Here is a 56,252-nt window from a genome sequence, read left to right on the forward strand (position 1 = left end):
GGCCTGCTCCGCGTCCGCCGTCACCGCGAGCATGACGCCCGGGCGCTGCTTCTGCATCAGCCTGCCGCGCAGCCGCACGATCTCGACCGCGTCCTTCAACTCCAATACGTTCGCCACCGCCGCGGCCGCAAGCTCGCCGATGCTGTGGCCGAGCATCCCGTCGGGCCGGACGCCCAGGTCGATCAGCGACTGCGCCAGCGCGTAGCCCGTCATGAACAGCGCGAACTGACTGTATTCCGTCCGGTTGATCCGCTGCGGATCTTCCGTGCCGTACAGCACGTCTTCGATCAGACTGCGTTCTTCCGCGTCGAGCGTATCCAACACGCGATCCGCATGCCGGCGGAAGCGTTCGCCCAGGCCCGAGGTCGAAGCCGAACGGTACAAATCCCGGCCCATCCCTTGATACTGGCTGCCCTGTCCCGGAAACATAAAGTAAACCGGGCGCTTCGCCGCCGGTATCCGCTGCGCGGGCAGCTGATCCAGCTTATCGAGCCAGCGCTGCGGATCTTCGCGCCAGTCGGGTCCGAGCGCCAGCGATTTGCGGTATGCGAAATGCCGGCGTCCCGTTTGGAGCGTCCAGGCCGCGTCCGATACGTTCTCGACGCCGCCTGCCAGGACATCCATCACCCGGCCGGAGGTGCGCCGCAGCGCCGATTCCGTTTTGGCGGAGAAGACCAGCAGATTGACCGGTTCCTCGCCGCTGTGTTCCGCTTTGGGTGCTTCTTCCATAATCATATGCGCGTTCGTCCCTCCTACCCCAAACGAGTTGATGCCGGCGCGCAGTACGCCGCGTTCTCCGCGCGCCGTATCCCAGTCCACGCCCTGCGCGCTGACTTTAAACGGCGTGTCGGCAAACCGGATCTTCGGATTGGGGCGATCGTAATGCACGGTCCCCGGAATATAACGGTGCTCCAGGCCGAGCGCGACTTTGAGCATACCGATCACGCCGGCGGCCGTATCGGTATGACCGACATTTCCTTTGACCGAGCCGAGATAGCAGCTTTCGCGTTCGGCTCCTTCGAACGCCTGCGTCAACGATTCGACTTCGATGGGATCGCCGAGCAGCGTCCCGGTTCCGTGCGCTTCCACATAACTGATGCTGCCGGGCTCAATCCGCGCCAGACGGTACGCTTCTTTCACCGCTTCGGTCTGTCCTTCCACGCTTGGCGCCAGGAAGCTGTTTTTGCGATCTCCGTCGTTGTTGACCGCGGAGCCTTTGATGACGCCGTAGATATGGTCGCCGTCGCGAACCGCGTCCTGCAGCCGCTTGAGCACCGCGATTCCCATGCCGTTGGAGAACACCGTGCCGCCCGCTTTCGCATCGAACGGACGACAGTGACCGTCCGGAGCGAACATCAGGCCTTGTTCGTAACGGTATCCGCCTTCGTCGGGAAGCTCGATCGTGATTCCGCCCGCCACCGCCATGTCGCATTCCCCGAGAATCAAGGACTGGCAGGCGAGATGCGGCGTAACAAGAGAAGTCGAGCAGCCGGTCAGCGCGCTGAATACAGGACCTTTGAGATTGAGTTTGTACGCGATGCGAGTCGCGAGGAAATGGTTGGTGCTCAGCGTGAACGCCTGGTATTTGCTGCTGTAATCGGCATCGCCCATCAGCACCGACCGGTACCATTCGAAGTCGTCCGACCCGCCCAGGAACACGCCGGTGCGTCCCGCGTGTTCAGGCGGACAGCCGGCATCCTCCAGCGCTTCCCACACGCCCTGGTACAACAAGCGAAGCTGCGGCGACATCATCTGCACTTCGGCGGGCGTATATTCGAAGAATTCGGGATCGAAGCCGTCGACGCCGCCGAGACGGCCTTTGGCTTTGACGTACTGGGGATCGCGAATCAGCGCTTCGCCGATGCCGAGCGCCCGCAGTTCGTCGTCTTCGTAGAAATGAATGCTTTCTTCGCCCCGGACCAGATTGCTCCAGAAATCCCGCCAATCGCTCGCGCCCGGAACGCGCAGCGACATGCCGACGACCGCTACGTCGCGATCGATCGAAGAAAAAGTCCGCTTCTCCGCATCGTCCGGCCGTTCGGCTTGCGCGGGCCGGTTCGGTTCCAGCGCCGCGGCGAACGAACGGATCGCGGGATGGCTGAAGATCGACGCGATGGAGAAGTCCCGCTTCAACCGCTGCTGGAGCTTGTAATGCGCCTGGATCACCGACAGCGAGGTGGCTCCCCTGTCGAATACCGACTCGTCCATTCCGATGCCGCTCGTTCCCAGCACTTCTTCCCAGACTTCGAGCGCGGTTTGCTCAAGACCGGTAACCGGCCGCGACGATGCGCGCGCGGCGGCGGGCACGCCGTCCGCGATCTCGGCATGCAGCCGGCTGCGGTCGATTTTTCCGCTTGTATTTTTCGGCAAATGCGTTTTATGTACAAAGAACGAAGGCACCATGTAAGCGGGAAGCCGCTCGGACATGTGATGCTTCAACAAGCCCGCGTCGATCTCCCGGTCCGCCAGGTAATAAGCGTAAAGCGAAGAAGCGGCGGCGTCTTTGCGGTCGGGCAGCACGACGGCCTGAACGATGCCCGCGTAGTCGCACAGCGCGTTCTCCACTTCCCCGAGCTCGATGCGCATGCCGCGCAGCTTCACCTGGAAATCGATCCGGTCCAGATACTCGATCGTTCCGTCGGGCCGCCATTTGACGAGATCGCCGGTACGGTACATGCGGCGGAAATGCTCCGCGTCCGTGCCTTCCGCAAAAAACGGATTGGCTGCGAACTTACTTGCCGTCTGTTCGTCCAAATTCAAGTAACCGCGGGCCAACCCCGGGCCGCTCAGGCACAACTCTCCGGGTATGCCGACCGGTTGAAGCCGGTCCCGGCTGTCGACCACATACCATCTGGCTTCGTTGAGCGGCCGTCCGATCGGCACTTTTCCCGTGCCTTCGTACCGGCTCAGCGGATAATGGGACACCCAGATACTGCATTCCGTGGGCCCGTATACATTTTCGAGCCCGGCTTTCAAGCCGGTCGCCCGGTATTTGTGCACCAAATCCGGCGTGACCGCTTCCCCGCCCACGCTGATCCATTTCAACGATTCGAGTTTGCGCCGGATGTCCGGACGTTCCGCATACTCCAGGAACAGCCGGAACATGCTCGGCACGAAATTGATATGCGTCACGCCGCCGCGCCGGATATGCTCGGCCGTCGCTTCGACGTCTTTTTCCTCGTCGGGCGGCAGTATGCTCAGGCTGCCCCGGCCCGTAAACCAGCCGAATAGCTCGGTCGCCGATACGTCAAAGGTATAAGCGGTCTTCAACAGGTAGACATCGCCTTCTTCGACGGGAAAGCGCCGTTCCAGGTCGGCAAGCGTATTGACGACGCCGTGATGTTCGACCATCACGCCTTTGGGTTGGCCCGTGGAACCGGAAGTATACATAATGTAGGCAAGCGAATACGGATCGAAGACTTCGGCGGGATTGAGCCCGTCGCCCTGCCGCGGCTCCGAATCGACGGCGTCCGCCATCAGCATATGTACCGGGAGCGAAGATTCTTCCGGCAGCGAGCGGGAGGTCAGCAGGATCGAAATTTGCGCGTCGTCGACGATATAGGCTTTGCGCGCGGCCGGGTAAGACGGATCGACGGGCACGTAGGCGCAGCCCGCTTTCAATACGGCCAGGATCGCAATAACGAGATCCGCCGAACGGACAAGACGGATGCCGACCGCTTCGTTCTCGCGGGTCTTTCGTTCGAGAATCAGCCGGGCCAGACGATTGGCTCTCGCATTGACTTGACTATAGGTGTAACGGGTCGCGCCTTCCGTTAAAGCCGGCGCATCCGGGAAGCGTTTGGCCTGCGCCTGGAATACTTCGGCAAGATGCCCGGGACGATAGTCGGAAGAGCCGGAAGAATTGAAGCTTTCCAGGAGACGGATGCGTTCTTCTTCCCGCACAAGCTCGGGTTCGTGAATAAGCGCTTCGGGATGGAGGGAAAAATACTCAAGAAGATGGACCAGCCGCCGTCCCATAAACGCGATCGAAGTTTCCGTAAATACGTCTTCTTTGTATTGAAGTTTGATGCGGGTATGCTGAGGCGTCTTGTTGAGGATAGCCATGAGGGTGCCTGGAAAAGTAACCGTTTCGTCTTCGAGCAGGCCGACGGGCTCGTTCCCGTCCGATTCGTAGGCGTCGTAGACGAACGAAATATCGAACAGGGACGGGGAGCCGGGAACCGTCGACAATCCGCTCTCGCGGACGATCCGGTTATTGGGATACCCGATATGCTTGTAGCAGCCGACGAATTCGGTCGAAGCCTGCGCAAGCAGCTCGGCGAACGTAACGTCCGAACGGGCTTGGAACCGGAGCGGCAGCATATGCACGAAGCAGCCGACCGTTTCTTCGAGTTCTATCTTCGGACGATGGGAGAACGGCGAAGTGAAGGCGATGTCTTCGCTGCCGGAATAGGCGCTCATCAATACGCAGAATCCGGCAAGCACGAACAGGAAAGGCGTGACTTCGTATTCCATCGCGGTCCGGCCGATGCGCTCCGTCAGCGCCTCGTCCATTTCGAAACGAAGCTCGCGTCCTCGACCGGAAATAGAACCGGAGAGCGGGAAGTCGTAGGGCAAACCGATAGGTTCGGCGCCCGCAAGCTTGCTTGTCCAGTATCCTTTGTGACGGTCATAGGCTCCGGACGCCAACTTGCCGCTCTCTTGCCGCAAAAAATCCGTAAACCCCGCGTCTTCGACCAGATCGATCGGCTCGCCGCTTTCCAGCAGCCGATAATAACGGAGGAGCTTTGTCTTGAACGAGTCGAGCGAGATTCCATCGCCGATAATATGATGCAGGCTCAGAACCAGCACGGAAGACGCCGGGTCGAGCCGGATCATTTCGACCCGGAACAAGGCTTCGTCCCAGGTCATCGGCCGTATCACGATTTCTTCGAGCAATCGAGCAAGCTCAAGGTCGCGATTCTCCGCAGCGCCGAGGTCATGCAGCCCAAGCGCGCAATCCGTATCCGCCCGCACCTGCAGCAGCGGAATGCCGTCGACAAGCTCGACGCGGCAGCGCAGCGCTTCTTGTTCGTGCACCAGCAGCGTGAGGGCCTGCTCCAGCCGCTCGGCTTCAAGCCCGTCCGCCTGCATGACGGCCGACACCAGATAAGCCGCGGGATCGCCTGTTTGGCAATCGAAGTAAATGCCCTGCTGCGTTTCCGACAGGGCCAGTTGTTTGTGTACCATGCCTTACTCCCCCATTCCGATCATGATCCAGTCAGCCCGCAATCCATATTCCGCCCGCAATAACGGACAGAACCGTAATGAAAGTCTGGTAGATTATATCCATGATGATGTTGGAGACGCTGTCCGCGTCCGCTTTGCCGTTCTTGATCATGACATAAGTATGTGACCATAATCCGCTCAATCCGTATATGTACATCGATACCAGAACGCCGATCCAGAAGTTGCCGTGAAACCAAATCGCCATAATGCCCATGATTCCGAGCCCGACTTGTGAAAACCCGTACTTAAACTGAAACGGCCCGCCGGGCCATCCCAACATCTTGGCGGTTTTGTCCGCCTGCGCGACGTTTACGATAAAACCTATGATTCCCACAAGCCCGAACGTGACCACGAACTGATGCAGCAGCAGTACGCGGCTTATCTCGCTCAACGCTCCGGGAAAGCCCAGTATGTACAGATGCACGATACCGGAGATGATTCCCAATGCCCACAGGGCCAAGAACCACATTCTACACATTCCTCCTATCAAATTTTTCCTAAAAAATGATTTATATCAAGCAAGTTTATATTCCTCATTATAATTCGCTACCAAACTAAGTCAATTCATTTTTTGGTAAAAAAAAGAATTTAAAATTCAAAATGGAACAATTGGAGTTTTTGAGGTTTAACAATTAAAACGGGCAAAACCGATTTTGGGGAATGCGATTTTTGGTTTTGACAAGTTCTTCAAAGCCCGTTTAAGCAGATTATGGACGGGATCGCCTTTATCGCTTTTCCGATAAATCCGGCAGGTATTTCCTATCTTCGGATTTAGCTTCGCACGCTTTCTTAATTCCGTTAAAGCCGTCCGGTATCCTGATTTTACGCCTGTCTATTTCGCATTCTGTCGACTGCGCCAGCTTTCCAAACGTTTCGAATACTTTTCGCGCCGTCAATTTTTCCACTCGCGCCGTCAATTTTTCCACGGTTTTGCCGATCTCCGGCAGGAAGTTTTTGACGGGTTTCGATACGACAGTTTATACCCTGCATTTCTTCCCCTTCCCGAATACAGATATAGCTTGCCCAAAGAAAAACAAAAAAGGACGCGGAATTTCCCGTGCCCTGCTCTTTCCATTTGCCTCCTGCGTTTGCCCGGCCTTACCAGCTAATCCATCCGTAAGTCCGATAATCGTGGGGAACCGGTTTGAAAAAATCTTCCTGTTCCAAACGAATGTTAAAGCGTCTTCGAAACTTGCACTGCGTTATTTGCCGGACTTCTTTGACTTACCCTCTCGTCCAATACCGGACGCCGCGATCGCCGCGATACTCGTTCAACTTTTCATGCCGCGGATCTTTAAACGTCTTCGACGTTTTGTACATCCGCCGCTCGCCGCGTGCTTGCAGTGCCCGTTCTCAGCATTGAAGTTCGGCCTTATCAAGCAAGTTACGCGCAGTCCGCAAATTTTTTTTACCGCCAGCTTTCGGCCCCGTTCTTTTAACCGCGCCTTTCGGTAACGCTTCCATATCCCGGTTTCAAGCCGCGGCCTTTTTACCAGAATGACCTTATGTCTTTGAATACTTGACATGAATAGCAGTTTACATTAGCATTTCCTAGTAACATTATTGGAATTAACGAATTATCGCATCGCTGCTTTATCCCTTTAAATTTTTAACGTTTGGATACGGATAGGAGATTTTGCCGGATGTATATTGTGAAACGCCTTTTTCTTATGCTGCTGACGCTCTGGATCATTGTCACGCTGACGTTTATTATCATGCACGCGATTCCGGGAGATCCTTTCTCCAACGATTCGAAAACGATCCCGCCGGCCGTGCTGGAGAATATGCGGGCCCGCTACAATCTGGACAAGCCTTACGCAGTCCAGTACGCGCTGTACCTGAAGAACCTGCTGATGCTCGACCTGGGGCCTTCGATCCAATCCAAAACGACGGACGTAAACACCTTGATCGCGCGCGGCTTCGGCCCGTCGGCGATACTCGGCATTCAATCGCTCGTTATCGCGCTGGTCGCCGGGATCTCGCTCGGGACGGTGGCCGCTCTGCGCCATAATCGACCACTGGATTATATTTCGATGTTTATCGCGATTCTGGGCGTGTCGATTCCGAGCTTTATCCTGGCGCCTCTGCTGATCAAGTACCTGGCCGTCAAATGGCATCTGCTGCCCGTCGCCTCCTGGGGCACGTGGAAACACACGCTGCTCCCGTCGATCGCGCTGGCCGTGTCGCCGCTTGCGGTTATCGCCCGCTTCATGCGCACCAGCATGCTGGAAGTGCTGCACCAGGACTATATCCGCATGGCGAAAGCCAAAGGATTGTCGGGGCGCGCGGTAACGATCCGTCACGGTCTGCGCAACGCGCTGATCCCGGTCGTGTCGTTTATCGGGCCGCTGTTCGCTTCGGTCATTACCGGCACGTTCGTCGTCGAGAAGATCTTCGCGATTCCCGGCATCGGCAAATATTTCGTGGACAGCATCTTCAACCGCGATTATCCCGTGATCCTGGGCACGACTATTTTCTACAGCGTCATCCTGGTCGTAACGCTGTTCCTGATCGACATATCCTACCGGCTGGTCGATCCGCGAATCAAACTGTCCAGTAAAGGAGAATGAGATGAAGACCGCTTTCCCGCCCGAACAAAAACACCTTTTTCAGCCCGTGTCCCGCGAAGAGATGCCCGCCGCGGCCATCGGGCGTCCGTCCGAATCGTACTGGCGCATCCGTCTACATAAGCTGTTCAAAAACAAACTCGCCGTGCTGGGACTGGCGCTGCTGCTGATTATCCTGGGACTCGCCGCCGCCGGCCCGCATCTGGTGCCTTACGCGCCGAGCGACCAGTCGCTGCTCAAGACCAATCTTCCGCCGTCGGCGGAGCACTGGTTCGGCACCGACGATCTGGGGCGCGACGTCTGGGCCCGTACCTGGGCCGGCGCGCGCATCTCGCTGCTGATCGGCTTCTCGGCCGCGGCGATCGACCTCGTGCTGGGCGTGCTGATCGGCAGCGTCGCCGGCTACTGCGCCGGACGCGGCCGGACCGGGGACCGGATCGACAGCGCGCTGATGCGCCTGATCGAAGTCCTGTACAGCATTCCGTATCTGCTGGTCATCATCCTTCTGCTGGTCGTGATGAAGCCGGGGCTCTTGACGATGATCGTCGCCCTGTCCATCACCGGCTGGGTCGGGATGGCCCGCATCGTGCGCGGCCAGATTCTCCAGCTCAAGCAAAACGAATACGTGACCGCCGCCCGCAGCCTGGGCGCGGATCACCGCCGCATCGTGTTCAAGCATCTGCTGCCGAACGCGACGGCGATCATCATCGTCAACCTGACGTTCTCGATTCCGGCTGCGATCTTCGCGGAATCGTTCCTCAGCTTTCTCGGGCTGGGCATCCAGTCCCCTTCCGCAAGCTGGGGCACGATGGCCAACGACTCGCTCGGCGTCATCCTGAGCGGGCAGTGGTGGAGACTCTTTTTCCCCGGCCTGATGATCTCGCTGACCATGCTGTCTTTCAATACGCTGGGCGACGGCCTTCAGGATGCGCTCGATCCGCATTCGAAGGCCTAAATATAGAACTCCATACAAACTGTCGCACCATACCAATTAGGGGAGGAATCATGCAATGAAGAAAAAGATTCAGGGGTTGTCCGTTTTGCTGCTGCTTATCCTGGTCGTGCTGGCCGGATGCTCCGGCGGCGCAAATACGGCGGCGACCGGGGAACCGGCTTCTACCAAGACCAACACCGCCGCGGAGGCCGCGCCGGAAGAAGCGCCGGCCGACGTCGAACAGGTCATCACGACCAACCTGGCGGGCGGCGAACCGTATACGCTCGATCCGGCGTTCGCGTCGGACACCACGTCGTATTTTGTGATCGGCAATCTGTACGAAGGACTGTACACGTACGATAAAGCCGGCAAGATCGTCGAAGGCGCGGCCAGCAAAGTGGACGTTTCCGAAGACGGAGCGACTTACACGTTTACGATCCGCGACAACGCCAAGTGGTCCAACGGCGAGCCGGTCACGGCCAAAGACTTCGAATATTCATGGAAACGGGTGCTGAATCCGGAGACCGCCGCTTACGACCCTTCTTCGCTCTACTACATCAAGGGCGCGGAAGAATACAACACCGGCAAAGGCAAAGCCGAAGACGTGGGCATCACCGCCAAAGACGACCAAACGCTGGTTGTGCAGCTCAAGTCTCCGCTCGGTTTTTTCCCGACGATCGCCGTGGGCACGCCTTACCTGCCGGTACAGCAGTCGGTCGTGGAAGGCGACGAGAAGTGGGCCGCGGAAGCGTCGACGATCGTCGGCAACGGACCTTACGTCGCGAAAGACTGGAAGCATAACGAAGAAATCAGCCTGACCAAGAACGATCAATACTGGGACAAAGACGCGATTACGATGGCGACAATCAACTTCAAGATGGTCCAGGACGCGACGACGTATTATCAAATGTACAAAACGGGCGATCTCGATATGATTCTAAGCCTGCCGGTCGATACGCTGGATCAGGAGAAAAGCAGTCCGGAATTCCTGTCGCACCCGTCGTTCTCGGTGTACACGTACTCGTTCAACGTCGAGGAGAAACCTTTTACCAACAAAAAGATCCGCCAGGCCATCGCTTACGCGATCGACCGCGAAGTACTGGCGACCAACGTAACCAAAGGCGGCGAAACGCCGGCTTACGGCTACGTCCCTTACGGCATCACCGCTCCGTCGGGCAAAGACTTCCGCGACGAAGCGCCGGAGAAATACTACGAGTTCAACCCGGACAAAGCCAAAGAGCTGCTGGCCGAAGGCTTGAAAGAAGAAGGACTGACCTCGCTGCCTCCGGTGACGTTCAAGTACAACACGTCGGACAAGCACAAGAAAGTCGCCGAAGCGATCCAGGAACTGCTCAAGACCAATCTGGGCATCGAAGTGCGGCTGGAGAACCAGGAATGGAAAACGTATATCGATACGTTCAAGCAGAAAAACTTCCAGGCGGCGCGCATGGGCTGGGAAGGCAACTTCCTCGATCCGCTCGGCGTGCTCGCGCACTATACCAGCGCCAACTCGAATAACTTCACCAATTGGAAAAACGCCGACTACGACAAGCTGATCGAAACGTCGACGTACGAGTTGGACCCGGCCAAACGCTTCGAAGAACTGCACCAGGCCGAAGCCATCCTCATGGACGAGCTGCCGATCATCCCGATCCAGTTCTCCGCGGACACCGCGCTGATCAGTCCGAAGATCAAGGGCATCGTGTTCGATACCCGCTCGAATCCGGATCTGCGCTTCGCCGTTCGGACGGAGCAGTAAGATGAACGGGACGAACGCCGTGGAAGCGGCCAACCAGCTGTTCCTGTACGGCTTGATCGGATTGACGGCCGGAGCGCTGTTCCATGTGCTGCAAAGCGGATTTCTCGCCGTTTTCCTGCGCGGCTTCTCCGGTCTCGGCCAGGCGTTCGTCCGGCAGTCGCGCTTTCTTCAGCGGGAGAACGAGCGCCTGAGCCGCGACCCGATCCATACCGAGTGGAAACGCTCCGTGCTGCGCGGCTTGAAATTTGTGTTTCTCGGCGGCGGCGCGCTGCTGACGATCGTGTCGCTGGCGCTGCTGGCGGCCGGGGCGTGAATCGCAATGCGAACCGGAATGTGGATTTAAAAAAAGAGTTTTGCCGCTCCCAACCGAGAAGCCGGCAAAACTCTTTTTGCTATATTCGGCGGCTCTAGAGCTTCTCCGTTTCCTCCGCTTGCTTCAACTCAAAGTTTCATCCGATCCGCCGGCTTTCGCTCAATCGTTCTTTTTGCCGCAAATACGGTTCGATATAAGGACCTTCCGTTTCGCCGTGATCCACCGCAAACACTTCCAGAATCCGGTCCAGCGTATGGAGCAGGGCGGCATCGTCCCGGCGAATCTCATGGATATGCAGCAGCGAGGTCAAAGCGTCGATCCTGCGCGGCGCCGTCTGCATCGCGAAAGAGCGCTCGTACGCTTCCTCCGCTTCTTCGTACCGGGCGAACTTCGCGTACTGTTCCGCCAGCAGGTAGAAGCAGGCCGCGCTGTCCGGGTACGTCCGGCACGCCTGCGCCCAGCGCCGCTCCGCTTCCGTACGCTCCCCTTTTCGATACAGAATCTCGCCGGCGTAAAAATCCAGCACATAGCTCCGCTCGCCCGCAAACACACCGGCCTGCCCGATCTGCGTCTGTGCTTCGTCGAACCGGTAATCGGCAATCAGGTGCTCGATCAGGATGCGGCGCGCGATCAGCAGCTCGGGATGCCGCCCGATAAACTCGACATAATAATCGATCAGCCGACGGTTATTCGTTTTCTGAAAATCCGGGAGCAGGCCGCCTGCGCACACAGCATAATTGTCGTGCAGTCCGATCTGCCCCGGATCGAGTTGTAGTCCTTGCAGCGCCGCTTTTTCGCCAATCCGCTTGGCCGCGTTCATCCGGTACACCTGAAGCTCCGAGACCAACCACAAGCACCGCGCGTCCCCGGTCTGCTCGGCGAGCTGCCGGAACCGCGCTTCCAGCGCGTCCAGTTCTGCGACGGACAAATCGTTTGTTTCCCAGGTGGACCACAGACGTTCCGAAGCTTCTTCCAGTTCTCCGCGCCAATCCTGTTCTTCCGGCACGTTCGGGGGATTACCGTTCATAAGACGACTCCTTTGCGGCTTTCGTTGTTATACGCTTCTTCTGATAAACGGTTGCTCCCTTCGATCCGTTTCTCTATAATAGAAGAAATCTGAGTTTCGGAATTTAAAGCGGCAAAGGGGCAGGGTGATGCTTGACGTGAATACGCATATTCCTCTTCGGGAGAAAAATATCGTGCTGATCGGATTTATGGGCGCGGGGAAAACGACGGTCGGACAGCTGCTGGCGCAGAAGCTGGAGCGCGAGTTTATCGACGCCGACCAGGCGATCGAGCAGGCGCACGGGATGCCGGTGACGGAGATTTTCCAATCGCTGGGCGAGCCGGCTTTTCGGCAGATCGAAAAAGAGTACATCGTCGGCCTGTGCGGCGGGCAGCGCAATAAAGTGATCTCGCTCGGCGGCGGGTCGTTTATGCAGGAAGAGATCCGCGAGGCATGCCTCGGCAGCAGCCGGGTCGTGTATCTCGATCTGAGCTGGGACGCGTGGCTGCGCCGCTTCGAGCTGCTGATCGATACCCGTCCGCTGCTGCAAAGCAAGTCGGTCGAAGAAGTCGAGCAGCTGTTCAACAGCCGCCGCCCGGTGTACGAAAGCGGCCATCACGTCGTCAACGTCGATACGCGGGAACCCGAAGAACTGGCGGAGACGATCGCGCGCACGCTTCGGGCGGAATGGGAGCGGGGCGAATAGGTAGCAAAATTCAAACCTCGGATAAAAAAGAACCGCTGGAGACCTGGCGGTTCTTTGGCGTGCTTACACTTCCCTTCTTCCCGCCTGCGAAGGCGTCTTGCCTTTATGCTGCCGGAACAGCCGGGCAAAGTAGCTCGGATCGCCGCAACCCACGCGTTCCGAGACTTCGGTGACGGTCAGGCCGCCCTGCTCCAGCAGGCGCTCCGCTTCGTTCATCCGGCAGACGTTCAGATACTCGACGAAGGTGCGGCCGGTGAGCTGCTTAAACGTTTTGCAGAAATGGTACGGGTTCAAATTGACCATCTGCGCGGCTTCGGCGACGGTGATCGGTTCCGCGTAACGCTGCTCCAGCCGCTGAAGCAGAGGCTGAAAGCGCTCGCGGTTGAAATCGCGGCGTTCGAGCTGCGCCCGGCTTTCCCGCTCCTCCGGGAAGAGGCGCGCAAGCTGGACGAACAGCTGGTACAGCTGCATTTTGATCACCAGCTGGTAGCCGGGGCGCTGCGCGCAGTACTCGCTCAGAATCTGGTGGAACAGCGGCAGACAGGTCTCGGCGATCGTATCGGCATTCGGATGCTCCGGCAGCCGCACGCGTCCTTCCAGATACGGAGCCAGCATTTTGACATGCAGCGGGTCGTTCATCCAATCGTGGAACAGCGCCCCGCTGAATACGATCGCGCTGTGCCGGATATCGCCGTCGCAGGTGCTGTAACCCGCGTGCAGCTTCCCCGGCGGAATCAGCAGCATGTCTCCCGGGCCCGCATGGTACGCTTCGTTGTCGATCTGAAAAACCGCCGTCCCTTCGTGCATCACCAGAATCTCGAAATGCTCGTGCCAGTGCAGGCTGACGATTCGTTGACCCAGCGTCGCCCTCTGATTGCCGATGATGCAGACGCGAAACGGATAACTTTTCTCAAGCATGCCCGCTTTTTCCCGCAGCTGCTCCAAGTATGCTGTGCTCATCGTTTGCTACAACTCCTCAAGATTGGACTGGTTATCCGCAATATGGTTAAAGATTCGGGCGCATGCCGACTCTATACTGACCTTATTCCTTTATTATATTCAGGTCAGGAGTGAAAATCATGCAGCACGAGATCAAGATCGGAGCACTTGTCGAAGCCGTGGACGCCCTACGCATCATTCCCCAGATCGCCAGGCACGGATTCGAGTCGTTTCAACTGACGTTCTGGCAGACGACCCGCGGAACCGACCTTGCGGAATTCGCCAAACAAATCGGGGAACTGGCCGAAGAGCACCAATTTGTCGTATCCGGTCTCGGGGTGTTCGGCAACGCGCTGACCAACACCGGCGACCATGCCGACATGATCGACAGCTGGAAGCGCCTGATCGACGCGGCTCCGCTGTTCGGAACGAATCTCGTATCCGGCTTTACCGGACGCATTCCCGGCGAGCCGATTCCGGCTTCCATGCCCAGATACACCGAAGTCTTCGGCGAACTGTCCAAACGGGCCGAGGCAAACGGTACGCGAATCGTATTCGAGAACTGCCCGATGGATGGCACGTGGAAGACCGGAGATTACAACATCGCGCACAATCCTTCGGCCTGGGAGATGATGTTCAACGCGCTGCCGGCCGACAATATCGGGCTGGAATGGGAACCGTGCCACCAGATGATCAACCTGATGGACCCGATCGCTCAGCTGCGCAAATGGACGGACAAGATCTACCATGTGCACGGCAAAGACGCTACGATCGCCTGGGACGTGATCCGCGAGCACGGCATCCACAGTCCGCATCCGTTCTACTTCGAGCGCACGCCGGGCTTCGGGGACTGCAACTGGACCGACGTGATTACGATTCTGCGCCAGGCGGGCTACAAAGGCAGCATCGATATCGAAGGCTATCACGATCCCGTGTACCGCGGCGAGCTGGAGATGACCGGCCAGGTGTATGCGCTGAATCATCTGAAGCACTGCCGGGGCGGAGCTTTCGTGCCGAATCCTTCGTAATGCTTGCTTGAATGTCCTTGAGCAGATTTAACCGATCTTTATGCAAAGAACCATGCCCGCCGAAAAAAAGGGACATGGTTCTTTTTGCTCTATTCGTCGGTTTGGAGCGGGCGTTTCGTGCGGCCTGCGGCGATGCTTACTCCGGACGCTTTTTCTCGATCAGCCAGCAGTCTTCGTATACGCCTTCGTGCAGCTCGCGGCTCTCCAGACGCTTGACGCGGACAAAGCCGTTTTTCTCGTAGACGCGCAGCGCCCGCTCGTTTCGGACCTGCGGGTCCATCACGAGCTTGTCCGCCCGCTTCTCCGTAAACAGATAATTCGCCGCTTCCGCGATCAGCCGAGAGCCGATGCCCCGGTCCCGGCAGTCCGGTTCGCCAATAAACTGATCCATTCCGTAGATAACGGACGGATCGCCGCTATAGCCGTATTCCCCACGTTCCTCGTCTTCCAGCGGATAGAACTGCATATAGCCGATCGGCCGGCCTTCATGCAGCACGATGCCGCGCACTTCTTCGCCGGAATCTTCATCGTAAAAGTCTTCGCGCACGCGCTCGGAATCGTAAGGTTGATCGCGGCCGCCGTACCATTCCAGCACAAGCGGGTCGGTCAGCCACTTGAGCAGCAGCCTTTCGTCGCCGGGTTCGAGCGTTCTTAGGGCGATGCCGCGTTGGTCAAATAAGATCATCGTGTCGCCTCGACGGCGAAATGGACCATGGGCCAGGGCATGGGGTAAGCCTCCTTTTTAAATGCCGTTTTCCTTCTAAATCAACTTAATCATAAACACGATAAAATAAGCCGCCGGCAGCAGCAGGAGCTGCGCCAGCAGAGTCCCCGCCAGACGCGACGCCATCAGCAGCACGTAAATTTTGCCCAGGCGGTCGCGGTACGTTTCGTCGTTCAGCGCTTTGTCCGTAATGAGTCCAATCTGGGGATCGATAAACACGGTCAGCAGAATGGTTGCGACCCCGTTGATCAGACCGGACGATTGCGAAGCGGTCGTGGCAAGCTCGGGAATAAGGTGCGAGGCGTACAGCGCAGACAACACCCCTACCGTATACACGGCAGTGACAATCACGTTGATTGCGATAAACCGCTTGGAGATGCCCAGAATGCGAAACTCACTCAGCTTCAGCGACGGTTTTCGGATATAATGGCGCGTATTGCGCAGCTGTCCGACCGTTACGCTCGTCACGAGTTTAGGCAGCGAACCGGCGACTTCCAGCTTGGCGATTACGCGGCCCCACAGCAGCACGAACGTCGGAAACAGCAGCATGGCGATCAGCGTCCCCAGCGATGCGGCGAGCAGGATGATCCGCATATTGCCCAGCAGGTCGAAGGAAGCGTTTATTTTGGCATAGTCGGTCAGCTTCGCGGTCAGCGGTGCCTGGATCATATTCGCAGTCCGCGAGACGAGTACCAGAATGCCCGCCAGCGACAGCGCAACCGCAATCTTACCGATCCGCACGCCCGCGTAGCGCAGCGAGTACGACAGCGTTTCGGCCGTATGGATAATCAGGGTCAGGATAAAAACAATAATTAAGTAATTCAGCATCGGTTGTTCAAGCTCCCGTTACGGCGGCTTTGGAGTCGTCGTTATTTCAAGCACGATTGAGCATCGTTTTCTTTTTAAAGCCGTTTTTGTCCCTTTTCCGTTGGGCCGATGCTATCCCACAAACCAGGCATCGTCCGCAAACGACATCCATTTGAACCATGCGCCGCCTGCCGTAATCGCGATCTCGCAGTAGTTTCCGTCATAGGCATTCCGGTCGGTTATGCCGAAGATCGCAAACTCGCCGGGAGAAGAAAAACGCAGTTCCAGAATCTCCAGATCGGTCAGAATATCGTACGATTGGATGGCGCGTTTGTCTTTGCCTTCGTAGAGATCGGCATGAAAATGGCGCACATTGGCAAACTCCAGCGATCCGTCGTCCACCCTTTTGGCGACCGGATACGGATTCAGGCTGTGCTCCGCCAGGATATTGACCGCTTCGATATGCAGAATCAGCCGGTCTTCGGGCAGCGAATATCCGTTGACGACGGCATCGTGAAAATCGATCCGCGCAAACTCTTCGTCCCGCGCGAAGTCGCTGATATATTTCCATTTTTCTTTCATACGCTTATCCTCCCGCTTACGGCTCCTGCTTCCGTCGAAATTCGCTGCGCTGAGGCGGAACAATCTCATGCTCCGTATCGTCCGCCCAGCAGCGCACCTGCCGATGCCGGCCCATGCCGACGGTGTCGAATTCGTCTTTACCTTCCGCGCGCGTTACGCCGAGCTTTTGCAGCGCATGATTGATCGCGCCGTCCCGGCGGTCTTCGGCCAGCAGTTCGATTCCTCTGTCCCATACCCGGCAGGTCTGGTCGCCCCAGCCGCCGAAATATTCGGCTTCCGCGTAAGCGACCGTTCCGTTCGCAGACAGGGAGCGGCCCGCCGCTTCGATCTGCTCGGTCAGAAAATCGCTGTCCGCGACGAAGCGTCCTTCCCCGGCATTGATCTCGCCTTGAAGCTCCTCGGTCAGCGGAATCGTAGCCAGGTCGCCCGTCAGCCGGATCAGTTTGACGTTCTTATATCGGGCGCCTGCGGCGCTCAGTACATCGGCCCGGCCGATAAAGCCTTGATAATCGTAAACCATATTCCGTTCTCCTTATTATGCGGCGTTCCCTACGTCGTTCAAGAAGCCCGCCGTCGTTCTTTGCGCAGCAGCAGATTACGCACGGGCACCAGAATCAGCGGAGGCACAATCGCGAACAACGTATACAGGATATAAACAAACGGAAGCCAATCCCGGGTTTTGTCCACGCTGCCCATCTGCATATAATCCGCCGGAATCGCCCAGAGCAGCAGCGAAGCGGCCAGCAGCAGAAGATTCGATCCCAGCATGTACAGAAGATTTTTCCACAGCCCGCAGTAAACCAGCATCGTAACGACCGCCAGTGCCCAAAACGCCGGCTGTACCCAAACAAAAACCGTGCCCAGTATCAGCGGATACAGAATCATCAGCGTAATCTGAATGCGTTTATCGGTATAAAGCTTCATACGTCCCTCCTATTCGCCGTTCGGCCGGTTTTGCTGCCAGAGTTGAATTTCCGTTTTCCCGTCGATCGCTTCGCGTTCCGCGTCGTTCAGCGCATTAACCCGGTTGAGTTCGCGGTCCAGATCGTATTTCTCGGCTTCCCGCTCGCGCATCAGCCCCATATGCCTGCGAATCTCCTGCATGCCGGCGTGCAGCTCGCGCGTCCGGCGATAGTTGAGAATGCTGACTGCAAAGATGACGACCAGCAGAACGACCGCGCCCATAAACTGCGGCGTAAAGATAACCAGCAGCGCTCCAAGCAGAAGCAGTCCGATCAGAACAAGCAGTTCCATGCTCAGCCCCTCCTTCTTCGTATGCGAATTTTTTTGACTCTATGCCGACCGGCCTTAAACCCTAATCTCCGTGAAGCCCCGGGCCGCCAGATACGCTCGAAGCGCCGGACGGTCGGCCGGATTCAATTCATCGGGCAGCGTATCCGGCAGGAAAAATTGCAGCTGTTCGGTTTCTTCTCCATCCGGAGCCGGTTCGCCTTGAAACTCTCCGCAGCGGTACGCCGCGATGACGTTATACACCTCGTCGCCGTGCGGATAGCGGTAATACAATTCTTCGCCCGAGAAAACGCCGATCAGCTCAAGCGCCCCGGCTTCGAGTCCGGTCTCTTCTCTCAGCTCGCGCCGCGCGACTTCTTCCATGCTCTCGCCCGGTTCCAGCGCTCCGCCGGGAAGGCCCCAGCGGCCGTTATCGGTTCTTTTTTGCAGCAGAATGCCGCCTTCCCGCTCCGCGATCACGCACGCTCCCGCCATAATCAGCGGCCTTGTGCCGACCAGCTTGCGCAGATCCGAAATATAACCCAATTCAATCCCTCCACTCTTTATACCAATCCGGCGCCATTTCGTGGATTTCTCCGCCGGGCATGCAGATCAATTCCCAGTGTTCGCCGGGAGGCGAATAAGCCACACCGGCGGTCCAGCTTTCGTACTTCGGATCGCCTCCGTACATATAGAAAACGTTCCCGTCTTCAAACACCAGCACCAGGCCGGTCGGCCCGGTCGAAATAAAAGCGCGTTCGATTACTTTATATCGGAGTCCGATCAACGCCAGCCATTCTTCTTCCCGGCTTGTATGGAAACGTTCAGGCTCGCTTTCCGGGAAGCTGCCGGGCATCGTATCGAACACGCGCCAGCCGGAAGACAGGTTGATATAAATTTGTCCCGATATACGGCCGGCCGCCTCATACGAATCGGAAAGAAGAAGCTGAGGCCCCGCGCCAAACCTTATGCCTTCGACCGCTGCTCCGACAAACAAAAAATCGAGAATGCGCTGAATACGATCCTCCATGCCATCCCCGCCTTTCCCGGCGAAATGTATGCCTCGCACTTTGGTTTCCGGTGATTCCTGCTAAATCGGTTCTTCAAACGCGCCGTTCGTCAGCTGCTTGAGCTCCAGCTGCGCTGCCGGCGTGCAGCACACAAACGTAACCGACTGGTCTACCCGGCGTTCGAGAAAACGGAGATCCGGACCGCGGAAGATCGTAGCGGCTCCGCCCAGGATGTCGAGATCGAACCAGTCGCCCTGCAGCCGGGCATACAGTTCGTGCTTTTTGCCGTTTAACGTAAAAGAGATCTCGGTTCCCGCCGCATCGAAGTCCACTTTGCCGGACAGTTCTTCGATCTCGATTCTCCCGCCGGTCATCGCGACCATCGTTTCGACCGCTTGTTCGTAGACGTCTTCTTCCTCCACGCATTCGATATCGAACGTCCAGATCTGCGGAGACAACCGATATAAACCCCTGCCCCGTTCGAACTGTTCGAGTCCGGCGATGTTGAGCAGCAGAACGTAAGGTTCTTCTTCGTACAGCTCCCGTTCCCAATGCCGCGTCAGCTGCTCGATCAATTCTTCTTCGGGCAGGCTGAACCCGATTCCCAGACTGACAAGCTTTCGGATTTGTTCTTCCAGTCCCGCTCCTGCGGATGAATCGTTGGGGGTTGAATGAATGTTCATTTTATTCTCTCCTTCTCATATTGGATTGCGCGCCGGGGTTCAGAACATCCGCCGGTCGACCAGCAGTACGCCGTTATTCGCCATAAGCGACGATTCGACTTCGGGACTCACGGCGCGAACTTTATCCGCAAGGTCGGCCGGTACGATAGCGAACGGCCAGGCCTGCGGCGCGCAGCCTTCGGCAATCTGCGACAGCGAAGCGGCACCTCCATTCTCTAGGCTACTCTGAACCATATAGACAGGCAGTTCCGACCAGATCCGCTCGCAGAGCCGGATCAATGGGGTCAAGCGCTCTTCCCGAAACTCCATCGCGGCGATCGAAGGAGCATCCTCGTCGACCATCATTTCATATTCGGGAACCAGCAGGATAGCATGCAGCTCTTTCTCAAGGTAGTCGAACCAATACAATCTCAGGTGTTTGAATATATCCGATTGCAGAAGCATTTGCCTCGTACCGCCCGAAAATCCGTTATCATTCGGATGTAATAGGTCTTCCGCATTCTGTCGATTATACGCTACGATCTCTTCGGCCGTATCGTACTCGCATTCCTGGCCATAACCGATTTGAAACGGGTAAGAAGCGAACACAAGATCGTAGAATTCATCTACCACTCGGCCATTCGGACCGGGCGGATGGAATGTAAAATCGATGGTGAAATACGTCGGCACTCCTCCACTCTCCTTTCACTCTGCTTATGAATTCGCCTTCCACTTTTTGTATCCTGCCTTTTATACGTAAAAAAGACGGCTCCTTCGCGTGAAGGAACCGTCTTTTCGTAAAGCTTCCGCTTTTTTGAATCGCTTGTCTAGCCGCCCTGCACGGTAAACGTGTACCGGCCCGACCCCAGCTCGAATACCGCCGCGCCGCCTCCGTGAACGACTTCCGCGCCCGGCAGTTCGCCGGAATCTTCGTCGCCCGGACGTACCGACTGTCCTTCTTCGAGCGGCAGCCGCACCTCGGCCGTCGTATTCGCCGGAATCTCGAAGGTGTACTCGACCGTTCCGTTTTCGCTTTTGGTCCAACCGCTGGCAATCGTGCCGTACAGCGATTCATAGGAAGCGCGCGCGTAATCCAGGCCCGAATCCGGACGCGGACGCAGTTTGATTCGCTTGTAGCCGGGAGCCTTTTCATCCGTATCGATGCCCGTCACCACCCGGTACAGCCAGTCCCCGATCGCGCCGTAGGCGTAGTGGTTGTACGAGTTCATATCGTCGCTCCAGAACGAGCCGTCCGGCTTGATGCCGTCCCAGTGCTCCCAGATCGTGGTCGCGCCCTGGCGCACGGAATACAGCCACGATGGATATTCTTCCTGCTGCACAAGCTGCACCGCGAGATCGTGATAACCGTTTTCCGACAGCACATGGCACAGATACGGCGTTCCGACGAAACCGGTGGTCAGGTGCATCTTCTGCTCGCGGATATAGCCGGCCAGTGTATCGGCCAGACGCCGCTTCGTCTCGCCTTCCGCCAGGTCGAACATCAAGACCAGCACGTGCGAGGTCTGGGTGTGTCCAGCAAGACGGCCGTTCGGCGTAATAAACTCGTCCGCAAACGCGCCGGCGATCCTGCGCTGCAACTCCGCGTAATAACCGGCGTCTTCCTCGTAACCGAGCACCGCGGCGGACTTGGACAGCAGCGAAGTCGAGTAAGCGTAAAAAGCGGTGGCGATCAGGTCGGTCGGGGTCGCGCCGACGTAACTGTTTTCTTTGGCGTCGAGCCCGAGCCAGTCTCCGTAATGAAAGCCGGTGTTCCACAGCAGCTCATTGTCCCCCTGGGCGCGAATGTACTCGACCCAGCCTTTCATGCTGTCGTACTGCTCCGCCAGAATCCGTTTGTCGCCGTAGCACAGATAGATCGTCCAAGGCCCGATGGTCGCCGCGTCGCCCCAGGCCGCCGAGGAATGCGCGTTTTCTTCCATCGTGTGCGGAATGACGAACGGAACGCCGCCGTCGGGCCGCTGGTCGGCCGCCAGATCCTTGAGCCACTTGGTGAAAAAAGGCGCGACGCCGTAATTGAACGACGCCGTGCGGGCAAACACCTGCGCGTCGCCCGTCCAGCCCAGCCGTTCGTCGCGCTGCGGGCAGTCGGTCGGAATATCCAGGAAGTTGCCGCGCTGGCCCCAGACAATATTGCGCTGGAGCTGGTCGATCAGCGGATTCGAGCACTCGAACGAGCCGGTCGGCTGCATATCCGTATGGATGACTTCGCCGGTAAAGCGGCCGGGATCGACCGGGCCCGGGAAGCCTTCCAGCCGCACATACCGGAACCCCTGGAACGAGAACGACGGCCGGAAACTTTCTTCGCCTCCGCCTTTGCAGATGTAGACCGTTTCCTGCCGCGCGGTGCGCAGATTGCCGGTATAGAAATTGCCGCCTTGGTCCAGCACCTCGGCATGATGCAGCTTCACGGTCGTGCCGGCGGGCGCTTCGATTGTAACATGCACCCGGCCCACCATATTCTGCCCCATATCCAGCACGGTTTCCCCGGCCGGCGTGGTTATCACGGATATCGGCTTGATCTTCTCCGTCACTTTGATCCGCTCGCTCTGCTCGCCGATCAGCCGGTCTTTGGACTCCGGCAGAATCTCGACCGGATGCCAGGCGGAATCGTCGAATCCTCCGCGGCTCCAATCGCCAAGCTCCAGCGAAGCATCGTACGTCTCGCCGTCGTACAAATTGGATACGCGGATCGGCCCGTCGGCGGACGACCGCCACGTGTCGTCCGACACGATGACGTCCTGCTTACCGTCGTCGTAGATCACATGGAGCTGGAGCAGCAGCGCGCGCCGGTCGCCGTACAGCTTGCCGCGCTCTTTCCAGGCGAAGCGGCCGATATACCAGCCGTCCGCAAGCGCCGCTCCGATTGCGTGCTCCCCTCCGCCGGCCAGCCGCTCCGTCACGTCGTAAGCCTGCACCTGGAGCCGCTGGTGATAGCTCGTCCAGCCCGGCGTGAACAAACTGTCGCCGACGCGCTCGCCGTCCAGCTCCAGCTCGTACAGACCGAGCGCCGTCGCAAGCAGCGTCGCCCGGCGAATGCCGCGGCCGTTCAAATCGAACGCCCTGCGCAGATAGAACGATTCCCGCGCCTGCGGGTCTACGGCTTGCGCCGATGGCGTAATCCACTGCCCCCGCCAGTCGGCCGCGTCGAGCAGCCCCGTTTCCCAGTAAGCGCTCTCACTCCACCCCGACTCTTCGCCCCGCTCGTCCCAAACTTTGATCCGGTAGACATAACGCACCGCCGATTCCAGCGGTTTTCCCGCGTATTCCGCATGCACACTCTCATCCGACCGCACTTGTCCGCTGTCCCATACCAGATTCTCCGGCGCAAACGATCCGTCCTCGCGCGAGACTTGAATCCGGTACGCGGACTGCCGGACATTCCGGCGCGGCGCTTCAAGCTTCCAGCCGATGCGCGGCGTGCGGACGGTCAGTCCCAGCGGACGATCCAGGTATTCGCAGCGCGGCTGCACAACTTTGATCGAAGACATAAAAGGTTTCCTCCTGTTTTGTGATGATTTTCTTCTTCATTGTAAGAAATCCGGGCGAAAAAGGAGGTCGCGTTTCGGACAAAATAATAGGCCGATCTGGACATGAGAGGCCGGGAAGGTTACGATCGGGTAAACGGCACAGGCCGGAAGGAGGAGTAACCATGAAGCGCAGCGTCAACCGTCTGCTGGGGATGGACTTTTTCGAAGAAGGAAGGCTGCCGCTTTACGTGAACCGCGCGGCGGAGAACTTCGAGATGCTGGAGCATACGCACGACTTTATCGAGCTTACGTACGTCAGCGAAGGCTCGGGCGTGCATTACATCGGGGAGGAAAGCCTGAACGTGTCGCGCGGCGACGTTTTCGTGATTCCGGTCGGCGTCTCGCATGTGTTCCGTCCCGCGGCTCCCGGACGCGACCGGCAGCTGATCGTGTACAACTGCATTTTCAAAACGGAGTATCTGCTGCGGCTGGAAAATCTGTTTCCGGACGCTTCCGCGCTGCTGCGGTTTTTCCGCGAACCCGGACGTCCCTGGCTGCGGCTGCGCGATCCCGGCGGGTTTCTCGGCTGGTTCCAGGAACTGCACCGGGAATACGCCGCGCGCAGACCGGGCTGCGAAGCGGTGCTGACGGCACTCGTCGTCCGCATGCTGATCGAGCTGCACCGGCAGCTTACGGGCGACGCGGCGGACTCCGCCGAATCGGCCGGACCCGCGGACATGTCTCCCGCCCGGCCTTCGATCGACAGCGCCGTGCGGCATATCCGCGACCGCTGCGCCGATCCTTTGACGCTGCGGGAACTGGCGCTGCGCGCCGGCCTCAGCGAGCGCCAGTTCAGCCGGCTGTTTGTGCGGCAGACCGGCATGAACTTCTCCGCTTTTCTGCAAAACACGCGCGTCGAAGCCGCCTGCGACCTGCTGGTTTCCTCGCATTTGAGTATCCCGGAAGTCGCGGCGGCCGTAGGGTATACCGACCTGAAATTTTTCCATCGGCTGTTCAAGCGCAAGACGGGCACGACGCCGCTGGGGTATCGGAAAGCGCAGGCGAGAACAAGTCAGGCGGAATAAGCGATCAATAATCTTTCCTATGCTTGCGCGCCAGATCCCATTTCATAAAAAGATTAATGTCGCCGATCGCATCCTTAATCATGCCGCGATTCAGGCGGTTCTCCCGCAGTTCGCGCAGAATCACGGGTTTGACCAACCTTTTATCCAGGCAGCCTTTGGTTCTGGCAATATGCGCAAAGCCGAAAACGGCGTTCGCCCGTACGTTGGCGTCTTCATGCTGCGTCAAGTCCAAGCAAATCCGCTGCGCATACTTCCAGTTCCGGTGATACATTCCGACCGAAAACGGCAGCAGACGTAGTTCGCCGGGATCGCCCCGCTCCAGAATCTCCCGGATTTCCCGGTCGGATAAAGCGTCGATATCCACGTAAATCCGCTGCATCTATCGTATCGCCTCCCGTTCGTTAAGCTTCCGGTTTCTTCGTCAGCCACTCGACTACCGGATAAGAAATCAGATTCCGGTCCCGGTAAGTCGCCGTAATAACGTCATCGTGGCGGCTGATAATCCCTTTTTGCAAAATGACAGGCTTGAATCCGCGCTCGATCGCGCCGTTGTAGGTAAACAGCACGCAGTGCTCGGCCGCGAAACCGCCCAGAATCACAAGCTCGATCCCCTGCTCGTTCAAGATCTGTTCCAGCGCCGTATTCCAAAATGCGTTCGACGTTTCTTTGGTGACGATCACGTCGGTCGGGTTCATCGTGACGGCGGGAATCGTTTGGTAGCTTTCGCGGCTGCCTTCTTCCATGCCTTCGATGTCCTGCACGTGCACGATCAGATGACCGCCTGTCCGCAGCAGATCGGCAGCGTGGTTGATGTACTCGCAGGCTCCGTCGATCTTGGGCTGCGGTACGCCTTCCAGATGAACCGTCTGCAGGTCGATGATGAGAAAAGCGATTTTGCTCATGGAATCCATCCTTTCATCGTTTGTCTATTGAAGAAGCGTCGACGCTTTGCTCTACGCTTCATTATGCAGCCATAGACGGTCGAAAAAGTAAGCCGGGCTTGCTGCAAACCTCAAATATCTTTATCCATCTGAATCCGGACGGTATGCCTGGACAGCTGTTTAGTCGTTACGACCGTCTGCTCGCCGCCTTTGCGGAAAAAGTAGCCGGAGCCGTTCTGTTCCTCGAAAGTCCAGCCGCGATCGCTCATCAAAGCCTGCAGCTCATTAACGGCCTGCCGGTCTTTCGCCAGATAGAAGTCGAAGCGCCTGGCGCTCTCCAGCGGAACCAGGGACGCATCCGTTACATTGAGCTTCGCCATCGCGAGCGCGGTATCCGTTCCGTATTTCGCGGTTGGAACCCCGATTCCGAACAACAGCGTCAGCCCGGCGGCGCAGGCGCAGTAGGTTGCGATCCGTTTGCTTTTTTTCATAAGTCCACTCCTTCTTTCTTGTACGCTTCATCCGCCTATATTCGCGCACTATTGCCAAGTATCCGCAGCACATCTTCCCGGCTTTTGGATGTCGCATGCCTCATTTCGTCCACCAGCGATTCCGCAAATTGAATTTGGCGGCCCGGGATCGGCTGATGCTCCAGATATTCGCTTAACGCTTCTTCTTTTCCCATAGGAGAAAGATGACGAACCGCGTCTGCCCGGACGTTCAGGAATTTTTCGCAAAAGAAACGCACACACTCCTCGATCATCTCAAGGTCTATAGCGTCGGCCCGAGGAACCCATAGTTCGAGATAATGCGGACGGACGCCGCGTTCGTCGACGGGCAGGTTATCGTGAGTCAGTTCGTCGGGCTTGCCTTCTGCGGGATGATCGTACGAGTAATGTACATGCAGTACGCCTTCATCCAGACAACTCTGCATTTCTTCCACATGCTCGCGTTCGTCGGGATCGTCCCCCAATTCCTCGATCGCGCTTAACAAATACTGGCGCGTACACAGACAGAAGTATCCGATTCGCTCCGCCTCTTCGTCCTGGTTATCGTAAATGCGAATATCTTCCCATACCGCATAAGAACCGAGTTCATACACACCCCACCACAGATCGGAAGAATCCGTCCGCACATAAATATCTTTTTGCATGATTCCCAACCGCACCGCCTCCCTATATTTCTTTTTCTCTTCTCTATAGACGCTGCGGTAGGCCGATAGGTTGTTTTACATGTAAAAAGGCCGGTCAACCGGTTTTCGCTTTACCGGTTCGGATACACTACTCTCCAGTCGAATATATAGCATACATTTTATTTCTAATTGATCTTGTATACAAGATTTATAATTTCATTTCTTTTTATAAAATAAACTTTTCATAAAAAGAATCCGAATCAAAATTCTAGTATACAACAAAAAAAGACGGCCGACGGGTTAAGCCCGCTGCCGTCCGCAGGAAACAAGATCGACGATTCGCCGCAGAACCTTTTCCGTTTCCGCAGCGTGTTTGACGATAAACAGATGCTCGGCTTCTTCGGCCGCGGGAGCGGACAAATCTTCGTTCGAAGACTGCGCCTGCTGGCGAAGCAGCACTTCCTCGAAGCTGGCGGCACTGCGGAAGATCGCTTTGCTGCGCGTAGTGGCACGCACCCGCTCGATCAGCGTTTCATCCGGGATGTCGAAGTGGACGAGCACGCAGGTAAATCCTTTTGCCCGAAAATCATCCAGGATCGACACCCGCGCCTTCCGGCTGCGGTTGGCGTTGCACAGGATCACATGCTTGTCGGTCCGGTCCGCCGCGTAGTCGACCACCGCCTGCGTGACTGTATGTTTAAGCACGTTTTCGCCGGCGGGCGGAATCAGCTTCCGATAATGCGTGTTGACGAATTCGGCGTGGTTGTCTTGGTCGATCATAAGCGAGTTCGGCAACAGATTTTCCAGCTCGCGGGCGAACGTGCTTTTGCCGCTGTGCGTTTTGCCTACGGTCATAATCAGTAAACGATTCACGGCTTCAGTCCTTCATCCTCCTCATCCCTGTCCCCGCCCTGCCGCGCATAGAAAATCACGCGGTTGCCGAACGGATCGGTCAGACCCAGTTCTTTCATTCCCCACGGTTTCTCTTGAATCTGCGGCCGCAGACTGCCGTCATGCTTCGCCGCCAGTTCTTCGCCCAGCGCTTCGAGATCCCGCGCCTCGATGCGCACCGCCCCTCCCGGCTTGCAGTCGCCGTTATGTTCGGACAGATGCAGCGCGACCGGACCTCTGGACACTTGGAAATAAAGCGGCATGCCTTCTTCGAAACGATGTTCCCAATCAATGCCGAAACCGAGAAGATCCACGTAGAACGCTTTGGCTTGGTGCTCGTCGAATATGCGCAAAATAGGGATCAGACCGCTCACTTCCATTTGTATTGCCTCCTTGTCTACTCTCGGCCTACTCGTGCTCCAACAGCCGTCCGCTCAACCAAAACGTTCCCTGCACGATAGCGCCTTCCGGAACTTCGCGCTCTCCGACCAGTCTTTTATCCGCAACCACATCGATCTCGCATCCCAGCGTTTGCACCAGCATCCAGTAGAAAAACTGCCCGCTCGCATCGTTGCGAATCCAGCCGCCGCGCAGCACTTTGCCGGCAAACAGCGCTTCCGCCCGCGGCTCGGCCCCTTCGTCTCCAAATAAACCGGTGGGCATAAACGATTCCGGAGCGAACTTGATCTGATCCGGCGATTCTTCTTCCTGTTTGCGCGCAAACGCTTCCTCGTTGTCGTAAATATCCAACTCGTGCGCAAACGCCGCCAACTGCACCTTTCGGTGCGCGGGCAGTACGAATTCGCCGTGGAGGTCGCGATCCGGCACGTCGAAAACGAAAGGGAACATTCCATCCTCCGGAAGATCCGTTTGCGGATTGGCCCAGCCATGGAACGAACCGTCCAGCTCGCTCTCGCCTTCGCGTGCGATCTCCGCAGTCAGATTAACGGTCGTCGCAGAAGCTCCGCCGAAATGCGGGTTCAATCCGACAACCGACTGTTCGCGATCCAGTTGAAGCCAAAGTTCCGCGCCGCCGCCCGCTTCGAGCCGGATATAAGCGCCTTTCGGCGTCTCGATGCGCTGTCCGTGCTCGTACGCATACTCCGCCGCCCGCTGAAATTCTTCCTGCGTATCCGCCTCGAATCCGATGCTGCTCATATGATTGACCATGACCCGACTCCTCCCGATGCGTCTATGTATCTAATCTTGTATAACCCGTTTTCCGGGTTACTCGAACTTTTGCAGCAGCTCGCCGTGGGGCATTTGGCCGTTATAAGCGTTATAAAAAAATCCTCTGTATCGCAATCTCTTATCCGAATTGATAATCAGCTCGTCGATCCGTTTGCCCTTTGCATCTATGAACGTCGTCCGCAGTCCGTAACCCATGTACCCGACCGACAATTTATCTTTTTGAAAAACGACATCGTTCAGGCTCTCGACAATATGCCGGATTTCATCTCGATCCGAGATTTCGATCCGGCGCCCGGTACTGCCGTTAAACACGACGATTTCGTTTACGCGATCCGCATCGAGGCGAACGACGTGACGAGGCAGATACGTCAGACTGTAAGCGGCGGCCAGCAAACACAGAACGGCGAGAACAATTAAAATCTTTTTACCTTTGCCCATCCGGTTGCGTCTTCGATTTTGCTGCATGCGTGATAACCTCCATGGGGCCGGGCCGATCAGGCGTCGCCTGCTTCCGGTTTCCAGCCCGTTCGCTGACTCCATCCGCTCGCTTCGCGCATGATGCGCCAGATCACCGGATCTTTGCCTTCGACGTACAGCTCGCGTTCGTGCGGCCGGGAATAGCGGCGCACCAGCGTGTATTTTTCCCGAACATACAGCTCCCGGTATTCGTTATGCGCTTTCAGGAAATCCCGGAACAGCAGCGCGAACTGCTCGGACCAGCTGCCCGCTTCGCGCACATGGATATGGGTTCGTTTCAGGCCGGGACCTTCGCGAAAATAACGTTTGGTCCGATCCGGATTGTCCGCGCGATGCACGTATCCGGCCGCTTCGAGTCCGCCTTTGTACGTCATCGGTTCAAGCGCGCGCACCGAAATTTGAATATCGATAATCGGCTTGGCATCCAGACCCGGCACCGCCGTCGAACCGATATGGTCGATCCGAACCGCTTCGTCTCCGAGCGCGGATCGCAGCTTCGAGCCGATCGCGCGGAATTCTTCCGGCCAGGATTCGTCGTAAGGGACGACGATCGCGGATTCTTTCATAAACGGCTCCTCCTTTTTCGACAAGCAATCTCCCGCTTTTACCGCATATGCAGCCACGTGCTCCCCGCCAAATAAACGCACAGCGCCGACAAAGCTGCCAGCACGATAAAAGTCTGCCGGCTCGCGCGCAAACGGAACGCATAAGCGCCGAACAACACGGCGGCCGCCAGTGACTTGTCTTACTTAAATAGCGGGGTTTTGTTCGACTGGATTGCACATGGTTTAGGTGCGATTCAGGCGGGCGAAACCTTACATCTGATTGAGACAAGTCACAAGCTTCGCGCTTCCCCGCAACGTACCGTCGAACGCGCTGCTGCTGAACACGACGGCAATCAGAAGCATGGAAACGACCAGAATTTTAAACCATACGGGTTCGGTCAGAAAAAGCCGGTAAAACCGTTGAAGCGCCTGCATAAATCGTTCTCCCCTCATCGTCGGATAAGCTATTCTACTATGGAAAACGAGATTGCACAGCGCCTATTTTTCCATAACGGATCGCGTGTCCTTCAGAAGCCTGCTCCAAACGTTCAAAAAAGGCACTTCTTGAGTTATAAGCGTCATCTCGATCCGTCAGCGAAGCGCAGGCCAACCGGAACAGTAGAACTGTGCCTCTGCATTCTCGGTCCCGTCCGTTTCCTTCATCTCAGCGGATACACCAGCTCCACCGGCTCTTTCCCCAGCGCTTCCGCGAACAGATAATTGTGGTCCGCGCCGACAACGCACAGAATGCGTTTGCCGGGATGGTCGCGGTATGTATTTTTCACACGCTGAATCATGATCTGGTTGCGCGCGGTCCAGTTGACGTTCTGGCCTTCCGGGTTGATGCCGGCTCGCCAGTCGTATTTGCGCCGGGTCGCGTCGTCGAAAGCCTGCGAGTTAAAAGGAATCCTACCGGCCGCATACGTACCCAACTGCTCCGCGAACCACTCGTCGTCCCGCCGTTCCAGCTCCGTCCGCCGCTTCTCCGGGATGCCGGCGAATGTGTCGAACTGCTGCAGGACATCCAGCTCGAACCAGTCGATCGGGACGAACCCGATCCCCCGTTCTTCGCACAGCGGGAAGATCAGCTCCCAGTACTCGCTGGCCGGTTCGCCCCAGTATCCTTTGTCCCCGGGATGCTCCAGGTATCTCTGCCAGCTCAGCGGATGCACTTCGCCGCAGATCAGATCGGGCGCAAATTCCTCGATAACCTCCCGGTACAGAGACAGCGGCAGATTGTACTGCTCCCTCAGCGGCGGATGATGGATGGTGCCCAGAATACCGATAATCGCCATGCTTGTTCCTCCTTTTACGCTTATCTGTATTCAACGTTCGAGATGACGGTTGTGTTGGTTCCCTTTTTTAAAAAACCTCCAATTTCAGCCGCAAGTCTGTCGCAAAAGACAACCCTATCCGATAAAATTAAAGTTAAGCAAAATGTGAATCTTTACCGAATTCAGAAAAGAAGGTGATCTTCCTGGAAATTTTCGAACTCATTCTGCTGATGCTGTCGGCGATCGCCCTGTCGAATCTGATCAACCGGTTTATTCCTTCGGTATCGGTGCCGATCATTCAGATTGCGCTGGGCGTCGGCCTTACCTTCCTGCCCGCGGTCCATTTCGAACTTCAGCTCAATCCGGAATTGTTCCTGCTGCTGTTTATCGCGCCGCTGCTGTTCAACGACGGGCGAATGTCGGACAGGCAAACGCTGTGGACGCTGAAAAAGCCGATCCTGCTGCTGGCGCTGGGACTGGTGTTCTTCACGGTGGGTCTGCTGGGGTATATGCTGAACTGGCTGATTCCCGCGATTCCGCTGGCCGCCGCTTTCGCTTTGGCCGCCGCGCTTGCGCCGACGGATGCGATCGCGGTCGGGGCGCTGGAAGACAAAGTGGTCATTCCGCACCGCACCATGAAGATCCTCGAAGGCGAATCGCTGATCAACGACGCGTCCGGCCTGGTGTCGTTCCAGTTTGCAGCCGCGGCGATGGTGACCGGAGCGTTCTCGCTGAAGTCGGCGGGGCTCGCTTTTGTCGGTATTTCGATCGGGGGAATCGTGCTCGGTCTGCTGATGACGTTTGCCAAACAAATCTTCGTCACCTGGCTGCGCAAACTCGGCATGGAGAACGTGACGCTGCATATGCTGATCGAGGTGCTGACGCCGTTTATCATTTTCCTGACGGCGGAAGAACTTGGAGTCAACGGCATCCTGGCGGCGGTCAGCGCGGGTATCGCCCACTCCTTCGGATACCGCAAGCTGAATCCCGAAGTGGCCCGGCTGAATATCGTATCCAAAAGCACCTGGTCGGTTATCGTGTACGTGCTGAACGGACTGGTCTTCCTGCTGCTGGGCACCCAGCTGCCGGAGATCGTGAAAGTCGTCTGGGAAAGCGAAGAAATCAACAATCTGGCGGTGATCGCGTATACGCTGCTGCTTACGGTAATGCTGCTCGGCCTGCGTTTTATCTGGGTACTCATCACCAAAGTCGGTCAATCGGACGAAGAGCCGAAGGGCAATAAGTTCAAGAACGCGCTGATCTTCAGCCTGGCCGGCGTGCGCGGAACGATTACGCTTGCCAGTACCCTGTCGCTGCCTTTCCTGCTCGACAACGGCAGCGAGTTTCCGCAGCGCAACCTCATCATCTTCCTGGCCGCGGGCGTGATCCTGTGGACGCTGCTGGCCGCCAACTATCTGCTGCCGCTGCTGATCGAAAACGAAGCGGAAGCACAGAACGACGAAAGCGAAGTCGAGCTGGAGATTATGCGCAGCGTCATGGCTTCGCTCAACGAACAGGTTACGACGGAAAACAGCGCGGCGGTGCGGACGATCATCGGCACGTATCACCAGCGCATCCGCAAGCTCAAACGAAGCGACAGCCGAAAGCCCGAAGTGCATCCCCTGCTCGTCCAAACGCTGAAATGGCAAAAAGAATATACGGTACGCGCGATTCAGGATCACAGCGTCAATTCGTTCAGCGCCTATCGTTACCTGCGGCGGTTGAACTCCCTGCTGTTCCGGTTCACCCGCGACCCGCTGTACAAAGCCGGCACTCCGCTGCTGCCGAGCGGCAGCATGAAAGAATTGTCCGAGGTGGCGGGTCCCGCCGCTTTGCGGTTCAACGAAAGACGGGCCGACAAAGAAGCGTTCAGAGCGCGCGTCAGCGATTATGTGATCGATCGGTTGAAAGCGGAAATGTCGGCGCCGCAGTCGGAATTCGATATCGAAGACCTGAGCGGCTCGCTGCTCCGGTACGAGCAGATGACGGGACGCCTCGCGAGATCGTCGGAAACGAATACGGGGCCTCGGGAGCGGCCGGCGGTGGATATGGACGAGCTGGACGAAATCGCGCGGATCGGCATCCAGCTGGAACGCGACCAGATCCAGCAGATGTTCGAAGCCGGCCGACTGTCGCGCAGCGGAATGAAAGAACTCAAGAACAATCTGCTGCTGATGGAGCACGATCTGCGGGATCTGGCGATCTGAGGCTGAAAAAAATAAGGACTTCACTCTCGCTCCTAAGCGAAAGTGAAGTCCTTTTGAGGTTTAAGCTTCTTTAATCACATACAGCACGCTCTGGAAGTCTCCCCACATCGACGGCAGCGACAAGCCCAGGTGCATCAGCTCGTCTCCTCCGTAGACGGCGCCGGTCTCGCCGCCTCCGATATTCCCTTCGACCGTGTAGCGCTTGTTCGGATCGAGCCCTTTGAGCTTGAGGCGGCGCAGAGGCGCGTACGGTTCGCCCAGCACGCGGAAGTAAGCGGCGAACGCCTGCGAACGGTCTTCCGACACATAGGCCCAGGCCGTATCGTTGCCTTCGAACGGGCTTTTGATCCGGTAGAAGTCGCCGAACTGAATCAGCTCGCGCAGTTCTTTGTACAGGCCGACCTGCTCTTTGACCGCCTGCTTCTCTTCTTCGCCGAACCGGGCCAGGTCCAGCTCGTAGCCGAAGTTGCCGCTCATCGCGACGTGACCGCGCATCTCAAGCGGCGTTACGCGTCCGACCTGGTGATTCGGCACGGCGGAGACGTGCGCGCCCATGCTGCTCGCCGGATACACGATGCTGGTGCCGTACTGGATCTTGAGGCGTTCCACCGCGTCGCTGTCGTCGCTCGTCCAGGTTTGCGGCATGTAATAAAGCATGCCCGGGTCGAAACGTCCGCCGCCGCCCGAGCAGCTCTCGAACAGGATATGCGGGAAATTCGACACGATGCGCTCCAGCACGTCGTACAGGCCGAGCATGTAGCGGTGCGCCGTTTCGCGCTGGCGCTCGGCCGGCAGCAGTTCCGACCCGATCTCCGTCATATTGCGGTTCATGTCCCATTTGACGTACGTGATCGGCGCGGATTCCAGCACTTTCGAGACGGAATCGACGATATAGTCGCGCACGTCTTCGCGGGACAGGTCGAGAATCAGCTGCTGGCGCGCTTCGGTGCGGCTGCGGTTGGGCACATGCAGGCACCAGTCCGGATGGGCGCGGTGCAGATCGCTGTTCGGGGACACCATCTCCGGCTCGAACCAGAGGCCGAACTGCATGCCCGTCCCGGTAATTTCGTTTGCCAGCTTCGCCAGGCCTTCCGGCAGCTTGCGCTTGTCTTCGACCCAGTCGCCGAGCGAGCTGTTGTCGCTGTCGCGTTTGCCGAACCAGCCGTCGTCGAGCACGAACAATTCGATGCCCAGCTCCTGGCCGGCGGCCGCGATTTCTTTGATCTTGTCCGCGTTGAAGTTAAAGTACGTCGCTTCCCAGTTGTTGACCAGGATCGGACGGGCCGCGTCGCGGAACTGTCCCCGGCTCAAACGGGTGCGGTACAGCTTGTGATAGATGCGCGACATGCCGCCGAGTCCTTCGGACGAACGCACCAGCACCGCTTCCGGCGTCTGGAACGACTCGCCGGCTTCCAGCTTCCATTCGAAGTCGAACGGCTGGATGCCGATCTGCACGCGCGTCGTGCCGAACGGGTCCACTTCCGCCTGCCCCAGGAAGCCGCCGCTGTACACCAGGCTGAAGCCGTAGACCTCGCCGTGGTCTTCGCCCGCGTTCTTCGCCAGCAGCGCGATAAACGGGTTCTGCGTATGGCTACTCGACCCGCGCTTGCTGTCGATGCGGTGAATGCCCGGCACCAGCTCGCGCTTGTAAATATGGCGCTCGCGCGTCCATGCGCCGGACAGCTGGAGGAAGTCGAACTCGCTGTGGTCGAAGTCGACGCTTGCGCTCAGCGCGCGGCCCAGCGCGATCGATTCCGCTCCTTCGTTGACGAAGCGCGTCGAGCGCGCGATAACGTCGAGCTTGTGGAACACGGTGTAGCTGAGCACCGCTTTCAGACCCGTCAGCTCGTCGCGCAGCGTCAGGCGCAGCGTGTCCGCTTCGTCTTCCTTTTCAATATATGTAGCGGGCAGTCCTTCGAGTTTCGGCTTGCCGGCTTCGATCTCGTGGCTGTCGTAGACGAAGCGGCTGACCGTCGATCCGTCGACGTAGCGGGCCGCGAAAGCCGGTTCGCGGAAATCGCCGCTGCCGTAAGACGGATACTCCTGCGGCAGGGTATCGAACGAAAGATGCGGCGCGTCCGCGCTCAGCGTCGGGCTGAACGATGCGCGCTCGATCGAATGCAGATGTTTATCGAACGACTCCTGCGCCAGCTTCGGCCCCCAGTACACGTGCGCCGGATGCGCCGACTGCACGAGCTGGATAATATAGCTGGACGCGGCCGATTGCAGATGAAAGACTTGAGCTTGGGAATCATAGAAAATAGGCAATGGAAAATCCTCCGTTTCAAACTGTTGATAAGCGGATTCGTAAACCTCTTTATTATAGGAAATAACCGGCGCGAACAGAATGTCAGCATGTCTGTTTCGCATGGCATAATGCCAGATAAACGCGATCCGGTCTGCTTTTGAAAGACTTGAAGCAGCGGCTCCTCCTTCTGCGCTACCGGTCGCTCTCCACCGCTTTCGCCAGATTCCCAAGCGTTGAAGCCAACGCTCTCTGATGATCCTTCTGCAAGATGCCTTCGGGCACCTGTTCGCACAGCACCGTTACCCGCGTAATGCCGCCCATCTCCGTCAGCTGCCACGTCATGCGCATTTCGCCCGCGAACTTCGGATCGTCCGATTCGAACACGGCCGTCTGCACGATCTTTCGGCCCGGAACCAGCTCGACGAACCGGCCCTGCACGACGTCGGTATCCGCCGAAGTCTTGCCCGCGCCCGCGTGCTCCGCATCCATATAAATCAGCGACATCCGGTAAACGCCGCCTTCGCGGACATCGAATGTATGGACGACCGCTTTCATCCCGTCCGGCGGCAGCCAGGAGACCAGTACCTCGGGGTTCAAGAACGCTTCGTATACCGTCTGCGGCGAAGCTTGAATCACTCTGGAGGCTTTGTCGATTCTCGGAAGCTCCTGCTCGCGCCGATGCGAGTTGGCCGTCCAGGCTTCTTGTTCCTCGCGGCTAAACGGCCTCAGCCCCTGGAACAATCCGACCGCAAGCAGAATGCCGCCGATCGCGGCGAATGTCAGAATATGTCCGGATCGAACGACACCATATTCGACCGAATTCACAATGATTCCGCTGTTTTGTTTGGCTGCCGCAAAATCGTCCGCTTTCTCGAGCCCCATCCCCACACTGTTCAATAGCACAACCAGACCGACTGCGGCAACGATCAGCGAGGTCGCTCTCCATACCCAAAGAAGCCTGTTCATTCTCATAAGTCCCTCCTGCTCATCGACTCAACGCTCCGCTTCCGATTCCCACTGCGGATTCCACACCACTTCCCACACATGCCCGTCCGGATCTTGAAAATAACCGGAATAGCCGCCCCAGAACGTTTCGTGCGCCGCGACCGTAATCCGCGCGCCGGCCGCTTCCGCTGTACGCATAACCGCGTCCACTTCTTCACGGCTGCCGACGTTATGGCCCAGAGTGAATTCGGTCGGGCTCGGCGGAGCCTGCTCCAGACCGGTATCGTGCGCGATGCTGCTGCGGTTCCAGAGCGCGAGCTTCAACCCCGGCTGCAGATCGAAAAACGCCACCGCACCGTACTCGAATTCTTTTCCGATAATGCCTTCCGTGGCGAACCCCAACCCGTCCCGGTAAAATGCCGTCGCCCGCTCCAGATCGTCCACGCCCAGCGTAAATACCGTGATTCTCGGCTTCATGCTTCCCCGCCTCCTCGTTCAAGTTTCCTTTTCTTTCCGATTATAGCATACCGGCAGAAGCCCTTCGCGCCAGGCCGCGAACGGAAAAAATCCCGGCTGCCGCGAAGGGCAAAGACCGGGATTCCCGCTTGGCTGTACGAATGGTAAAGGGCTCGATCCAACCGTTCATCCAGACTGTACGCGCGCTGCGTTTATTGGAAAACGGCGGTCAAAGCGTTTCCGTAGGACGTGTACGAAGAACCCATTTTCTCGATATCGTAGTCGTTCCAATACCCGCCGCCGGCCACCGCATACTGCGAGTACCAGTTGGCGAACTTGGTCTGCGCCTGCGCCGCGGTATTGCCCTGCGACGGCTTGGCGTCGTTCGTCACCCAGACGATCGGGATGACTTTCATGCCAAGCGCCGTTTGCCAGGTGCCGGGATTATTGCTCGCTCCGCCGTCGTATACTTGCAGGTACACGCGGTCGAGCAGTCCGGGAACGGCCGTGTTGATCTGGTTCTTGACGTTGGCCCAGAAGCTGGAATTGGTATACGGCGCGATCGAGTATTTATATCCGATCGTGCCGAGCATTTTGGCGAAGCCGACCGTACTCGATACGTCGTACACCGACTCGTCGTCGTTGTTGAGCGCGTCGAGGTTCCAGGCCGTTTTCAAAGCGCTGAAGTTCTTGTACAAAGCCGTGCCGGAACCCGTTCCGTTGGCGTTGATAAGCGTGCGGATATTCTGGAACGTCGTGTCGTGCGACACCAGCGAGATCTCTACCCGGTTGATGCTTGTCGTACCGGTCTTGAACGATTTGATCTTGTTTGCGAGCGCCGTCCCGCCGACATACGAACCGTTGGTGACGACCGGAACGTCGACCGCTTCGCCCGCGCTTCCCGTCGAGTAGTAAACCAGATTGCCGTTGGCCAGCACCCCGATCCGGAAAATAAGCAGCGTGTTGAAGCCGGAAGTTTTCAGCGCGTTCGTATTGGACTGCATCACATCTTTGAACAGGAAGATACTTTTGACATTGGTTGTCGCCGCTTTGGCGGAAGGCGAAGCGGAAGCGAACAAACCGAGCAGCAAAGCGTAGGCAAGTGCATAAAACGCCGTCTTTTTAACCATGTACAATCCCTCCGTGATCTTCTGATTTCGTTGCGAAGTAAGCGGATACAAAACGATCGTTTCCGGAAGCGAGTTCGTTCCCTCCTCCTCTCGATATGTAAATGTTTTACAGGGAAAGTTTAGCATTTGAACAAGCTTGGTAAATAGAGTTCAAACTAAAGAAAACGAGGTACAAAATAAACATTTTATAGAAAATGAAATACGGATATCCATTTTTATGCACAGCAAAAAAACCGGTTCCCGTTGTAAAAGAACCGGTCTGTGCGATAAAAAATCAGGCAGCGGAAGGCTCGAATTTTCGACCGGACGCTTCAGATTATTACCTTGTCAACGCTAAAGGGCTATAGGCCGCCGTTATCCAGCTTTTTCACCAGATACAGCAGCAGGTCGTCGTCCACCGTCACCGTCTGTCCGGACGGCACCGGCTGATTGCGATACTGAAGCCCGCGTCCGTCCAGCACGTATCCGCGCCCGGTGTAGATGCGCTGCGCGCTGCCGTAATCCGCATACAGCCCCACGCCCAGCCCAACGATCGAAGAATGCCCGGCGGCGCTGCGTTCCAGCTCGTCCAGCAGCCGTGCGGCGATGCCTTTTTGGCGGAATTTGGGAAAGACGTTCAGGTCGTTGATCTCCGGGATGCCGGCTTCGCGAAAATGAGGGTATTCCGAACGCAGCAGCAGATGGCCGCCGCCCGCAAGCACTCCGTCGTAGGAAGCGATCAGCGTAATCCGCGAGCCCTGCCGGTTCTCTTCGAGACACCGCTCGTAGTAATCGCCCGGGGTATGCCACGGATAAATATCCGCAAACGTGCGGTCGAGCAGCTCGGCGTCTTTCGGGCAGGAGAGTCTTCTTATTGTAATCGAATCGTTCATCGGGCGGCTCCTTTCCGTATCGGTTTTTAACGTTCAAACGCTTCGGTTACGGCTATTACCGCTGCAGCTTGTATACACGCTTGGCGTAGACTTCCTCGATCTCCGGGTCGTCGTCGATCCATGCGGAATGTATCCAAAAATGCACCCCGGTCAGTCGCGAAAGCTCGTCGATCGCCGCTTCCGGATTGTCGATGGCGAACCAGTTTTCCACGCTTTCCAGATCCGTTTCCAGCGTTCGCGCCGTATACTCGGCATCCGCACGCTCCGACTCCAAGCCGTAATCTTCCCGTACGCCGCTGCCGCAAAAGTACTTTTTGACTTTTATTTCTCCGGCCTCGAACAGCGTAAACTCAAACACATCTTCGTCGAAAAAACCGATCGTCATCACGGGCTGGTCCGTAAAATTAGAAGCAATCTCTCCGACTTCCTCTACTATTCCCCATGCCAGATGGTCGTTCAGCACGCTGCTCCAACGCTCGCCGTGATTCACGTAAAACGAGACGGAAGGCAAATTGATCTTCGGAAAATCCGCGGTGAGTTCGTTCCCGTTTTGGCGAATAACCCGTTCCAGAAAGCTTGGTTCCGGCCCCGCGTCTGCGAAAGAAGAAAGCTTTGACACCGCCGCTGCGCTTAAATGCCGAAGGACTTCGTCCAGCGCAGCTTCATCCGTCGTTTTCAGATGAAAATTGGCAAATTTCGTTCCCATATGGATGCCTCCGTGTTTAGTTATTCGGGTTTCTTCGCTGTGCCCTCATGCTCCCCCTTCCGCGCAATCTCTGCATCGCACTCCCATTTCGGACGGAAGCAGATCTTTGCCGCAGGTGTCGCACACCCGTCCCTCCATATCGTTCCAGTGGCCCGTTTCATGAAACAGCTGCACCGCTTCAAACCAGCGTTCGTACTCTTCGCCGCTGAACAATTTGCCTTCTTCGTCGTTGTACGGCTGATCGGGTTCGTTTCCGTACAGAAATCCTTTGATCCAATAGCGGGTTTGCTCGGACATCTCTCCAATTTCGACCAGCGAGAAGAAAAAGCTTTTCTGCTTCTTCGTGCACCAGCCCATTATTCGCCCGGGAAACGTGTGCGGGTTCCCAAGGATGTAATGCTCGCCCGCGCAGTCGTGATCGTCCAGCGTGAACCAGAGCTTTTTATCGACGTCTTTTTCGCTGAGTATCGGAACGGCGCCTCCTTTTCTATTCGGTTTCGCTATTTTTCTAAAGGCTCTCGGCAATTTGAAAAGCGCATTTCAAAGCCTTCAGCGTGCCCGCACGCATCCGCATCCTGTTCCAGAATACGTCTTGAATAAGGTTTCTTCGATCTTACACCGCTTCCTTTTTCCTGCGATTCGCCGCCCATCCCGCAAAAGCGGTCCGTTCTTCTTCGTTCAACGTTTTCAGGATAACGGTCATCTTGGGCGGATGCACCTCCACGTAATACGTTCCGTTGATCCACTGAGCGCTTCGGACCCACTCCCACCCTTTGGCTTCCGTTTCCCGGGAGCGCTCGGCCACAATCAGAATCTCGTCTTCCCGAAACGTAATCGTCATCGACTGTCCCTGCTTTTTGCGAGACTGGACCACGTATCGGCCGCTCAGGTCGTCCATAGCCGCCTGACTTCGACTGCTTTTTCGCCGTCCAGCGTCATCCGATAAATATCCGGCATTGTGGTCGACGTCCAGAACTCGTACCCGAAGCGGCTGTCGAATCCGTTTAGCATCAGCGTCATGATATCGCCGTGCGTGCCGAGCGCTATTTTTCGCCCTGCATATTCCTTTACGATCCGCCGGACGACCGCCATCGCCCGCGCCTGCGCAGCTTCGCCGGATTCACCGCCCGGAAACGAAAACGCCGGTTCCTCCAGCGCCCGCCGCTTGGCATCCGCGAACGAGTAGGGGGCAAAATCGCCGATCTTCCGCTCGCGCAGATCTTCTTCGAGCCGGATTTCCCGCCCCTGTTCTTCCGCCGCCGGGCGGATCGTCGCGACTGCCCGCTCGTAAGGACTGGAAACGAACGCGTCGATACGTTCGGGACGCAGCAGCTCGGCGGCAGCCTGCGCGTCTCTTGTGCCCTGCTCCGACAGCCCGCGTTCCCGCTCCCGGCCTTCCGCGTAGAACGACTCGGCGTGCCGGACGAAATACAGAATGGTTTGCGTCATTGTAATCCCTCGTTTTCTTATGCCTTTTTTTCAGGTAAGCATATATTCGTCGAACCGGATGACATTTCCTTCGCGGTTCATGTTACTCCGGCTTCCTGCAAAATAAAGGTTCCGGGTAAATCGGCCGCATGCCAGGGAGCATTGTATTCTTTAGCCGTCACGCTCTACGCTACCAAGAATTGAATCTGGCAGATGTCGTACGGCTTCGGCCCCGGCAGAAGAACTTCCAGACCTGTTTCTCTATACCGGATCAGTTCTTGCTTTGCGTCTTCGCCCGGAAAAAGATTCGGCAGCCAATCGCGGCGCGAATCGCAAATTTCGAATTTTCTGTCGGTTCGGCCTGACTCTCCATACAAAAGCCCGGCAGCCCGCAAGTGTCATATGTTCCGGCATTGGAGGTCGTGCGTTTGCGACCAGCAGTTCGGCTTCGAAAAGTCGTCCGCCTCCATACACGATATACGAGCCGGACGGCAAAAATCTTGTTTCGCGCGCTTCGAACCGGTCTTCGTTCCCGTCCGCGATCAGCTCGGTCGCGACCGTGCCCAGCGGCGTCGCGATCTCCGGTTCAACCGCTTCGGCCAAGATCGATTCGCCTGCTATTTTAAACAAACTCATCACAGGAGCTTCCTTTCCCGCATTTTGTTCACCTATACACTTTATAAACGGCAGACCGGATTATTCGTTCGTCCGCACAACAAAAAACGGCTCGTCCGATCGCAATCGCCGGTTGATCGAGGGTCGTTTTCGGTGTTTCTTCGTTCATACATTTACGGACTCACCACAATATAAGACTGCCGGTAAAAAGGATTCGTTCTCCAAAGCGACTCCAGCTCGGCAATCGGCAGCTTCCGATTATAGCCTTTTTCCATGCCGCCTTGATCGTTTGCCTTGTGTTCCAGCGATTCCGCCAGATAGAAGTGGTCGCGGTGGTACCCGATGATCGGCGAGAAATGCGCATATCTTTTATTGGCGTGCACTTTGATAAAAGCGATCACGGGCGTCCCGAGGCTGATCCTCATTTTGAGGGTCTCCACGGTTCCGCGATAGAAGTCGGCTTCGATTCCTTGTTGCCTAAAAAACACCAGAATGCCTTTGGGATCGACCGTGCCGTCCAGCAGCTTGCGCGGGTACTTCCTGTACAGCGCATTCCCGTCCGCTTCCACGCCCAGGTGACGCAGCACATAAGCGCTCGAAAAAGCGGCGCACTCTTTGTTCGTCTGAAAATCCGTCCGGTTCCCGGCCGCTTCGATCAGATAAGATTCCGGCAGGCCGTCTGTGGAGATCGGGTCCTTTTTGGGAAACGCGCGGTAGTTGGCAGCAACCACCGCCACAGCCGCGCCGGTGACGAGCAGCGAGATGTTACTTTTCATGCTTCACCTTCTTTCGATAAATATCGGATTCTCGCCTGCATTTACCGCACTGTCCGCCAACCATCATTTTTTCAAAAAAGCTTCGTAATCCTCCAACCATATCCGCTCGATCCAGGCGTATGACAACAATCGATTTGAGGTATATTTTACCACACTTCAAGACTCCGGTCCGACCGCCGGCTTAAAATGAACCCGTGCAGCAATAAAAAGCGGACTCCGAAATTTCCGGCAGTCCGCTTAGGGCGTGTCTTCAAACCTCGATGGAAGCAGATTTGACCGAATTTTCGTTCTCAGCAAGGAACTTTTTCGCAGTCGTGCCGGGGCACGTCAAGGGAAAGTGACGCGGCGGAGGACGAAAAGGCGGCAAAAGGTGCACATTGGCAGGTTTGAAGACACGCCCTAGTAATCGCTATTTTTTCAAACCGAATCGCCTGCGTCTCCCAAGCCCGCTTCCGCAAACGGGAACCAGCCCGGCTTGGCGAGGATCTGCCGCCACAGCAGCTCCGAAATCCCCAGCTTCTCCCGATCGCCGAGCGTCAGCTCGGTGCGAATTTCGCTTTCTTTACCCTGCTCGACTTTCTCCACCCAGTCCGGGTCGATAATCAGCTCCCGTCCAAGCGCGATCAGCGGCGCTCCGGATCGCAGCGCGCCCAGCGCGTCGTCCGGCGTGCGGAGCGATCCGATCCCGATTACCGGCACCCGCTTCCCGACAAGTTCGAGGATAATATCCATGCGGGAGCGCTCGTCCTCGACTCCGCGTCTCGGTCTGGCGTAGAAATCCATCAGCGAGATATGCAGGTAGTCCAGGTTCTTGTCCGCAAGCGTATCCACCAGCTCAAGGGTATCGCGCATCGTAATGCCCGGGGTCGATTCTTCTTCCGGCGAGAAACGATAGCCTACCAGGAACGGCCGCTTCGCATGCTCGGATACCGCCGCCAGCACTTCGTCCACCACCGCCAGCGGAAACGCCATTCTCCGCTGCGCGTCCCCTCCCCAGCGGTCGCCGCGCCGATTGGTATAGGGGGAGAAGAACTGCTGGATCAGAAACCGGTTCGCTCCGTGGATCTCCACCCCGTCGAAGCCGGCTTCGATCGCTCTGCGGGCGGCGGCTCCGAAAGCCCGAATAAGTTCCGCAATCTCCTCTTCTTCGAGCGCGCGGGGAACCGTGCCCGAGACATCGTCTTTCACCGCGCTCGCGCCGACGACTTCGCCGCCCGGAACGACTCCCGGCGGGCAGATGCGGCCACCGTGAAAAATTTGCAGGATCGCTTTGGCTCCGCCCCGCTTCATCGCCTGCGCAAGCCGTTTCAAGTCCGGAACGGCTTCGTCCCGATCCACCGCCAGCTCGCCTTCGAATACTTTGCCGCTCGGCGCGACAAACGCGCTTCCGGTGATCGCGAGTCCGACGCCGCTCGACCGGCTTTCGTAGTAGGCGATCTCGTGCCCGGACAGCGCCTCGCCCGGCAGGGAAGGCGCGATCGTCATCGGCGCCAGCACGATGCGGTTGCGCGCTTCCATTCCTTCTTTGAAACGAAAAGGCTCCATCAGCGGTCGGTATTTGGGGTTCATTTGCATCCACTCCTTCATTCGGTATTAGCGTCATGATAGAAGCTGAAGCCGACTTGAAGTCAAGACCGAATGTGCAAAAGAATTTTCCGCGGCGAAAGGTTGACCTGAAGTCGGCTTCAACCTGTATAATGCTTCTGACCGTTACTTTTGGAGGTGCGCAATGGATATGAACGCAGAAGCGGCGTTTACGATCGGCCAGGCCGCGAAGATGACCGGATTGACCGAAGAAACCATCCGTTATTACGAGAAGATCGAACTGCTGCCTCAGCCCGGGCGCAAGGAAAACGGGCACCGCGTTTACCGGCGTAAAGACGTCGATACCCTGCAATTGATCGTCTGCCTCAAAAAAACGGGCTTGTCGCTGGATGCCATGAAGCCGTTTATGAAAGCTTCCGCCGGCACCGATCACGATTCGCATGCGGAGCTGGTCGAGGAATTGAAAAAGCAGCGGGGAAGCATCGTCAGCCAGATCGCCGCGCTCCAGCAGATCGTGGAATTTATCGACCTCAGGATCGAAGAAAAGATGCCGCAGCAGGACGACGCCGAAGTTGAACGGGCCAAACCGCTTTCTTTGACAGAAAAGAGTTATTTTCCCGTTTGAAAGACGTAGAAACTCGATCTATCCCCAGAACATCCCGGTCCGGTCTTCATCGACAATTTTCAACTGCCGTTCAAAGTCCTCGCTCGGCTCGATCTGGTACACGTAATGCCAATTGTCACGGCTGTCCTGCCAGTACACCTTCCAGCGTCCGCCTCGAAGTCTGAACTGCGCGATCGGAAGCTTTACCCACTCTTCGCTCTGGAAAGCGGGTCTTTCTTCCATCAGCGTTACGCTGCTTTCGCCAAGATCGTAGATCATCCGAACTTGATCCCTGATCGATTCCGGCACGGCGTTTTGCGTATACTGATCCATGATCCGGATAACGCGCGTACGTGTAAAATCGTCCATCTTTTCTTCCATTGTGGTCTTCGCCGCCTGGATCAGTTCCGACCGACCCAGCTCCGTAATAAAAACGTCGATCGGCTGCAGATAATCGATCGGTTTATGAATCAGCCGATTTATCCATTTCATCCGCTCGATCGGATCGTTAAAATCGTCATGCGTAAAATAAGTAACTTCTTTCATTGTTCCGAGTACGCTGCGGTTATCGGTTCTGGTAATAAAGACTTCCGAAGAACACCGCAAATAGGCTTCGATACTTTCCTCTTCGACTCCTTCGACGAGCAAATACCGTTCAAGCGTCTCGACGAATTTTTTTTGCAATGAGCCGATCTGACCGCTGCGAACGCCATCGATCAGAATAGCCAGACGGCTCGCGTCGTTAACGAATACAATATGTTTGCGGTTATTCAGTTTGTACAAATTGACATGCCAGCACAGCAGATCGGGGATCCCTTCGAGCTCCACCGGGGCCGGCGCCGCTTTCATATCTTTGAACAAAGCTTGCGTACATTTCAATGCGATCAAACAAAAACCTCCTCTTCAATATGCGTAGCTTCTCAAATTTGTTCCATACTCAAGTCTTCGAAGACCGCTTATACAGAAAATTCAGCAGGGGTAGTACGCATTGCTTACACGTTCTAATATAACTTCTATTTCATTCATTAAAAAAGCCCCTCCCCGATAACTTCTTCGGAAAAGGGCGGTTTGGAGCGTAAATTCGGCTGGCGGTCGACGTTTCAGATCAGATTCGATTTTCGGAGCAGACGTTCGACCATAACTGCGGTCTCGGCGCGCGTCAGCCAGGACTTGGGAGCCAGTACGCTTGCGCTTCGGCCCTGCGCAATTCCGAGCTGTACGCTTAGTTCCGTGCTCGCTCTGGCCCACGATGCAACCTGGCCGGCGTCCCGGTAATTCGACAGGTCCGAACCCGCAGCGCCGCTTTTCAATCCGGTCAGTTCCGTCGCTCTGACGATCATGGTCATCGCTTGTTCGCGTGTGATGCGGTCCGAAGGATGGAACGTGCCGTCGGCGAATCCGTTGACCAGTCCGTATGCCGCGGCCGTGCGGATGGCTTCGTAAGACTCGTCGGATGGCTGGATATCCGAGAAGGTGCCGGAAGCGGCTGTTCCGGTAAGTCCCAATCCTCGAACCAGGATCGCCGCGAATTCCGCGCGCGTAATCGACTGGTCGGGCATGAATTCGTGATCGGCTACGCCGTTTACGATCATGCGCGATCCCATGTTGTCGATTATATTTTCGGCCCAGTGGCCGTTCAGATCGTTAAACGTATACGGATGCCAGACCACGGAATACAGACTGTTCGTCAGGCTGTTGATGACTGCGTAATACCTGCCGTCCACCTGCGTCACCCGGGTCGGAACATGCCGCACGCTGCCGTCCGGTTCCACAACCACGCCGGTCGTAATCCGATTCGGGTCGGTTCCGTCCGGAAGCGCGATCATGCGTTCCACATAAGCGTCGAATTTGTTGACTTCAATTGTCCGGTTCTGATAAACGGCCTGCACCGAGAAATCAAATGTAGGCGCGGCGATCTCGAACGATCCGGCAGACGCCGCCCGTTGGACAAGCGCTGCCTGATCGGCCGTCGGTTCGGCGATCCGCACCCGCACCGCAATATCTTGAAGCGCCGCGCTTCCGCCCAGTTGAGCGGAGATCGCATCGACGTTGATCTGCGACGCAGGCAGCGTATAGGCCGCCTGGTCCGTACGAATTTCCAGCGTAGCCTGTTTTTCTTCCATTCCTTTGACGATTCGTGCGTTCAATTCGCCGACGATTACGCTCGTCTGCGCGGATACCGGAATCGTAATCACCGCTCCGGTTCCCGCAGCGTCGATCCGCTGCTGAAGCTTTTGTTCGTCGAGTTGAATTGTCGTGACCGAGCGGCCTTGATCCTGCGATACTACGGCGCTGCCCGAATTTTCCGGCACTCCGTTAACGAGCACCGTCGCCCCGGACGTCGCGGCCGGAGTCGAAGGCGGCGTGGTCGGCGGCGTGGTCGGCGTTCCGGTACTGTTTGAACCGCCGCCGGTGTTCGACGAATTCGAGACTACCGTTACGGCAGCCGCGCGGCTGGTTGTCGATGCTGTCTTCTGGCCGGTTCGGTCCGGGTCGGTATTCGTGACAACGACGTAATAATACGTCGTCCCCGCCGTACCGGTCGGCGCCGTGTACGCCGCGCTCGTCGCGCCGCCGATAGCCGTTCCTCCGGTGATGCTGTTTGTCGAATTGCGATACCACTGGTAGCTCAGTTCGCCGCTGCCCGCGGCCGTGACGGACAAGCGAGCCGTACCGCCCGCGCCGACCGATTGGTCCGAAGGTTGCGCCGTCAGTTCGGGAGCCGGTGCATCGTTGAGAGCGGCGACCTTTACAGTTACGACCCGACTGGTTACAGTCGCCTGCTGCTCGCCGCTTTGATTCGGATCGGTGTTGGTAACGACCACATAGTAATACGAAGTTCCCGCCGTACCGGTCGGCGCAGTATACTTCGCGCCCGTTGCGCCGGGAATCGGTGTACCGCCGGTCGAACTGTCGGTCGTACTGCTGTACCACTGGTAGCTCAATGTTCCGCTGCCGTACGCCTCGATACTCAGCTCCGCGGTTTCGCCCGCATTGACGGACCGGTCCGAAGGCTGAGCCGAAACGGTCGGGGCCGTGGCGTTCGTCAGTGCTGCCACTGTAACTTTCGCGACCTGGCTTGTGATGCTCGCCGTCTGGTTGCCGGTCTGGCTGGTATCCGTATTGGTTACGACGACGTAATAATACGTCGTCCCCGCCGTACCCGTCGGCGCGGAATACGTCCCGGCTGTCGCGCCGCTGATCGCCGATCCGCCGATCACGCTGTTCGTCGTATTACTGTACCATTGAAAGCTCAGCGTTCCGCTTGCCGTCGCCGACACACTCAACGAAGCGGCGTCGTTCATATTGACGTTTTTATCCGCCGGCTGCATCGTGATCGTCGGTGCGGCGGCGTTCGTCAGCGAGTTGACGGTCACCGTCGCCACACGGCTGGTCGTGCTCGCCGTTTGATCGCCGGTCTGGCTCGTGTCGGTATTGGTTACCACCACATAGTAGTAATCGGTTCCCGCGTTTGAAGTCGAAGCCGAATACGTCGCGTTCGTTGCGCCGCTGATGAGGACTCCGCCCACGGCGCTGTTGGAATTGTTGATGTACCATTGGTAACTCAGCGTCCCGCTTGCCGTGGCCGCTACAGTCAAGTTGGCTGTCTCATTGACGTTTACGTTCTGGTCCGCCGGCTGCGTCGTGATCGTCGGCGCAGCCGCATCCGTCAGCGCGGCGACCGTTACAGTCGCGACTCGACTTGTAGTCTTCGCCGTCTGGTTGCCGGTCTGGCTGGTATCCGTATTGGTCACGACCACGTAATAATACGTCGTGCCCGCTGTACCGGTCGGCGCGGAGTACGTCGCGCTCGTCGCGCCGCTGATCGCCGATCCGCCGGTCGTGCTGTTCGTCGTGCTGCTGTACCATTGAAAGCTTAGCGTCCCGCTTGCCGTGGCCGCTACAGTCAAGTTGGCTGTCTCATTGACGTTTACGTTCTGGTCCGCCGGCTGCATCGTGATTGTCGGCGCAACTGCATTAGTCAGCGCGGAGACCGTGACTTTCGCGACCTGACTCGTGGTATTCGCCGTCTGGTTGCCGGTCTGGCTTGTATCCGTATTGGTCACGACGACGTAATAATACGTCGTGCCCGCCGTGCCGGTCGGCGCGGAGTAGGTTGCGCTTGTCGCGCCGCTGATCGCCGAACCTCCGGTCGAGCTGTTCGTGGCGTTGCTGTACCACTGGTAGCTCAGCGTCCCGCTCGCCGTCGCCGCCACGGTCAGGTTGGCCGTCGCGTTGACGTTCACCGTCTTGTCCGCCGGCTGCGTCGTGATCGTCGGCGCAGCTGCATTGGTCAGCGCGGCCACTGTAACTTTCGCGACCTGACTCGCGGCATTCGCCGTCTGGTTGCCGGTCTGGCTGGTATCCGTGTTGGTCACCACCACGTAATAATACGTCGTGCCCGCCGTGCCGGTCGGCGCGGAGTAGGTCGCGCTTGTCGCGCCGCTGATTGCCGAACCACCCGTCGAGCTGTTCGTGGCATTGCTGTACCACTGATAACTCAGCGTCCCGCTCGCCGTCGCCGCCACGGTCAGGTTGGCCGTCGCGTTGACGTTCACCGTCTTGTCCGCCGGCTGTGTCGTGATCGTCGGCGCAGCGGCATTGGTGGCTGCGCTGGAGCTGATATTGGCTACGGTAATATCGTCGAACGCCAGGTTGGAAGGCTCAACTGATGCCGAATTAAACTTCCAGGTGATTGTGATTGAAGACACGTTCGCGTAATTGTAAGGCGTGCCGCTGTTCAGCAAACTCGATACCTGGACCGTAGCGTTCGAGCTTCCGATCGGCAGCGGGTAACTTCCGCTGCCGCCCAGCGTGGCAATTGTGGAACCGCTCGCATTTTTTAAGACCAGGGTCAGTTGGGTCAGCGTTGCTTCATTTTGACTGAGATCGGGAACCGTGCTGATACCCAGGTCTTTAAAAGTAAAAGAACGGTTCACGGTCGTTCCTTCGGCCATCAACGTAATACTTCCCGTCGCACCGGGCGTGTTCTGGTTGCCCGGGTAAAAAGACGTATTTGCGCTGCCGTTAGGCGGAGTAGTTTGTTCATTTCCGTTCGTAACAATAAACTTGTCGCCGATCTTCTTATATCCGGTTCCTCCTGAGTTATCGACGCCCAAATCGCTGAAGTTATACTTCCCGTCCGCCGTGCCGCTTTGAGCATAAGCTGCCAGTGAAAATAAATTCGATAAAACAAGAACCGCCAGCATCAATATAACCGAAGCTCTCGGCAGTCGGGCTTTGTGTCTTCTGGCACCGCGGTCATATACGTTCATAATTGGCTCCTTCCGCTCCCTACTGCTGCGACGGATATATCCCTGATAGACAAATGATGTAGCTTACAGCCAGGTACGGCTGCATATTATTATGAGGCTGATTGCCTCCGCTGGGCGATAACGCTCCCGCCATGCCGTCCGCTCCCGGAGGTCCGTACAAAGGCTTCGAAGTAGCGGGCCGGCCCGTAGGCGTTGCCTGCGCCCAGAAGTTTCCTGCCGGCGTGGTCAACGCCTGTGTCGCTTCTACGCCGACAGGCGTGTGCGTATGCATCGGAATTTGGGTTTGATTCAGCGTGACCGCCGCATGGCCGACCTGTTGTCCCATCGTCCGGCCGGTTAGGCCGTTTCCTTGCCCCTGCCCGATCGGCGCCGTCCCTTGCAGGTTGGGAAGATTGAAATTATTTACACCGTCTCCTCCATATGTGGTTCCAATAATCGAGAACAAAGCCTGGTTCTGGTTGACCGACATCTGCTGACCGTTACAAAAAGCCCAGCCTTTCGGAGCAAAATTGCCGGAAAATAAACGGATTTCTCCAATAAACGCTTCTGTCATTCGTCTTCCTCCTCCTCAAGGTTTCGACGGGAATTCGCCCTGCACGCAAATAGCGAAGTAAATCGGCAAATAAGGCTGCATATTATTGTGAGTGCCATTCCCCCCCGTGCTGGCAATAGCTCCCGGACTCATGGCCGCCAATGTGCCCGTCGATAAATAAGGCGTTTGCGAATCCGGTTTCGCCCACACGCTCCCCGCCGGCGTAGCGCTGGTTGCGGTAGCGGAAGATGCGCGCGCTGTATGAGAATGCGAAGGCATCTCGGCCGTAGTCAATGTGTGAACGGCATCTCCGCCCGCGGCCCCCAGCGTAATGCCCGCTCCGAAATGAATCGGCACTTTGCCGCGCAGATCGGGCAGATTAAACGTCGAACTTGTTGCCCCGTATGTGCTGCCGACAAGAGTATACAAAGCCTCGTTTCCATTGATCGGAAGGGTTTGGCCTTCACAGGCCAGCCATCCCCTTGTCGCGAAACCGAATGCGAACAAACGAATCTCGCCCAAATAAGCATCGCTCATCCGTCGTCACTCCTTTTCTATACAAGAATGGGGAACAAAAGTCTTTACGGACGCATCGGAAATATGCCGACCAGCGCAATAATAAAGTTTACGGTCAGCGACGGCATCATATTCTCATGAGAGGTTCCGCCCCCGGCCGCCGAAATCGCCTGCGGGCTCATCTGGACGGGCTTGCCCGTCTGCGCATCCGAGTAGATCGGCGCTCCCGCCCAGTACGCTCCGGCCGGCGAAGCCTGCGTACCCGCAGCCGCGACCCCTTGTGCCAGATGAGTATGGGAAGGAAGCTGCGAAACATTCACCGTCTCCGCTTCCGTGCCTCCAGCCGCTCCCCGTGGAAACGAAGCGGAAGAATGAATCGGCACTCTTCCCCTGAGATCGGGCAGTCCAAAAGTCTGCACCCCGTCCCCGCCGTACGCGGTTCCAAGTAGGGCAAACAATGCTGTATTATCGCGAATAGCCAGAAGCTGCCCCTGGCACAATGCCCATCCTCTCGGCGCGAACTTGCCTGCAAAAATACGAATTTCTCCCATATACGGATCAGCCATTTTCGATTCTCCCTTCGTGGTTCAAGCTTGCGCTTCCCGCCGTGTCCGACCACTCCATGACTACATCCAGCTCCGACGCCGACTCCACGCGAAAACGCAGACGTTCGTACAGCCGCCGCGCCGCGGGATTGTCGAGCCGCACATGCAGTCCGACCCGCAGCCTCTGCCGCGCCGCTTGCGTTTGCAGATCGCGAATGACCCGCGTGCCGATGCCGTGGTTTCGAAAAGGCGATAGTACCGCAATGTCCACAATCCACAGCATCCCGTCCTGAGCCGCCGTCGTTACCTGTCCGGCCCTTTGCCCGTTTGCGCCGATTACATAAACCTCCGGCTTTTCATACCGCATCTCGTAAGACCGCCGTCGAAATTCGTACTGCATTTGCAGAAACCAGGCCCGCTGCTCTTTGTTCCATCCCCAGCTTTCCATTTCCTCGCGGCGCGAGTCCGCGTAAACCTTGTACAGAAACCGCTGTTCTTCTGCTGCGCTCCCCGCTGCAATCATCGAAACTTCGCTCACGCCAAGCCTCCTTCCGGATAATCTCTCCCTTTATTCACATAATAATTCCAATAAATATCATTTTCAATAAAAATATTCTCTTATTCAAGTTGAATCCGGTCCAATGTCAACAAAATATGTATATTTGTTCCTGCGCTTTTGACCATCATTTTTTGTCGAACGCCGCTGCATTGGGTACAATGACCGTAAGCGGTATCATTTATATATAGATACAGGGGATACAGGAGGCGGGATATCATGAGCCAAAAACCGTTGATCGGCATGATGCTGGGCTGGAAAGTCACGGGCGACTTGATGCGGGCCTATGCGCTGGCGGCCGACTATTACGGAGCGGAGCTGTACTATTTTCACACGTGGGATATGAAAGAAGACTCGATCGTCGGGATGCAGCTGGAGGACAACGAATGGGTGCGCAAAGAGTTTCGTTATCCCGACGTCGTCTACGACAACACCCGCCGACGGGGCAACCGCCTGTTCGAGAACGCCTACCGCAGGATCGAAGGTATTCCGATCGATCATACGCTTAAAGGCCGGGCTTACGGCAAGATCCGGATTTACAATATGATTCGCAAGAACGCCGAGCTCAAGCAGCATTTGATTCCGTTCATGTCCGTAAGCGAACCGGAGAAGACTCTGGCGTTTATCGAGAAACATAAGCGGGTCATCCTGAAGCCGGACGGCGGCGCGATGGGCGAACGGATCTTTACCGCGGAGCTTACGGAAAACGGAATCGAGCTGTACGACCAGCAGTATCTGCACCGTCTGGACCGCGAAGAAACGCTCAAGGTCCTTGATATGCTCGTTTCCAAAAAGTACTGCGCGCAGAAGATGATCCGCAGCGTTACGCCGCACGGGTACCCTTTTCATATCCGTATCCATGTGTCCAAGAACGGACAAAACCAATGGACCGTCCCGTACAAATCGGTCACGCTCTCGATGAAACCCCAGGTGAAGATCACCAACAGCGATTTTACTTACCGGGGAACGATCATGTGGCCCGAGTATCTGAGGCACCAGTTCGGCGAGAAGGAAAACGGACCGATGGACCGAAAGCTAACCGACTACGGCATTCATCTGGCCCAATATCTGGAGGACAAGATCGGCGGCGGCTTCCATGAGCTCGGACTCGATCTGGGCGTGGATTCGAAAAACCGATTCTGGCTGTTCGAAGCCGGTCTCGGTCTTCCGAGAACGCCTTATTTCCAAATGCAATCGGCGGTGCCTGCTGTGGCATACACGCTTTACGTGTTGAAGAAACATCGCGAACAGATTGGGAAACGCGAAGTTTAGGGAGGAAACCAGATGAGCCAAAGACCGCTGATCGGCATGATGCTGCGCTGGAAAGGCGAATTATCTCTACTGAGGGCATGCGCGCTGGCGGCCGCTCACTATGGAGCGGATTTTTACAGCTTCCATTACTCCGATATCCGGGAAGATTGTATTGTCGGAACGGCTTTGGAAGACAACGAATGGGTTCGCAGGGAGTTTCCGTACCCGGACGTAATTTACGACGGTATGCGGCGCCTGGGCATCGCCCGATACGAGGAGGCGTACCGCAAGCTGGAAGGCATTCCGCTCGATCATACGCTCAAAGGACGATCGACGACCAAAACGAAGGTCTACAACCTGATCCGGAATCACGAAGAGCTGAGCCGCAGCCTGATTCCTTTTATCCGGCTGCGGGATGCGGACAGCGTCCTGGAGTTCCTGGATCAGCATAAGCAGGTGGTGTTCAAGCCGAACGGAGGAGCAAAAGGCCGGGATGCGTTTACGGTGGAAGCCAAAGGCGATCGGATCGAATGGTTCGATCAGCAGACGCTGCGCAGCTTCGCCAGGGAAGAACTGGCGCAGCATATAGAGCCGCTGCTGGACGAAAATTACCTGGTTCAGCAGATGATCCATAGCGAGATGCCGCAGGGTTTTCCTTTTCACGTTCGCTCGCATGTGTCCAAGAACGGACAAAACCGCTGGGTCGTCGCGTTCAAATCAGTCTCGTTATCGCTGGTGCCGCATATGAAGATCACCAATAACCCCGCTGTCTACCGGGCATCCAGTACCTGGGCCGATTTTCTCATGCATCGGTTCGACGAACAACCCGGCGGCGAAGCGGATACGAGAATCGACGAGTACTCCATGCTGCTGGCACAGGTTCTCGAAGACAAGATGGGAAACGGATTCCATGAAGCGGGGCTGGATCTGGGCATCGACAGCAGCGGACGCATCTGGTTGTTCGAAGCCGGTCTCGGCGTTCCGCGCAGCTTCTATTCCCAGATGCAGCTCGCCCTGCCGGGGATCGCCTATACGCTTTACGTACTGGAGCGGCACCGGGCGGAGCAAGGAATGTAACGCCGTCGGCCGGAAGGAAGATGAAGTTTTGAAGCGCGGCGCAAAAAGTTCCGGAGCTTCGTCGTTGTCAGCGGCGGGGCTCTTTTCGCTGTTTTATTTTTTCGCGGCGGAAGGCTTTACACTCACGTATACGTGATGGTTTATACTTTTTCAAAGAAGGGAAGGTGAACCATGATCCGGATCGGAGACCTGGCCAAAAGGGCGAAGATCAGCAAAAGAACGCTCCATTATTACGAACAAATCGGACTGCTGCCGCCCAGTATCGTGATGGAAAACGGATATCGCTACTATGACGATGATTCGGTGCTCCGCCTTCAAAAAATTCTGCTGCTGAAATCGATCGGCTATACGTTGGAACAAATCAAACAACTGCTGCAAGATCGGCAAAGCGCGCAGGAAAAAGAAAATTGGGCCGCTTCTTTCGACGAACAAATCGAATTTATCGAACGAAAAAAAGCGGAATTGGACCGGAAGCAGTATTATCTGCGGGCCGCCGCTCATGTGATCCGGCTCAGCGGCACCCGCGATGCGGAAGATTTACTCCAGGTGATCGAAGCGTTGGAAGACCGACCGCTTGTAGACGGGGTTGTGCCGGCCGAATTCGGAGACGATCTGCCGTTTACTTCAGAGGAGAAAAACATCCTGAATCGCCTGCCCGTCCTGGGAAGCGAGGATAAGCGGATGGAAGAAATGTTCAGCATTTTTCACCGGATCAAAGCGATTATGCCGGCCTCCCCGCATTCTCCGGAAGCACAGGCCGCCGCCGGCCGCTTGTACGAGTTGACGCTGGATTTATTCGAAGGCGATGAAGAGCTCGCGCAAAAGTACGGGGACCTCATCAAACCCGCTCCCGGCGAGAAACCTGTCGTCATGGGCATGGACAGCGAATTCGTGGCTTACCTCGATGAAATGATCGAATTTTTCCTGAAGGAGAGAAAGGGGAATCGAGATGAAGAACAGTAGACGATGGAAATTTGCGAAAAAAAACGCCGGGCCTCTGCTCGTACTGGCGGGCGGACTGATCTTGCTGCCGGCCTGCGGAGCGGAAGAAGCTCAAGACTCCGATGACATCCTTGTAGAAGTCGTCGTCGAAAGCGACGGAAGCACGGCGGCCGACCTTGAGGTGGACGTCAATGCCCGCGAGAATCCGGAAAGCGTTGTACTGGATTCCGTCGAAGTTCCTTACCGGGAAACCTTTGCCGTCTCCAAAAACGTATTCATCCCGCTGACCTCCACTCACGTCCGGGCGAAAGCGGCCGGCGATGCCAGTTGGATAAGCTGTACGATTCTGTATGACGAAGAAGTCGTCGCGACCCACAAAGCGCGGGGAGACCATGCGGAAGCCGCCTGCGAGAAGGTATTCCGTCTGGGTCCGGGATGATCGCAATCGCGGACTTTCCGTTGATTGCCAGTGCCTTTTACGACTTAAATCGGATCGGTTGACGCAGCAAAGACCGCTCCGAAGAGCGGTCCCGCGTTCCATCTTATTTCCCCGCCGAGCGCAGGAATTTCTCCAGCGCAGCCGGGTCGGTGATGCTATGGTTGCAAGCTTCGTCATCCATGCAAACGTACTGCCCTACGGAAGACAAATTGTCCGGCGAGCTGCCTTTGAGCTTAACGTTGAAGAATCCCAGATCCTGATGGCGATTGCAGAACGCGCAGTACCCTTTGCGGTTCGTCGCCGTAATCTGTCCTTCGATCCCGACGAAATCCCCGGCCCGCGGGTACACGATAAACAGGCGGTGCACGGCCGGATCGACCCATCTCAAGTACGTCGTATGATGCAGGTCCAGCGTCGGCAGGTCCGGCGCTTTCAGCTTCTTGACCTTGGAAAACAGCTTCTGAATCCGTTTCGGCGCAATATCCGGGAAAGGAATCAGGTATGCGTCCAGCGCATTCAGATAGTCCTGAATCTCGTGCGCGGCTTCATAGGTTCCGAGCCGCTCCAGCAGTTCTCTTTGCTCCTCGGTCAGCTCGCCGAAAGCTTCGAGCGCGTTGACGACGGAGGTGTACCGGACGGTTTCCAGCACTTTGCGGTCCGCGACGGTGCGCAGCGCTTTCAGCAGGAAATCGGCTTGTTTGCGGATGACGTTCAGTTGATGATTGTGAATAAACGGTGTTTGGGTTTGCATAGCATTCAGCCCCTTATTTATGATGATCGAGCCATAAGGTGCGAAGCCTGCGGGTTGAACCGTTATGGAACTGCCGGGGAGCGATAGATGATCTGGTCATCGCGCCCTACACAAAGTCCGCCCCTATTCAGGCTTCGCGTAAGGCTGTTGTGATAAACGAGCAATCCGGTGCTGACCAAGTTGCCACGGTATAACCCCCAATCGAATCGGTATGCAAGAAGTATAGCAGGGCGAAGCTCTATAGACAACGCCGGACTATGCAAAAAAAGACCGTTCCGTAGAACGGTCCCGATCTTACTTCCCCACCGACAGCAAAAAGTTCTCCAGCGCCGTCGTGTCGGTAATGCTGTGGTTGCAGGCTTCATGGTCCATGCA

The 56,252-nt window shown here is 56.9% G+C and carries 61 protein-coding genes (2 of these 61 cut by a window edge); 14 read left to right on the forward strand and 47 right to left on the reverse strand.

From position 1 onward, the window contains the following. The 3 genes from QWJ34_RS12080 to QWJ34_RS12090 all read right to left on the reverse strand — a co-directional run. Positions 1–5,190, reverse strand: partial view of a non-ribosomal peptide synthetase/type I polyketide synthase gene (locus QWJ34_RS12080; protein ID WP_302728028.1) — the 5' portion only. The gene continues 11,643 nt to the left of window position 1, outside the view; only the first 5,190 of its 16,833 coding nucleotides appear in the window; the start codon lies at positions 5,188–5,190; its stop codon lies beyond the left edge, outside the window. Positions 5,191–5,221: 31 nt separating this feature from the next. After that, positions 5,222–5,698: a DUF6790 family protein gene (locus tag QWJ34_RS12085; RefSeq protein WP_302728029.1), complete on the reverse strand. Its 477-nt coding sequence runs from the start codon at positions 5,696–5,698 to the stop codon at positions 5,222–5,224. Between the two features lie 256 nt (positions 5,699–5,954). Next, on the reverse strand, positions 5,955–6,155 hold the full coding sequence (locus tag QWJ34_RS12090; protein ID WP_302728031.1) for a hypothetical protein: 201 nt from the start codon (positions 6,153–6,155) through the stop codon (positions 5,955–5,957). A gap of 28 nt (positions 6,156–6,183) precedes the next feature. Here QWJ34_RS12090 and QWJ34_RS12095 point away from each other — a divergent pair, with 28 nt between their 5' ends. The 5 genes from QWJ34_RS12095 (at position 6,184) to QWJ34_RS12115 (ending at position 10,802) form a co-directional block, all read left to right on the forward strand. Further along, entirely contained in the window at positions 6,184–6,684 is a 501-nt protein-coding gene (locus QWJ34_RS12095) for a hypothetical protein (protein ID WP_302728033.1), read from the forward strand. A gap of 188 nt (positions 6,685–6,872) precedes the next feature. Beyond that, complete coding sequence (locus QWJ34_RS12100; protein ID WP_302728034.1) at positions 6,873–7,799, forward strand: ABC transporter permease; 927 nt, start codon at positions 6,873–6,875, stop codon at positions 7,797–7,799. A 1-nt stretch (position 7,800) separates the two neighbouring features. Further along, positions 7,801–8,751: an ABC transporter permease gene (locus tag QWJ34_RS12105; protein WP_302728035.1), complete on the forward strand. Its 951-nt coding sequence runs from the start codon at positions 7,801–7,803 to the stop codon at positions 8,749–8,751. 55 nt (positions 8,752–8,806) lie between these two features. After that, on the forward strand, positions 8,807–10,489 hold the full coding sequence (locus QWJ34_RS12110; RefSeq protein WP_302728037.1) for a peptide ABC transporter substrate-binding protein: 1,683 nt from the start codon (positions 8,807–8,809) through the stop codon (positions 10,487–10,489). Between the two features lies 1 nt (position 10,490). Continuing rightward, the gene (locus QWJ34_RS12115; protein ID WP_302728038.1) at positions 10,491–10,802 is read left to right on the forward strand and encodes a DUF3899 domain-containing protein; all 312 of its coding nucleotides are present in this window, start codon (positions 10,491–10,493) and stop codon (positions 10,800–10,802) included. A gap of 136 nt (positions 10,803–10,938) precedes the next feature. Here QWJ34_RS12115 and QWJ34_RS12120 read toward each other — a convergent pair whose 3' ends face one another. Further along, a complete protein-coding gene (locus QWJ34_RS12120; protein WP_302728039.1) occupies positions 10,939–11,829 on the reverse strand; it encodes a tetratricopeptide repeat protein in 891 nt (296 codons plus the stop codon). Between the two features lie 127 nt (positions 11,830–11,956). On the opposite strand from QWJ34_RS12120, the gene QWJ34_RS12125 reads away from it, so the two are divergent. Next, entirely contained in the window at positions 11,957–12,514 is a 558-nt protein-coding gene (locus tag QWJ34_RS12125; RefSeq protein ID WP_302728040.1) for a shikimate kinase, read from the forward strand. A gap of 63 nt (positions 12,515–12,577) precedes the next feature. Here the strand turns inward: QWJ34_RS12125 and QWJ34_RS12130 are convergent, their stop codons facing one another. Further along, entirely contained in the window at positions 12,578–13,474 is an 897-nt protein-coding gene (locus tag QWJ34_RS12130) for a helix-turn-helix transcriptional regulator (protein ID WP_302728042.1), read from the reverse strand. 119 nt (positions 13,475–13,593) lie between these two features. Here QWJ34_RS12130 and QWJ34_RS12135 point away from each other — a divergent pair, with 119 nt between their 5' ends. Then, positions 13,594–14,481 (forward strand): sugar phosphate isomerase/epimerase family protein, encoded by an 888-nt coding sequence (locus tag QWJ34_RS12135; RefSeq protein WP_302728044.1) that lies wholly within the window; start codon positions 13,594–13,596, stop codon positions 14,479–14,481. 136 nt (positions 14,482–14,617) lie between these two features. Here the strand turns inward: QWJ34_RS12135 and QWJ34_RS12140 are convergent, their stop codons facing one another. The 11 genes from QWJ34_RS12140 to QWJ34_RS12190 all read right to left on the reverse strand — a co-directional run bounded on the left by QWJ34_RS12140 (position 14,618) and on the right by QWJ34_RS12190 (position 23,005). After that, positions 14,618–15,166, reverse strand: a complete 549-nt coding sequence (locus tag QWJ34_RS12140; RefSeq protein WP_302728045.1) for a GNAT family N-acetyltransferase — start codon at positions 15,164–15,166, stop codon at positions 14,618–14,620. Positions 15,167–15,241: 75 nt separating this feature from the next. After that, the gene (locus tag QWJ34_RS12145; RefSeq protein WP_302728046.1) at positions 15,242–16,033 is read right to left on the reverse strand and encodes a lipid II flippase family protein; all 792 of its coding nucleotides are present in this window, start codon (positions 16,031–16,033) and stop codon (positions 15,242–15,244) included. A gap of 111 nt (positions 16,034–16,144) precedes the next feature. Beyond that, positions 16,145–16,594: a hypothetical protein gene (locus QWJ34_RS12150; protein ID WP_302728047.1), complete on the reverse strand. Its 450-nt coding sequence runs from the start codon at positions 16,592–16,594 to the stop codon at positions 16,145–16,147. 16 nt (positions 16,595–16,610) lie between these two features. Next, positions 16,611–17,114: a hypothetical protein gene (locus QWJ34_RS12155; protein WP_302728049.1), complete on the reverse strand. Its 504-nt coding sequence runs from the start codon at positions 17,112–17,114 to the stop codon at positions 16,611–16,613. A gap of 38 nt (positions 17,115–17,152) precedes the next feature. Then, the gene (locus QWJ34_RS12160) at positions 17,153–17,518 is read right to left on the reverse strand and encodes a hypothetical protein (protein ID WP_302728051.1); all 366 of its coding nucleotides are present in this window, start codon (positions 17,516–17,518) and stop codon (positions 17,153–17,155) included. A gap of 9 nt (positions 17,519–17,527) precedes the next feature. Next, positions 17,528–17,848 (reverse strand): hypothetical protein, encoded by a 321-nt coding sequence (locus tag QWJ34_RS12165; RefSeq protein ID WP_302728052.1) that lies wholly within the window; start codon positions 17,846–17,848, stop codon positions 17,528–17,530. A 54-nt stretch (positions 17,849–17,902) separates the two neighbouring features. Beyond that, positions 17,903–18,370 (reverse strand): NUDIX hydrolase, encoded by a 468-nt coding sequence (locus QWJ34_RS12170; RefSeq protein WP_302728053.1) that lies wholly within the window; start codon positions 18,368–18,370, stop codon positions 17,903–17,905. Position 18,371: 1 nt separating this feature from the next. Then, positions 18,372–18,854, reverse strand: coding sequence for a hypothetical protein (locus tag QWJ34_RS12175; protein ID WP_302728055.1), 483 nt, complete (start codon positions 18,852–18,854; stop codon positions 18,372–18,374). A gap of 60 nt (positions 18,855–18,914) precedes the next feature. Beyond that, positions 18,915–19,517, reverse strand: a complete 603-nt coding sequence (locus QWJ34_RS12180) for a hypothetical protein (RefSeq protein WP_302728056.1) — start codon at positions 19,515–19,517, stop codon at positions 18,915–18,917. Between the two features lie 39 nt (positions 19,518–19,556). Continuing rightward, positions 19,557–19,961: a hypothetical protein gene (locus QWJ34_RS12185; RefSeq protein ID WP_302728058.1), complete on the reverse strand. Its 405-nt coding sequence runs from the start codon at positions 19,959–19,961 to the stop codon at positions 19,557–19,559. Positions 19,962–20,323: 362 nt separating this feature from the next. After that, positions 20,324–23,005, reverse strand: a complete 2,682-nt coding sequence (locus QWJ34_RS12190; protein ID WP_302728060.1) for a glycoside hydrolase family 78 protein — start codon at positions 23,003–23,005, stop codon at positions 20,324–20,326. A gap of 161 nt (positions 23,006–23,166) precedes the next feature. On the opposite strand from QWJ34_RS12190, the gene QWJ34_RS12195 reads away from it, so the two are divergent. Continuing rightward, positions 23,167–24,069: a helix-turn-helix domain-containing protein gene (locus tag QWJ34_RS12195; RefSeq protein WP_302728062.1), complete on the forward strand. Its 903-nt coding sequence runs from the start codon at positions 23,167–23,169 to the stop codon at positions 24,067–24,069. A gap of 4 nt (positions 24,070–24,073) precedes the next feature. Here the strand turns inward: QWJ34_RS12195 and QWJ34_RS12200 are convergent, their stop codons facing one another. From QWJ34_RS12200 to QWJ34_RS12250, 11 genes are all read right to left on the reverse strand, one after another. Next, complete coding sequence (locus tag QWJ34_RS12200; RefSeq protein WP_302728064.1) at positions 24,074–24,448, reverse strand: hypothetical protein; 375 nt, start codon at positions 24,446–24,448, stop codon at positions 24,074–24,076. A 22-nt stretch (positions 24,449–24,470) separates the two neighbouring features. Further along, the gene (locus QWJ34_RS12205) at positions 24,471–24,971 is read right to left on the reverse strand and encodes a cysteine hydrolase family protein (protein WP_302728066.1); all 501 of its coding nucleotides are present in this window, start codon (positions 24,969–24,971) and stop codon (positions 24,471–24,473) included. Positions 24,972–25,081: 110 nt separating this feature from the next. Next, positions 25,082–25,441 carry a hypothetical protein gene (locus QWJ34_RS12210; protein WP_302728068.1) on the reverse strand — a complete coding sequence of 120 codons (360 nt, stop codon included), beginning with the start codon at positions 25,439–25,441 and terminating at the stop codon, positions 25,082–25,084. 35 nt (positions 25,442–25,476) lie between these two features. Further along, a complete protein-coding gene (locus QWJ34_RS12215) occupies positions 25,477–26,112 on the reverse strand; it encodes a hypothetical protein (RefSeq protein ID WP_302728070.1) in 636 nt (211 codons plus the stop codon). A 270-nt stretch (positions 26,113–26,382) separates the two neighbouring features. Further along, a complete protein-coding gene (locus tag QWJ34_RS12220) occupies positions 26,383–26,955 on the reverse strand; it encodes an ATP-binding protein (protein WP_302728072.1) in 573 nt (190 codons plus the stop codon). Next, complete coding sequence (locus QWJ34_RS12225) at positions 26,952–27,353, reverse strand: glyoxalase superfamily protein (protein WP_302728074.1); 402 nt, start codon at positions 27,351–27,353, stop codon at positions 26,952–26,954. The genes QWJ34_RS12220 and QWJ34_RS12225 overlap by 4 nt, the downstream gene beginning before the upstream one ends. A gap of 28 nt (positions 27,354–27,381) precedes the next feature. Next, complete coding sequence (locus QWJ34_RS12230) at positions 27,382–28,143, reverse strand: hypothetical protein (protein ID WP_302728075.1); 762 nt, start codon at positions 28,141–28,143, stop codon at positions 27,382–27,384. Positions 28,144–28,200: 57 nt separating this feature from the next. After that, positions 28,201–28,629, reverse strand: coding sequence for a hypothetical protein (locus QWJ34_RS12235; RefSeq protein ID WP_302728076.1), 429 nt, complete (start codon positions 28,627–28,629; stop codon positions 28,201–28,203). A gap of 29 nt (positions 28,630–28,658) precedes the next feature. Continuing rightward, entirely contained in the window at positions 28,659–29,207 is a 549-nt protein-coding gene (locus tag QWJ34_RS12240; RefSeq protein WP_302728078.1) for a GrpB family protein, read from the reverse strand. Between the two features lie 249 nt (positions 29,208–29,456). Then, the gene (locus QWJ34_RS12245; protein WP_302728080.1) at positions 29,457–29,621 is read right to left on the reverse strand and encodes a hypothetical protein; all 165 of its coding nucleotides are present in this window, start codon (positions 29,619–29,621) and stop codon (positions 29,457–29,459) included. A gap of 224 nt (positions 29,622–29,845) precedes the next feature. Beyond that, positions 29,846–30,481, reverse strand: coding sequence for a hypothetical protein (locus tag QWJ34_RS12250; protein ID WP_302728082.1), 636 nt, complete (start codon positions 30,479–30,481; stop codon positions 29,846–29,848). Positions 30,482–30,654: 173 nt separating this feature from the next. Here QWJ34_RS12250 and QWJ34_RS12255 point away from each other — a divergent pair, with 173 nt between their 5' ends. Beyond that, on the forward strand, positions 30,655–32,667 hold the full coding sequence (locus QWJ34_RS12255) for a Na+/H+ antiporter (RefSeq protein WP_302728084.1): 2,013 nt from the start codon (positions 30,655–30,657) through the stop codon (positions 32,665–32,667). A 60-nt stretch (positions 32,668–32,727) separates the two neighbouring features. Here QWJ34_RS12255 and QWJ34_RS12260 read toward each other — a convergent pair whose 3' ends face one another. The 12 genes from QWJ34_RS12260 to QWJ34_RS12315 all read right to left on the reverse strand — a co-directional run bounded on the left by QWJ34_RS12260 (position 32,728) and on the right by QWJ34_RS12315 (position 43,412). Beyond that, a complete protein-coding gene (locus tag QWJ34_RS12260; RefSeq protein WP_302728086.1) occupies positions 32,728–34,935 on the reverse strand; it encodes an alpha-galactosidase in 2,208 nt (735 codons plus the stop codon). Positions 34,936–35,107: 172 nt separating this feature from the next. Further along, positions 35,108–35,881, reverse strand: a complete 774-nt coding sequence (locus tag QWJ34_RS12265) for an SRPBCC family protein (protein ID WP_302728088.1) — start codon at positions 35,879–35,881, stop codon at positions 35,108–35,110. Positions 35,882–35,908: 27 nt separating this feature from the next. Beyond that, positions 35,909–36,337: a VOC family protein gene (locus tag QWJ34_RS12270; RefSeq protein WP_302728090.1), complete on the reverse strand. Its 429-nt coding sequence runs from the start codon at positions 36,335–36,337 to the stop codon at positions 35,909–35,911. A gap of 191 nt (positions 36,338–36,528) precedes the next feature. Beyond that, complete coding sequence (locus QWJ34_RS12275) at positions 36,529–37,446, reverse strand: hypothetical protein (protein WP_302728092.1); 918 nt, start codon at positions 37,444–37,446, stop codon at positions 36,529–36,531. 341 nt (positions 37,447–37,787) lie between these two features. Next, positions 37,788–38,318, reverse strand: a complete 531-nt coding sequence (locus QWJ34_RS12280) for a GNAT family N-acetyltransferase (protein ID WP_302728094.1) — start codon at positions 38,316–38,318, stop codon at positions 37,788–37,790. Positions 38,319–38,373: 55 nt separating this feature from the next. Further along, complete coding sequence (locus tag QWJ34_RS12285) at positions 38,374–39,024, reverse strand: hypothetical protein (RefSeq protein ID WP_302728095.1); 651 nt, start codon at positions 39,022–39,024, stop codon at positions 38,374–38,376. A 45-nt stretch (positions 39,025–39,069) separates the two neighbouring features. After that, positions 39,070–39,321 carry a hypothetical protein gene (locus QWJ34_RS12290; protein ID WP_302728097.1) on the reverse strand — a complete coding sequence of 84 codons (252 nt, stop codon included), beginning with the start codon at positions 39,319–39,321 and terminating at the stop codon, positions 39,070–39,072. A 316-nt stretch (positions 39,322–39,637) separates the two neighbouring features. Beyond that, on the reverse strand, positions 39,638–39,922 hold the full coding sequence (locus QWJ34_RS12295; protein WP_302728099.1) for a hypothetical protein: 285 nt from the start codon (positions 39,920–39,922) through the stop codon (positions 39,638–39,640). Next, a complete protein-coding gene (locus QWJ34_RS12300; protein ID WP_302728101.1) occupies positions 39,910–40,473 on the reverse strand; it encodes a histidine phosphatase family protein in 564 nt (187 codons plus the stop codon). The genes QWJ34_RS12295 and QWJ34_RS12300 overlap by 13 nt, the downstream gene beginning before the upstream one ends. A 240-nt stretch (positions 40,474–40,713) precedes the next feature. Then, complete coding sequence (locus tag QWJ34_RS12305) at positions 40,714–41,088, reverse strand: hypothetical protein (RefSeq protein ID WP_302728102.1); 375 nt, start codon at positions 41,086–41,088, stop codon at positions 40,714–40,716. 152 nt (positions 41,089–41,240) lie between these two features. Further along, the gene (locus QWJ34_RS12310) at positions 41,241–41,843 is read right to left on the reverse strand and encodes a cysteine peptidase family C39 domain-containing protein (RefSeq protein WP_302728103.1); all 603 of its coding nucleotides are present in this window, start codon (positions 41,841–41,843) and stop codon (positions 41,241–41,243) included. A 417-nt stretch (positions 41,844–42,260) separates the two neighbouring features. Continuing rightward, positions 42,261–43,412: an NADH-dependent flavin oxidoreductase gene (locus tag QWJ34_RS12315; RefSeq protein WP_302728104.1), complete on the reverse strand. Its 1,152-nt coding sequence runs from the start codon at positions 43,410–43,412 to the stop codon at positions 42,261–42,263. Between the two features lie 160 nt (positions 43,413–43,572). On the opposite strand from QWJ34_RS12315, the gene QWJ34_RS12320 reads away from it, so the two are divergent. Then, positions 43,573–44,013: a MerR family transcriptional regulator gene (locus QWJ34_RS12320; protein ID WP_302728106.1), complete on the forward strand. Its 441-nt coding sequence runs from the start codon at positions 43,573–43,575 to the stop codon at positions 44,011–44,013. An 18-nt stretch (positions 44,014–44,031) separates the two neighbouring features. On the opposite strand, the gene QWJ34_RS12325 is transcribed toward QWJ34_RS12320, so the two are convergent. The 6 genes from QWJ34_RS12325 to QWJ34_RS12350 all read right to left on the reverse strand — a co-directional run bounded on the left by QWJ34_RS12325 (position 44,032) and on the right by QWJ34_RS12350 (position 51,399). Beyond that, entirely contained in the window at positions 44,032–44,880 is an 849-nt protein-coding gene (locus tag QWJ34_RS12325; protein WP_302728107.1) for a DUF6933 domain-containing protein, read from the reverse strand. A 212-nt stretch (positions 44,881–45,092) separates the two neighbouring features. Next, complete coding sequence (locus QWJ34_RS12330) at positions 45,093–48,950, reverse strand: S-layer homology domain-containing protein (RefSeq protein WP_302728108.1); 3,858 nt, start codon at positions 48,948–48,950, stop codon at positions 45,093–45,095. A 337-nt stretch (positions 48,951–49,287) separates the two neighbouring features. Further along, positions 49,288–49,821, reverse strand: a complete 534-nt coding sequence (locus tag QWJ34_RS12335) for a phage tail protein (RefSeq protein WP_302728109.1) — start codon at positions 49,819–49,821, stop codon at positions 49,288–49,290. Between the two features lie 15 nt (positions 49,822–49,836). After that, positions 49,837–50,337, reverse strand: a complete 501-nt coding sequence (locus QWJ34_RS12340; protein WP_302728110.1) for a phage tail protein — start codon at positions 50,335–50,337, stop codon at positions 49,837–49,839. Positions 50,338–50,381: 44 nt separating this feature from the next. Then, complete coding sequence (locus QWJ34_RS12345; protein WP_302728112.1) at positions 50,382–50,882, reverse strand: phage tail protein; 501 nt, start codon at positions 50,880–50,882, stop codon at positions 50,382–50,384. After that, on the reverse strand, positions 50,875–51,399 hold the full coding sequence (locus tag QWJ34_RS12350; protein ID WP_302728114.1) for a GNAT family N-acetyltransferase: 525 nt from the start codon (positions 51,397–51,399) through the stop codon (positions 50,875–50,877). The genes QWJ34_RS12345 and QWJ34_RS12350 overlap by 8 nt, the downstream gene beginning before the upstream one ends. 237 nt (positions 51,400–51,636) lie before the next feature. Between QWJ34_RS12350 and QWJ34_RS12355 the strand changes: the two genes are divergently transcribed. From QWJ34_RS12355 to QWJ34_RS12370, 4 genes are all read left to right on the forward strand, one after another. Next, on the forward strand, positions 51,637–52,689 hold the full coding sequence (locus QWJ34_RS12355) for a YheC/YheD family protein (RefSeq protein ID WP_302728115.1): 1,053 nt from the start codon (positions 51,637–51,639) through the stop codon (positions 52,687–52,689). Positions 52,690–52,701: 12 nt separating this feature from the next. Next, positions 52,702–53,745, forward strand: coding sequence for a YheC/YheD family protein (locus QWJ34_RS12360; protein WP_302728116.1), 1,044 nt, complete (start codon positions 52,702–52,704; stop codon positions 53,743–53,745). Positions 53,746–53,916: 171 nt separating this feature from the next. Continuing rightward, complete coding sequence (locus QWJ34_RS12365) at positions 53,917–54,708, forward strand: MerR family transcriptional regulator (RefSeq protein WP_302728117.1); 792 nt, start codon at positions 53,917–53,919, stop codon at positions 54,706–54,708. Continuing rightward, positions 54,695–55,126 (forward strand): SdpI family protein, encoded by a 432-nt coding sequence (locus tag QWJ34_RS12370; RefSeq protein WP_302728118.1) that lies wholly within the window; start codon positions 54,695–54,697, stop codon positions 55,124–55,126. The genes QWJ34_RS12365 and QWJ34_RS12370 overlap by 14 nt, the downstream gene beginning before the upstream one ends. Positions 55,127–55,229: 103 nt before the next feature. On the opposite strand, the gene QWJ34_RS12375 is transcribed toward QWJ34_RS12370, so the two are convergent. Further along, positions 55,230–55,877, reverse strand: coding sequence for a FusB/FusC family EF-G-binding protein (locus tag QWJ34_RS12375; protein ID WP_302728120.1), 648 nt, complete (start codon positions 55,875–55,877; stop codon positions 55,230–55,232). A gap of 294 nt (positions 55,878–56,171) precedes the next feature. Further along, a protein-coding gene (locus QWJ34_RS12380) for an FBP domain-containing protein (RefSeq protein WP_368046559.1) crosses the window boundary here: on the reverse strand, positions 56,172–56,252 show its end. It continues 570 nt past the right edge of the window; 81 of the gene's 651 nt are visible here — the last part of the coding sequence; its start codon lies off the right edge, out of view — the gene reads right to left on this strand; it ends in the stop codon at positions 56,172–56,174.

It is taken from the genome of Saccharibacillus sp. CPCC 101409, assembly GCF_030518235.1.
Classification (GTDB): Bacteria; Bacillota; Bacilli; order Paenibacillales; family Paenibacillaceae; genus Saccharibacillus.

Bases quoted from the DNA above. Each gene is read 5' to 3' on its own strand.
- QWJ34_RS12085 (WP_302728029.1), bottom strand. From the start codon at position 5,698: ATGTGGTTCTTGGCCCTGTGGGCATTGGGAATCATCTCCGGTATCGTG.
- QWJ34_RS12100 (WP_302728034.1), top strand. From the start codon at position 6,873: ATGTATATTGTGAAACGCCTTTTTCTTATGCTGCTGACGCTCTGGATC.
- QWJ34_RS12105 (WP_302728035.1), top strand. From the start codon at position 7,801: ATGAAGACCGCTTTCCCGCCCGAACAAAAACACCTTTTTCAGCCCGTG.
- QWJ34_RS12110 (WP_302728037.1), top strand. From the start codon at position 8,807: ATGAAGAAAAAGATTCAGGGGTTGTCCGTTTTGCTGCTGCTTATCCTG.
- QWJ34_RS12115 (WP_302728038.1), top strand. From the start codon at position 10,491: ATGAACGGGACGAACGCCGTGGAAGCGGCCAACCAGCTGTTCCTGTAC.
- QWJ34_RS12120 (WP_302728039.1), bottom strand. From the start codon at position 11,829: ATGAACGGTAATCCCCCGAACGTGCCGGAAGAACAGGATTGGCGCGGA.
- QWJ34_RS12125 (WP_302728040.1), top strand. From the start codon at position 11,957: ATGCTTGACGTGAATACGCATATTCCTCTTCGGGAGAAAAATATCGTG.
- QWJ34_RS12130 (WP_302728042.1), bottom strand. From the start codon at position 13,474: ATGAGCACAGCATACTTGGAGCAGCTGCGGGAAAAAGCGGGCATGCTT.
- QWJ34_RS12135 (WP_302728044.1), top strand. From the start codon at position 13,594: ATGCAGCACGAGATCAAGATCGGAGCACTTGTCGAAGCCGTGGACGCC.
- QWJ34_RS12140 (WP_302728045.1), bottom strand. From the start codon at position 15,166: ATGATCTTATTTGACCAACGCGGCATCGCCCTAAGAACGCTCGAACCC.
- QWJ34_RS12145 (WP_302728046.1), bottom strand. From the start codon at position 16,033: ATGCTGAATTACTTAATTATTGTTTTTATCCTGACCCTGATTATCCAT.
- QWJ34_RS12150 (WP_302728047.1), bottom strand. From the start codon at position 16,594: ATGAAAGAAAAATGGAAATATATCAGCGACTTCGCGCGGGACGAAGAG.
- QWJ34_RS12155 (WP_302728049.1), bottom strand. From the start codon at position 17,114: ATGGTTTACGATTATCAAGGCTTTATCGGCCGGGCCGATGTACTGAGC.
- QWJ34_RS12160 (WP_302728051.1), bottom strand. From the start codon at position 17,518: ATGAAGCTTTATACCGATAAACGCATTCAGATTACGCTGATGATTCTG.
- QWJ34_RS12165 (WP_302728052.1), bottom strand. From the start codon at position 17,848: ATGGAACTGCTTGTTCTGATCGGACTGCTTCTGCTTGGAGCGCTGCTG.
- QWJ34_RS12175 (WP_302728055.1), bottom strand. From the start codon at position 18,854: ATGGAGGATCGTATTCAGCGCATTCTCGATTTTTTGTTTGTCGGAGCA.
- QWJ34_RS12180 (WP_302728056.1), bottom strand. From the start codon at position 19,517: ATGAACATTCATTCAACCCCCAACGATTCATCCGCAGGAGCGGGACTG.
- QWJ34_RS12185 (WP_302728058.1), bottom strand. From the start codon at position 19,961: ATGCTTCTGCAATCGGATATATTCAAACACCTGAGATTGTATTGGTTC.
- QWJ34_RS12190 (WP_302728060.1), bottom strand. From the start codon at position 23,005: ATGTCTTCGATCAAAGTTGTGCAGCCGCGCTGCGAATACCTGGATCGT.
- QWJ34_RS12195 (WP_302728062.1), top strand. From the start codon at position 23,167: ATGAAGCGCAGCGTCAACCGTCTGCTGGGGATGGACTTTTTCGAAGAA.
- QWJ34_RS12200 (WP_302728064.1), bottom strand. From the start codon at position 24,448: ATGCAGCGGATTTACGTGGATATCGACGCTTTATCCGACCGGGAAATC.
- QWJ34_RS12205 (WP_302728066.1), bottom strand. From the start codon at position 24,971: ATGAGCAAAATCGCTTTTCTCATCATCGACCTGCAGACGGTTCATCTG.
- QWJ34_RS12210 (WP_302728068.1), bottom strand. From the start codon at position 25,441: ATGAAAAAAAGCAAACGGATCGCAACCTACTGCGCCTGCGCCGCCGGG.
- QWJ34_RS12225 (WP_302728074.1), bottom strand. From the start codon at position 27,353: ATGGAAGTGAGCGGTCTGATCCCTATTTTGCGCATATTCGACGAGCAC.
- QWJ34_RS12230 (WP_302728075.1), bottom strand. From the start codon at position 28,143: ATGGTCAATCATATGAGCAGCATCGGATTCGAGGCGGATACGCAGGAA.
- QWJ34_RS12235 (WP_302728076.1), bottom strand. From the start codon at position 28,629: ATGCAGCAAAATCGAAGACGCAACCGGATGGGCAAAGGTAAAAAGATT.
- QWJ34_RS12240 (WP_302728078.1), bottom strand. From the start codon at position 29,207: ATGAAAGAATCCGCGATCGTCGTCCCTTACGACGAATCCTGGCCGGAA.
- QWJ34_RS12245 (WP_302728080.1), bottom strand. From the start codon at position 29,621: ATGCAGGCGCTTCAACGGTTTTACCGGCTTTTTCTGACCGAACCCGTA.
- QWJ34_RS12250 (WP_302728082.1), bottom strand. From the start codon at position 30,481: ATGGCGATTATCGGTATTCTGGGCACCATCCATCATCCGCCGCTGAGG.
- QWJ34_RS12265 (WP_302728088.1), bottom strand. From the start codon at position 35,881: ATGAACAGGCTTCTTTGGGTATGGAGAGCGACCTCGCTGATCGTTGCC.
- QWJ34_RS12270 (WP_302728090.1), bottom strand. From the start codon at position 36,337: ATGAAGCCGAGAATCACGGTATTTACGCTGGGCGTGGACGATCTGGAG.
- QWJ34_RS12275 (WP_302728092.1), bottom strand. From the start codon at position 37,446: ATGGTTAAAAAGACGGCGTTTTATGCACTTGCCTACGCTTTGCTGCTC.
- QWJ34_RS12280 (WP_302728094.1), bottom strand. From the start codon at position 38,318: ATGAACGATTCGATTACAATAAGAAGACTCTCCTGCCCGAAAGACGCC.
- QWJ34_RS12285 (WP_302728095.1), bottom strand. From the start codon at position 39,024: ATGGGAACGAAATTTGCCAATTTTCATCTGAAAACGACGGATGAAGCT.
- QWJ34_RS12290 (WP_302728097.1), bottom strand. From the start codon at position 39,321: ATGTCCGAGCAAACCCGCTATTGGATCAAAGGATTTCTGTACGGAAAC.
- QWJ34_RS12295 (WP_302728099.1), bottom strand. From the start codon at position 39,922: ATGGACGACCTGAGCGGCCGATACGTGGTCCAGTCTCGCAAAAAGCAG.
- QWJ34_RS12300 (WP_302728101.1), bottom strand. From the start codon at position 40,473: ATGACGCAAACCATTCTGTATTTCGTCCGGCACGCCGAGTCGTTCTAC.
- QWJ34_RS12305 (WP_302728102.1), bottom strand. From the start codon at position 41,088: ATGAGTTTGTTTAAAATAGCAGGCGAATCGATCTTGGCCGAAGCGGTT.
- QWJ34_RS12310 (WP_302728103.1), bottom strand. From the start codon at position 41,843: ATGAAAAGTAACATCTCGCTGCTCGTCACCGGCGCGGCTGTGGCGGTG.
- QWJ34_RS12315 (WP_302728104.1), bottom strand. From the start codon at position 43,412: ATGAACCCCAAATACCGACCGCTGATGGAGCCTTTTCGTTTCAAAGAA.
- QWJ34_RS12320 (WP_302728106.1), top strand. From the start codon at position 43,573: ATGGATATGAACGCAGAAGCGGCGTTTACGATCGGCCAGGCCGCGAAG.
- QWJ34_RS12330 (WP_302728108.1), bottom strand. From the start codon at position 48,950: ATGGCCGAAGGAACGACCGTGAACCGTTCTTTTACTTTTAAAGACCTG.
- QWJ34_RS12335 (WP_302728109.1), bottom strand. From the start codon at position 49,821: ATGACAGAAGCGTTTATTGGAGAAATCCGTTTATTTTCCGGCAATTTT.
- QWJ34_RS12340 (WP_302728110.1), bottom strand. From the start codon at position 50,337: ATGAGCGATGCTTATTTGGGCGAGATTCGTTTGTTCGCATTCGGTTTC.
- QWJ34_RS12345 (WP_302728112.1), bottom strand. From the start codon at position 50,882: ATGGCTGATCCGTATATGGGAGAAATTCGTATTTTTGCAGGCAAGTTC.
- QWJ34_RS12355 (WP_302728115.1), top strand. From the start codon at position 51,637: ATGAGCCAAAAACCGTTGATCGGCATGATGCTGGGCTGGAAAGTCACG.
- QWJ34_RS12360 (WP_302728116.1), top strand. From the start codon at position 52,702: ATGAGCCAAAGACCGCTGATCGGCATGATGCTGCGCTGGAAAGGCGAA.
- QWJ34_RS12365 (WP_302728117.1), top strand. From the start codon at position 53,917: ATGATCCGGATCGGAGACCTGGCCAAAAGGGCGAAGATCAGCAAAAGA.
- QWJ34_RS12370 (WP_302728118.1), top strand. From the start codon at position 54,695: ATGAAGAACAGTAGACGATGGAAATTTGCGAAAAAAAACGCCGGGCCT.
- QWJ34_RS12375 (WP_302728120.1), bottom strand. From the start codon at position 55,877: ATGCAAACCCAAACACCGTTTATTCACAATCATCAACTGAACGTCATC.